Annotated in this window: 51 protein-coding genes (2 of these 51 only partly in view); 29 read left to right on the top strand and 22 right to left on the bottom strand. The window is 32.7% G+C overall.

Going from position 1 to position 57,671, the window contains the following annotated elements; all coding sequences use genetic code 11:
- On the bottom strand, positions 1 to 1,825 hold the 5' portion of the coding sequence (locus ABXT06_RS13680) for an alpha/beta hydrolase family protein (RefSeq protein ID WP_354591242.1). It extends 587 nt beyond the left edge of the window; only the first 1,825 of its 2,412 coding nucleotides appear in the window; its start codon is at positions 1,823 to 1,825; its stop codon lies off the left edge, out of view.
- A 261-nt stretch (positions 1,826 to 2,086) separates the two neighbouring features.
- On the opposite strand from ABXT06_RS13680, the gene ABXT06_RS13675 reads away from it, so the two are divergent.
- The 3 genes from ABXT06_RS13675 to ABXT06_RS13665 all read left to right on the top strand — a co-directional run bounded on the left by ABXT06_RS13675 (position 2,087) and on the right by ABXT06_RS13665 (position 4,544).
- On the top strand, positions 2,087 to 3,094 hold the full coding sequence (locus ABXT06_RS13675) for a 3-oxoacyl-ACP synthase III family protein (RefSeq protein ID WP_111379936.1): 1,008 nt from the start codon (positions 2,087 to 2,089) through the stop codon (positions 3,092 to 3,094).
- Between the two features lie 264 nt (positions 3,095 to 3,358).
- Positions 3,359 to 3,682, top strand: coding sequence for a GIY-YIG nuclease family protein (locus tag ABXT06_RS13670; protein WP_354591241.1), 324 nt, complete (start codon positions 3,359 to 3,361; stop codon positions 3,680 to 3,682).
- 190 nt (positions 3,683 to 3,872) lie between these two features.
- On the top strand, positions 3,873 to 4,544 hold the full coding sequence (locus ABXT06_RS13665; protein ID WP_202005843.1) for a copper homeostasis protein CutC: 672 nt from the start codon (positions 3,873 to 3,875) through the stop codon (positions 4,542 to 4,544).
- A 98-nt stretch (positions 4,545 to 4,642) separates the two neighbouring features.
- Here ABXT06_RS13665 and ABXT06_RS13660 read toward each other — a convergent pair whose 3' ends face one another.
- Entirely contained in the window at positions 4,643 to 7,063 is a 2,421-nt protein-coding gene (locus ABXT06_RS13660; protein ID WP_354591240.1) for a TonB-dependent receptor, read from the bottom strand.
- 332 nt (positions 7,064 to 7,395) lie between these two features.
- Between ABXT06_RS13660 and argS the strand changes: the two genes are divergently transcribed.
- From argS to ABXT06_RS13640, 4 genes are all read left to right on the top strand, one after another.
- A complete protein-coding gene (gene argS / locus ABXT06_RS13655; RefSeq protein ID WP_354591239.1) occupies positions 7,396 to 9,174 on the top strand; it encodes an arginine--tRNA ligase in 1,779 nt (592 codons plus the stop codon).
- A gap of 437 nt (positions 9,175 to 9,611) precedes the next feature.
- Positions 9,612 to 12,785, top strand: a complete 3,174-nt coding sequence (locus tag ABXT06_RS13650; protein WP_354591238.1) for a SusC/RagA family TonB-linked outer membrane protein — start codon at positions 9,612 to 9,614, stop codon at positions 12,783 to 12,785.
- A gap of 4 nt (positions 12,786 to 12,789) precedes the next feature.
- Complete coding sequence (locus tag ABXT06_RS13645) at positions 12,790 to 14,262, top strand: RagB/SusD family nutrient uptake outer membrane protein (protein ID WP_354591237.1); 1,473 nt, start codon at positions 12,790 to 12,792, stop codon at positions 14,260 to 14,262.
- 323 nt (positions 14,263 to 14,585) lie between these two features.
- A complete protein-coding gene (locus ABXT06_RS13640) occupies positions 14,586 to 15,293 on the top strand; it encodes a hypothetical protein (protein ID WP_354591236.1) in 708 nt (235 codons plus the stop codon).
- 71 nt (positions 15,294 to 15,364) lie between these two features.
- Here the strand turns inward: ABXT06_RS13640 and ABXT06_RS13635 are convergent, their stop codons facing one another.
- Positions 15,365 to 16,267, bottom strand: a complete 903-nt coding sequence (locus tag ABXT06_RS13635; protein ID WP_354591235.1) for a DUF6607 family protein — start codon at positions 16,265 to 16,267, stop codon at positions 15,365 to 15,367.
- Positions 16,268 to 16,372: 105 nt separating this feature from the next.
- Here ABXT06_RS13635 and ABXT06_RS13630 point away from each other — a divergent pair, with 105 nt between their 5' ends.
- The 11 genes from ABXT06_RS13630 to ABXT06_RS13580 all read left to right on the top strand — a co-directional run bounded on the left by ABXT06_RS13630 (position 16,373) and on the right by ABXT06_RS13580 (position 30,438).
- Complete coding sequence (locus tag ABXT06_RS13630; protein ID WP_354591234.1) at positions 16,373 to 18,439, top strand: TonB-dependent receptor plug domain-containing protein; 2,067 nt, start codon at positions 16,373 to 16,375, stop codon at positions 18,437 to 18,439.
- 27 nt (positions 18,440 to 18,466) lie between these two features.
- The gene (locus ABXT06_RS13625; RefSeq protein WP_354591233.1) at positions 18,467 to 19,096 is read left to right on the top strand and encodes an HmuY family protein; all 630 of its coding nucleotides are present in this window, start codon (positions 18,467 to 18,469) and stop codon (positions 19,094 to 19,096) included.
- A 273-nt stretch (positions 19,097 to 19,369) separates the two neighbouring features.
- Positions 19,370 to 20,848: an SGNH/GDSL hydrolase family protein gene (locus ABXT06_RS13620; RefSeq protein ID WP_354591232.1), complete on the top strand. Its 1,479-nt coding sequence runs from the start codon at positions 19,370 to 19,372 to the stop codon at positions 20,846 to 20,848.
- The gene (locus ABXT06_RS13615; protein WP_354591231.1) at positions 20,845 to 22,266 is read left to right on the top strand and encodes a GDSL-type esterase/lipase family protein; all 1,422 of its coding nucleotides are present in this window, start codon (positions 20,845 to 20,847) and stop codon (positions 22,264 to 22,266) included. The genes ABXT06_RS13620 and ABXT06_RS13615 overlap by 4 nt, the downstream gene beginning before the upstream one ends.
- A 1-nt stretch (position 22,267) precedes the next feature.
- Entirely contained in the window at positions 22,268 to 23,950 is a 1,683-nt protein-coding gene (locus tag ABXT06_RS13610) for an MBOAT family O-acyltransferase (RefSeq protein WP_354591230.1), read from the top strand.
- 321 nt (positions 23,951 to 24,271) lie between these two features.
- Positions 24,272 to 25,624 (top strand): signal recognition particle protein, encoded by a 1,353-nt coding sequence (gene ffh, locus ABXT06_RS13605; protein WP_026727748.1) that lies wholly within the window; start codon positions 24,272 to 24,274, stop codon positions 25,622 to 25,624.
- A 128-nt stretch (positions 25,625 to 25,752) separates the two neighbouring features.
- Complete coding sequence (locus ABXT06_RS13600; RefSeq protein WP_354591229.1) at positions 25,753 to 26,640, top strand: bifunctional 5,10-methylenetetrahydrofolate dehydrogenase/5,10-methenyltetrahydrofolate cyclohydrolase; 888 nt, start codon at positions 25,753 to 25,755, stop codon at positions 26,638 to 26,640.
- Between the two features lie 223 nt (positions 26,641 to 26,863).
- Complete coding sequence (locus ABXT06_RS13595; RefSeq protein WP_354591228.1) at positions 26,864 to 27,790, top strand: magnesium transporter CorA family protein; 927 nt, start codon at positions 26,864 to 26,866, stop codon at positions 27,788 to 27,790.
- Between the two features lie 290 nt (positions 27,791 to 28,080).
- Positions 28,081 to 28,695: a hypothetical protein gene (locus ABXT06_RS13590; RefSeq protein ID WP_354591227.1), complete on the top strand. Its 615-nt coding sequence runs from the start codon at positions 28,081 to 28,083 to the stop codon at positions 28,693 to 28,695.
- A gap of 4 nt (positions 28,696 to 28,699) precedes the next feature.
- A complete protein-coding gene (locus tag ABXT06_RS13585; protein WP_008464519.1) occupies positions 28,700 to 28,990 on the top strand; it encodes a winged helix-turn-helix domain-containing protein in 291 nt (96 codons plus the stop codon).
- 59 nt (positions 28,991 to 29,049) lie between these two features.
- On the top strand, positions 29,050 to 30,438 hold the full coding sequence (locus ABXT06_RS13580; RefSeq protein WP_354591226.1) for a DUF4153 domain-containing protein: 1,389 nt from the start codon (positions 29,050 to 29,052) through the stop codon (positions 30,436 to 30,438).
- A 34-nt stretch (positions 30,439 to 30,472) separates the two neighbouring features.
- Here ABXT06_RS13580 and rluF read toward each other — a convergent pair whose 3' ends face one another.
- The 5 genes from rluF to ABXT06_RS13555 form a co-directional block, all read right to left on the bottom strand.
- Positions 30,473 to 31,306, bottom strand: a complete 834-nt coding sequence (rluF, locus tag ABXT06_RS13575) for a 23S rRNA pseudouridine(2604) synthase RluF (RefSeq protein WP_354591225.1) — start codon at positions 31,304 to 31,306, stop codon at positions 30,473 to 30,475.
- Between the two features lie 104 nt (positions 31,307 to 31,410).
- Positions 31,411 to 31,758 carry an antibiotic biosynthesis monooxygenase family protein gene (locus ABXT06_RS13570; RefSeq protein ID WP_354591224.1) on the bottom strand — a complete coding sequence of 116 codons (348 nt, stop codon included), beginning with the start codon at positions 31,756 to 31,758 and terminating at the stop codon, positions 31,411 to 31,413.
- A 37-nt stretch (positions 31,759 to 31,795) separates the two neighbouring features.
- Positions 31,796 to 32,668 carry an alpha/beta fold hydrolase gene (locus ABXT06_RS13565; protein ID WP_354591223.1) on the bottom strand — a complete coding sequence of 291 codons (873 nt, stop codon included), beginning with the start codon at positions 32,666 to 32,668 and terminating at the stop codon, positions 31,796 to 31,798.
- Positions 32,669 to 32,824: 156 nt separating this feature from the next.
- Entirely contained in the window at positions 32,825 to 33,604 is a 780-nt protein-coding gene (locus ABXT06_RS13560; protein WP_091496387.1) for a zinc ribbon domain-containing protein, read from the bottom strand.
- Between the two features lie 3 nt (positions 33,605 to 33,607).
- On the bottom strand, positions 33,608 to 34,702 hold the full coding sequence (locus ABXT06_RS13555) for a Nif3-like dinuclear metal center hexameric protein (protein ID WP_354591222.1): 1,095 nt from the start codon (positions 34,700 to 34,702) through the stop codon (positions 33,608 to 33,610).
- A 110-nt stretch (positions 34,703 to 34,812) separates the two neighbouring features.
- Between ABXT06_RS13555 and ABXT06_RS13550 the strand changes: the two genes are divergently transcribed.
- The 3 genes from ABXT06_RS13550 to lpxK are packed head-to-tail and all read left to right on the top strand — an operon-like array spanning position 34,813 to position 36,348.
- The gene (locus ABXT06_RS13550) at positions 34,813 to 35,058 is read left to right on the top strand and encodes a DUF2683 family protein (RefSeq protein WP_354591221.1); all 246 of its coding nucleotides are present in this window, start codon (positions 34,813 to 34,815) and stop codon (positions 35,056 to 35,058) included.
- A complete protein-coding gene (locus tag ABXT06_RS13545) occupies positions 35,040 to 35,321 on the top strand; it encodes a Txe/YoeB family addiction module toxin (protein ID WP_354591220.1) in 282 nt (93 codons plus the stop codon). Before ABXT06_RS13550 ends, ABXT06_RS13545 begins: the two co-directional genes overlap by 19 nt.
- Positions 35,322 to 35,325: 4 nt before the next feature.
- Positions 35,326 to 36,348: a tetraacyldisaccharide 4'-kinase gene (gene lpxK, locus ABXT06_RS13540; RefSeq protein ID WP_354591219.1), complete on the top strand. Its 1,023-nt coding sequence runs from the start codon at positions 35,326 to 35,328 to the stop codon at positions 36,346 to 36,348.
- 24 nt (positions 36,349 to 36,372) lie between these two features.
- Here the strand turns inward: lpxK and ABXT06_RS13535 are convergent, their stop codons facing one another.
- The 3 genes from ABXT06_RS13535 to lipA form a co-directional block, all read right to left on the bottom strand.
- Positions 36,373 to 38,544 carry a tetratricopeptide repeat-containing hybrid sensor histidine kinase/response regulator gene (locus tag ABXT06_RS13535; protein ID WP_354591218.1) on the bottom strand — a complete coding sequence of 724 codons (2,172 nt, stop codon included), beginning with the start codon at positions 38,542 to 38,544 and terminating at the stop codon, positions 36,373 to 36,375.
- A gap of 29 nt (positions 38,545 to 38,573) precedes the next feature.
- A complete protein-coding gene (gene gap / locus ABXT06_RS13530) occupies positions 38,574 to 39,569 on the bottom strand; it encodes a type I glyceraldehyde-3-phosphate dehydrogenase (RefSeq protein WP_354591217.1) in 996 nt (331 codons plus the stop codon).
- A 102-nt stretch (positions 39,570 to 39,671) separates the two neighbouring features.
- Positions 39,672 to 40,538: a lipoyl synthase gene (gene lipA / locus ABXT06_RS13525; protein WP_354591216.1), complete on the bottom strand. Its 867-nt coding sequence runs from the start codon at positions 40,536 to 40,538 to the stop codon at positions 39,672 to 39,674.
- Positions 40,539 to 40,836: 298 nt separating this feature from the next.
- Here lipA and ABXT06_RS13520 point away from each other — a divergent pair, with 298 nt between their 5' ends.
- Both ABXT06_RS13520 and ABXT06_RS13515 read left to right on the top strand, forming a co-directional pair.
- Positions 40,837 to 41,709, top strand: coding sequence for a M48 family metallopeptidase (locus tag ABXT06_RS13520; RefSeq protein ID WP_354591215.1), 873 nt, complete (start codon positions 40,837 to 40,839; stop codon positions 41,707 to 41,709).
- A gap of 203 nt (positions 41,710 to 41,912) precedes the next feature.
- Positions 41,913 to 42,782 (top strand): M48 family metalloprotease, encoded by an 870-nt coding sequence (locus ABXT06_RS13515; RefSeq protein ID WP_354591214.1) that lies wholly within the window; start codon positions 41,913 to 41,915, stop codon positions 42,780 to 42,782.
- 56 nt (positions 42,783 to 42,838) lie between these two features.
- Here the strand turns inward: ABXT06_RS13515 and ABXT06_RS13510 are convergent, their stop codons facing one another.
- From ABXT06_RS13510 to murB, 8 genes are all read right to left on the bottom strand, one after another.
- The gene (locus ABXT06_RS13510; protein ID WP_354591213.1) at positions 42,839 to 43,219 is read right to left on the bottom strand and encodes a PH domain-containing protein; all 381 of its coding nucleotides are present in this window, start codon (positions 43,217 to 43,219) and stop codon (positions 42,839 to 42,841) included.
- 62 nt (positions 43,220 to 43,281) lie between these two features.
- Positions 43,282 to 44,019: a DUF4184 family protein gene (locus tag ABXT06_RS13505; protein WP_354591212.1), complete on the bottom strand. Its 738-nt coding sequence runs from the start codon at positions 44,017 to 44,019 to the stop codon at positions 43,282 to 43,284.
- 89 nt (positions 44,020 to 44,108) lie between these two features.
- Positions 44,109 to 44,936 (bottom strand): energy transducer TonB, encoded by an 828-nt coding sequence (locus tag ABXT06_RS13500; protein ID WP_354591211.1) that lies wholly within the window; start codon positions 44,934 to 44,936, stop codon positions 44,109 to 44,111.
- A gap of 158 nt (positions 44,937 to 45,094) precedes the next feature.
- Complete coding sequence (locus ABXT06_RS13495; RefSeq protein WP_354591210.1) at positions 45,095 to 45,646, bottom strand: RNA polymerase sigma factor; 552 nt, start codon at positions 45,644 to 45,646, stop codon at positions 45,095 to 45,097.
- On the bottom strand, positions 45,637 to 46,743 hold the full coding sequence (locus tag ABXT06_RS13490; protein WP_354591209.1) for a glycosyltransferase: 1,107 nt from the start codon (positions 46,741 to 46,743) through the stop codon (positions 45,637 to 45,639). Before ABXT06_RS13490 ends, ABXT06_RS13495 begins: the two co-directional genes overlap by 10 nt.
- Before the next feature lie 84 nt (positions 46,744 to 46,827).
- On the bottom strand, positions 46,828 to 47,442 hold the full coding sequence (locus tag ABXT06_RS13485; protein WP_354591208.1) for an FMN-binding negative transcriptional regulator: 615 nt from the start codon (positions 47,440 to 47,442) through the stop codon (positions 46,828 to 46,830).
- Positions 47,443 to 47,489: 47 nt separating this feature from the next.
- On the bottom strand, positions 47,490 to 47,999 hold the full coding sequence (locus ABXT06_RS13480; RefSeq protein WP_354591207.1) for a hypothetical protein: 510 nt from the start codon (positions 47,997 to 47,999) through the stop codon (positions 47,490 to 47,492).
- Between the two features lie 25 nt (positions 48,000 to 48,024).
- Positions 48,025 to 49,038, bottom strand: a complete 1,014-nt coding sequence (murB, locus tag ABXT06_RS13475; protein ID WP_354591206.1) for a UDP-N-acetylmuramate dehydrogenase — start codon at positions 49,036 to 49,038, stop codon at positions 48,025 to 48,027.
- A 133-nt stretch (positions 49,039 to 49,171) separates the two neighbouring features.
- Here murB and ABXT06_RS13470 point away from each other — a divergent pair, with 133 nt between their 5' ends.
- Entirely contained in the window at positions 49,172 to 49,654 is a 483-nt protein-coding gene (locus ABXT06_RS13470) for a DUF2147 domain-containing protein (protein ID WP_354591205.1), read from the top strand.
- Positions 49,655 to 49,660: 6 nt separating this feature from the next.
- Here the strand turns inward: ABXT06_RS13470 and ABXT06_RS13465 are convergent, their stop codons facing one another.
- The 3 genes from ABXT06_RS13465 to recF form a co-directional block, all read right to left on the bottom strand.
- The gene (locus ABXT06_RS13465; protein WP_354591204.1) at positions 49,661 to 50,710 is read right to left on the bottom strand and encodes a glycosyltransferase; all 1,050 of its coding nucleotides are present in this window, start codon (positions 50,708 to 50,710) and stop codon (positions 49,661 to 49,663) included.
- Between the two features lie 98 nt (positions 50,711 to 50,808).
- Positions 50,809 to 51,486 (bottom strand): DUF2461 domain-containing protein, encoded by a 678-nt coding sequence (locus tag ABXT06_RS13460; protein WP_354591203.1) that lies wholly within the window; start codon positions 51,484 to 51,486, stop codon positions 50,809 to 50,811.
- A gap of 175 nt (positions 51,487 to 51,661) precedes the next feature.
- The gene (gene recF / locus ABXT06_RS13455; protein WP_354591202.1) at positions 51,662 to 52,741 is read right to left on the bottom strand and encodes a DNA replication/repair protein RecF; all 1,080 of its coding nucleotides are present in this window, start codon (positions 52,739 to 52,741) and stop codon (positions 51,662 to 51,664) included.
- A 371-nt stretch (positions 52,742 to 53,112) separates the two neighbouring features.
- Here recF and ABXT06_RS13450 point away from each other — a divergent pair, with 371 nt between their 5' ends.
- The 5 genes from ABXT06_RS13450 to ABXT06_RS13430 all read left to right on the top strand — a co-directional run.
- Complete coding sequence (locus tag ABXT06_RS13450; RefSeq protein WP_354591201.1) at positions 53,113 to 53,892, top strand: tetratricopeptide repeat protein; 780 nt, start codon at positions 53,113 to 53,115, stop codon at positions 53,890 to 53,892.
- Positions 53,893 to 53,973: 81 nt separating this feature from the next.
- Positions 53,974 to 54,546: a 6,7-dimethyl-8-ribityllumazine synthase gene (gene ribH, locus ABXT06_RS13445; RefSeq protein ID WP_111363185.1), complete on the top strand. Its 573-nt coding sequence runs from the start codon at positions 53,974 to 53,976 to the stop codon at positions 54,544 to 54,546.
- 135 nt (positions 54,547 to 54,681) lie between these two features.
- A complete protein-coding gene (locus ABXT06_RS13440; protein ID WP_354591200.1) occupies positions 54,682 to 55,362 on the top strand; it encodes a DUF6624 domain-containing protein in 681 nt (226 codons plus the stop codon).
- Positions 55,363 to 55,512: 150 nt separating this feature from the next.
- Positions 55,513 to 57,453: a DNA mismatch repair endonuclease MutL gene (gene mutL, locus ABXT06_RS13435; protein ID WP_354591199.1), complete on the top strand. Its 1,941-nt coding sequence runs from the start codon at positions 55,513 to 55,515 to the stop codon at positions 57,451 to 57,453.
- Positions 57,450 to 57,671 carry the 5' portion of a rhomboid family intramembrane serine protease gene (locus ABXT06_RS13430; RefSeq protein WP_354591198.1) on the top strand. Its footprint extends 528 nt past the window's final position, so only the first 222 of its 750 coding nucleotides appear in the window; it begins with the start codon at positions 57,450 to 57,452; the stop codon falls past the right edge of the window. Before mutL ends, ABXT06_RS13430 begins: the two co-directional genes overlap by 4 nt.

Genomic DNA, 57,671 nt, shown 5'->3' with positions numbered 1-57,671 from the left:
ATGATCCATAGTAAGGGAAAGTGAATTCGTTAGAATTTTGAGTCGATTGCGAAGCGCTGTTTCTGTCTTTGTATTCTGCAGGATATGCCCAGATCAATAGTGGCAATTTTTCTTTTTTAGTTTTATCATAACCAGCAGGAAGATATAAGGTTCCTGAAAGTTCTAATCCGTCTTTACGTTTGTATTTAATAACTTCTTTGCTAACATTTTTAATGCTTTCAAACGGATTTTTGAAATCAGTAACTTGTGTTAAGCTATTTTGTTTTTTAATATTTCTGAAATAGTAATTAGGATATTCTGTTTTTGACTGAATCATAACTAAGACTTTTCCAGACTTAAAATCTTCAATTTCTAAAATATCTTCTTTTTTGTCTTTATAAGAAGAAGTATAAATACGTTTTGATTTTAAAGTTTCCAGATTGAATTCGTCAACAAAAGGGAATTGTCCGTCTTTGGTGTAACCTTCGCCAATTCTATATAAGTTGTTTTTTTCGACAGCTAAAACATATTTGTTGTAGGCATTTTTTCTTGTTTCGAAAACTCCAGGATCTGAATAAACATCCTGAGAATTTCTATCCGTAATCAATTTTGGTTGTTGGCTTGGGTTTGATGGATTTATTAAAAACGTTTTGGTGTTTCGCGTATCGTACCATTCTTCAGAAAGAACCGCTAGATTATCATCTCCCCAAATAATGTCGCTAAAACGCTGTGGTGTTTTTGCCAATGAAGATGCTTCTTTGTCGAAAGGAGCTTCCCAAAGAAAAACTTCATCTCTAAAATCAACTTTATTTGCTGGGTCACCTTCATCTAAAGCCACAACATAAGATAAAGTTGCAGGTTTGTCGTTTCTCCAAGCCATTTCTCTTTTTCCTTTTCGGACAGCCATAAAACCTTTTGGCATTATTTCATTTAAAGGAACTTCATTTACCGTTTTAATTTCTCTTCCGCTTAAATCGTAAACAATAGTTTTAGAAGGAAATCTATATAAAGGAACTACATAAGAAAAAGGTTTTTGAATGGTAGTCAACATAATATAATTGCCATCTGGCGAGATTTTCTCTCCAAAATACATAGCCGCTTCTTTATATAAAGCCGCATCACCATTTAGTTTTACTTTGTATAATTCAGAAGTTATGCAGTTTTCAAAATTAGCTTCGTCATTTTTGTTTTTCAACATATCAGGATACGTTCTGTTTTGCGATTTCTCGCCTGAGGTATTTGAAATAATTGGGCCAGTAGGCAGATCTTTTTTAGAATCCAAAAGTGGCTGTCTGTTTTTAGGAAGCATTTTTACTAAGATCGTTTCACTATCCAAAAACCAGCTAAACGGATTTCCAAGATTTGCATTTACTCTAGCTTCTGTAAGTTTTGTTGCTTGTGCTGTTGCTACATCCAAAACCCAAAGCTCAACGCCGGAATTTGTAGTATGAGAGAATAATATTTTTTTGTCGTTTGGAGACCAAAGAATATTTGTTATTTTCGGATTATCAGGTAAGCCTTTAATTTGAATTTCTTCCTTACCGCTTATTTTTCTTAGTTTTAGATTGTTTAAATAAGTTACAGTGCTTGAAATATTAGTAACGGGATTAATTCTTAAACCTGCCAAACGAACTTCGTCTTGATTGAGATCATCGAGTGTTTTATAGGTATTGCGATACATTAAAAGCATGTTTTCTTTTTTCGTATCCATAGATACAGAAGGCGCTCTTTGGTAATCTGCCAAATCTAGAATGGATTTGGAAGGTTTTTGATAAGTTAGGTTCTCTTGAGCAAAAGAGAAAAAACTTATATTTAAAAATAAAAACAGCGTAACCTTTAATTTCATAGTTTAAATTTTTGGAGTTTGTAATAGTGTTCAAAATGTTTGTCTAAAATACTTTTATGTTGTTACATTCTACATCTGATTTTTAATTTTTTTCAATGTTTGTGTCTGAAAATTGCCTTTTCGAGAAGTAAAAGTTAATAAGTTGCTGTAGAATTAAACTATATTAAATTGCTAATAACGAAAAAAATAGTATTTTGTGTACGTATATTTTAAAGTATGCGTAAATTTGCAATCCAATTTTTTAATAAATAATAATAGATTATGTATCATTCAAAAATAGCTGGTTTAGGATATTATGTTCCTTCCAATGTCGTAACTAACGATGATTTGTCTAAGATAATGGATACCAATGATGAATGGATTCAGGAAAGAACTGGGATTCAGGAAAGAAGACACATTATTCGTGGAGAAGACACTACGACTTCAATGGGAGTAAAAGCAGCTAAAATTGCAATAGAGCGTTCTGGTGTTGCCAAAGAAGATATTGATTTTGTAGTTTTTGCTACATTAAGTCCAGATTATTATTTTCCAGGACCAGGTGTTTTGGTTCAAAGAGATTTAGGTTTAAGAACAGTTGGAGCATTAGATGTTAGAAACCAATGTTCTGGTTTTGTTTATGCAATTTCTGTTGCAGACCAATATATTAAAACCGGAATGTATAAAAATATTTTGGTAATTGGTTCTGAAGTTCACTCTACGGGATTAGACATGACAACTCGCGGACGCGGTGTTTCAGTAATCTTCGGAGATGGTGCAGGAGCGGCGGTTTTAAGTCGTGAAGAAGATTTGACAAAAGGAATTTTATCTACTCATTTGCATTCTGAAGGACAACACGCTGAAGAATTGGCATTGCAAGCACCTGGAATGGGAGCGCGTTGGGTAACAGATATTATTGCAGATAATGACCCGAATGACGAAAGCTACTATCCATATATGAATGGACAGTTTGTATTTAAGAATGCTGTCGTGCGTTTTGCAGAAGTAATCAATGAAGGTTTAGAAGCAAATGGTCTACAAGTTTCAGACATTGATATGCTGATTCCACATCAAGCAAATTTGAGAATTTCACAATTCATTCAAAACAAATTTAAATTGACAGACGATCAAGTTCATAATAATATTCAGAAATACGGAAATACAACGGCAGCATCTATTCCGATTGCTCTGACAGAAGCTTGGGAACAAGGAAAAATCAAATCTGGAGATACTGTAGTTTTAGCTGCCTTCGGTAGTGGATTTACTTGGGCTAGTGCTATTATTAAATGGTAAAATAATCATCTTACATTTATATTTTTTAAAACCTGCTTCTATATTTGGAGCAGGTTTTTTTATACAGATTTGTCAGGCTGAGCGGAGTCGAAACCCCGTTCCAATAGGAGCGCCCTTTGACTCCGCTCACGTAGACAAAGATTGAGGGTAGTTGTTTGCGATTTGTCAGGCTGAGCGAAGTCGAAGCCCTGTTCCAATTGGTAAACTCTTTAGTGCAATACTTTTGAATTAAATTTCTTACTTTTATTTTTAAAATAAAAAATTATGAAAAGATATTACGTCTACATATTGAAATGCTCTGATGGAAGTTATTACACAGGAATGACAAATGATATAAATAGAAGATTAAATGAGCATAATTACGGCTTAAACAAAGAAAGTTACACATTTGATAAAAGGCCTTTAGAGTTGATATTTTGTACAGAGTTCAATGATGTTGTTCAAGCAATCGCTTTTGAAAAACAAGTAAAAGGATGGAGAAGAAAAAAGAAAGAAGCTATAATAAAAGATAAATGGGAAGATTTGAAAAAACTTTCTGAATGTGTGAATAAAACAACTCATAAAAATTTTAATAAAAAGGATGTTTAGTAGTAAATTAGCTTTTGATTTTGCTTAGAGGGATATATGAATTATATGCGGTTTGTCAGGCTGAGCGAAGTCGAAGCCAACGTCCTAATAGGAGCGCCCTTCGACTTCGCTCAGGGTGACAAAAATTGAACATAATTGTTTTGTAGTTTAGTAACTCGAGTAAAGTCGAAGCCCTTTTAATAAAATACTAATGAAAAAAAATCAACTAGAAATAGCTTGCTTTAATTATGAATCTGCACTAATTGCTCAAGCAAACGGTGCGGACAGAATTGAGTTATGTGAAAACATGAAGTTAGGAGGAACTACTCCAAACTCTATATTGGTGGTAAAAGTCCGTGAAAGTTTGAATATAAAAATGCATGTCATTATAAGACCTCGAGGAGGTGATTTTGTTTATTCAGATGAAGAACTTACCGAAATGAAACAAGATATTAAACACTATAAGAAATTAGGTGTTGACGGTTTTGTTTTCGGAATCTTGAAGGAAAACGGAAAAGTAAATAAAAAGCAAAATAAAGAATTGGTACATCTAGCGCATCCGCTGTCGTGTACTTTCCACCGCGCTTTTGATGTGGTTAAAAATCCTGAAAAATCTCTCGAATCGGTAATTGATTGCGGTTTCAAAACAATTCTGACTTCTGGTCAGGGAGTAAATGTAGAAGAGGGAATTCTGGCCTTAGAAAGACTTCAAGAGCTGGCTGGCGACAGAATAGAAATTATGCCAGGTGGTGGTTTGCGATCTTCAAATATAAAATTACTTCAAGAAAAATTAGATCTCACTTTTTATCATTCTTCTGCAATTACAGATGGTTCTGAAATAGCAAATCCCGAAGAAATAAAAGAATTGCGTAATTTTTTATAGTTTTTCATAAAACAAAAAAAGTCTGGAGTTGGCAAGCTCCAGACTTTTTTTCTACAAGAAATATTCAAAAATTATTTAAAAAATCTTCCAAGGCAAAATTAGAACATTCCGCCCCCACCTTTGTTAGTATTGTCGTCTCTTTGTTTACGCTGTAAATTTTTGATTTTTCCGCCTCCAAAGTTGTAAGTCAAACCAAAATATACTGTTTGGCTTTCCCATGTAAATTGCCCCGCTTGAGGATAAGGATACATAGTGTCAAAAGCATATTTCATAGTGTTGAAAACGTCATTGAAACGAACACTTAAATTCATTTTGTTATCTAGCAATGTATATCGTGTACCAATATCCATTTTGTACATTTCGTGACTATTGTTTTGAAGTCCATCTGTCGCACCTCTATAGAATCCGAAAGCCAAGAAACTTAAACGTTTGTTTACTTTAAAATTAGAGTTCATACGTCCGTTGAAAGCCGCAACTGTAATTTTTCTATCAATTGGGTTACTTGTGTTAGTTGCTGGATCATATAAGAATACAATACCTTGTTGATTGATGCTTGAGAAATCAATAGATGGTTGGATATCCCACCATTTTGTAATTTTATAGTTGAACGAAAGCTCAAATCCGTAAGCTGTATTATGATCATAGTTGGTAAAACTCATGATTTGTTTTTCCATACTTGGATCTGCAGGATCTGGATATAAAATTCTACTAATTTGATCATTAATGCTTCTCACAAAAACACCCGCTGTAAAACTTCCTTTTTCAAGAGTCTTAGTGTAATTTACTTCAACAGAGTTTGTAAACTGAGGTCTTAATTCAGGATTTCCTAATGAAGTAACTAATGGCGTAGCAAATTCACGAATAGGTTTTGTCTGCTCTAAACTAGGGCGATCTACACGACGGCTATAGCTTAATTGTAAAGTATTTTTCTCATTCAAATTATAGGTCAAGTATGCTGATGGATATAGTGTAATATAATCATCATCAAATTTCTCTTTTCCATAATTTAAATTTGCCTGCACTTTATAGCTCTCAAAACGTGCACCTAATTGATAGCTGAACTTTTTGAATTTTTGTCCAAATGTTACATAAGCCGAATAAATATCTGTGTCATAAGTATAGTGAGATATTTGGTCTGCTACAGGCAAGAAAGGATTTCCAGTAATATAATCGTTTTCTGTTCTAGTAATTCTTGCTTCAGCACCAGCTTCTAGTGTTGTTTTTTCGTTTAACGGATTAACATAATCCACATTTACGGTGCTTAATTTTCTAGTTCCCTGCAGAAAATCATCATAAACAATACCTGAAGCAGTATTATCAATTTTTGTAGTTTTAGTGTCGAAAGAAGCATTTTGAGTTTCTTTATTATCACTATAATTTGCTTCAAAATCTAATGTATGACCTTCTTTTTTAAAGATGTGTTTGTATGCTAAATTGTAAGTTCCAACACGGTCAGGTCCCCAATATTTTGATTTTTGTAAAATATTTGAAATATCAGAGCCTGTTACGTCATTGTAATTAATATCAGTGTCTACATAGCCTTTTCCATCAGAATTGTTTTGGTTTGTATAGATAGATAAAGTATTGTGGTCATCGATTAAATAATCCATTCCGATTTTGTACAAGTATGAATCGTTGTCATTTAAAACATTAATTTTTTGAACGATATCTTCATCAAATCTTTGGATAAAACCTTTGTTGTGGTATGTTCCAAAGTTTTGCCCTACGTTTCCGAAGAAATTTACTTTTCCTGTTTTATAGTTCAAATCTAAAGACTGATTGTATTTTGCAGTTTCACCAAAAGTAATACCACCGCTGTAAGTTCCATTAAATCCAGTATTAGCATTTTTATGCAAGACAATATTGATAATTCCAGACATTCCTTCTGGATTATATTTTGCACTTGGATTAGTAATTAGTTCAATTTTTTTAATAGAAGTTGACGGAATTTGTTTCAATAACTGAGCAGGATCAATGTTTGTAGGACGTCCATCAATTAATACACGAACATTATCATTTCCGCGAAGCGAAAGTTTTCCATCTTGATCCACATTCACAGAAGGAATATTATTCATAATATCTGATGCCGAAGCGCCTGCAGTTGTCAAGTCTTTACCAACATTAACTACTTTTCTGTCAATTTTTTGTTCGATTGTAGAACGTTCTGCGACAATGTTAACACCTTTTAATTGCGTTGCCTCTTCTTCAAGAGCTACATTTACAGTTGCAGTTTTTTTGTTTTCACTCAAAAGGACAGATCCAATATATTTTCTAAACCCGATATATTGAATTTCGATCGTGTAACTTTTTAAGGCAATATTTTTAAAAGAAAAGTCTCCGTTATCGTCTGTGTTTACACCAGAAACTACTTTTCCATTTTCTTTAAGCGAAACAGTGGCATAAGAAATAGGCGCATTGTTTGACTTTTCTGTGATTTTTCCGGAAATACTTCCAGTACTCTGGGCATGTGCAGTTGCAATTATTCCAAATAATGCAAACAGAAAGAATTTTAATTTCATGATTTTTTTACTGATTATTTTTTGATTTGATTGATGATGATGTCGTTTTGTTAGTTTTTTCTTTTTTTGTTTTTTCCTGACCTCAAAAAAATTAAAGTCTCTATTAAGACTCTTTTACAGTCGATATGTTACAAGAAATTTCATGAAAAAGCATATTTTTTTTCTCAAACGCTGTTTTGTAATAGATTAGCCTTTTGGTTTTTTGATAATTTTAACAATTAATATTTGTGCTTTTTTGTCAAATTGAAACTCTTTTCTTGAATTTAATATGTTTTTGATTTTCTGTAATTGATGAATAAGCAGTATCTTTGCTCACTTTAAAATAAGTTTACATGTCATTATCACAAATTCTTACACCTTCTATACAAAAAGCAATACAAGCACTATTTGATGTTACTGTTGATAAAATCGAGTTTCAAACTACTAGAAAAGAGTTTGAAGGAGATATTACGATGGTAATTTTCCCTTTGCTAAAAGTGATTAAAAGTAATCCTGCTGAATTGGGAAATAAAATTGGAAATTATCTAGTTGAGAATGTTTCTGAAGTTGCTCGCTTTAATGTAGTTTCTGGTTTCTTGAATATTGTAATTTCAGATACATATTATGTGAATTTCTTTAATGAAATAAAAGAGCAAAAACAATTTGGTTTTGTGGCTCCAAATCCTACTGAAAAGGCGATTATGGTAGAATATTCTTCTCCAAATACAAATAAACCTTTGCACTTAGGACACGTTCGTAACAATTTGTTAGGATATTCTGTTGCAGAGATTTTAAAAGCTTCTGGTAAAAAAGTATATAAAACGCAAATTATCAACGATAGAGGAATTCATATCTGTAAATCGATGTTGGCTTGGAAGAAATTTGGAAACGGAGAAACGCCTGAAACTTCTGGTTTAAAAGGAGACAAATTAGTTGGTAAATACTATGTAGAGTTTGACAAAGCTTACAAAAATGAAATAAACGGTTTAATAGAAACTGGCAAAACAGAAGAAGAAGCCAAAAAACAGGCACCAATCATTATTGAAGCACAAGATATGCTTAAGAAATGGGAAGCGGGTGATGAGAAAGTAATTGAGCTTTGGAAAAAAATGAACGAATGGGTTTATGAAGGTTTTGCTACAACTTACGCCAATCTTGGAGTTAATTTTGATAAATATTACTACGAAAGCAACACTTATCTTTTAGGAAAAGATGTTGTACAAGTAGGTTTAGATAAAGGTGTTTTTGAAAAAGATCCAGACGGTTCTGTGTGGATTGATTTGACCGATGAAGGTTTAGACCGTAAAATTGTTTTACGTTCTGATGGAACAGCGGTTTATATGACGCAAGATATCGGAACAGCAATTCAGCGTGTAAAAGATATGCCAGATGTTGGCGGAATGGTTTACACTGTTGGAAATGAGCAAGATTATCACTTTAAAGTATTATTCTTAATCTTACAGAAATTAGGTTTTGACTGGGCTTCAAGTCTATATCATTTATCATACGGAATGGTTGATTTGCCTTCTGGAAAAATGAAAAGCCGTGAAGGAACTGTTGTAGATGCTGATGATTTGATGCAGGATATGACGGACACAGCAAAACAAATTTCAGAAGATTTAGGAAAACTAGATAGTTATTCTGCAGAAGAAAAAGCAAAACTGTACAAAACAATTGGTTTAGGAGCTTTGAAATATTACATTTTAAAAGTAGATCCTAAAAAACGAATTTTATTCAATCCAGAAGAGTCTGTTGATTTTGCTGGAAATACAGGTCCGTTTATTCAATATACATACGCAAGAATCCAATCGATAATTCGTAAAGCTGATTTTGATTTTTCTAACAAAATTGAAATTGAAGAATTGCATGAAAAAGAGAAAGAATTGGTAAAACAAATCGAACTTTTCCCGGAAGTAATTCAGAACGCTGCTCAAAATCATTCTCCAGCATTAATAGCCAATTATACTTACGATTTAGTAAAAGAGTATAACTCTTTTTACCAATCCGTCCATATTTTAGGTGAAGTAGATTTGACTAAAAAAATATTCAGAGTACAGCTTTCTCAAAAAGTTGCCGAAGTAATTAAATCTGCATTTCAATTATTAGGAATTGAAGTTCCAGAGAGAATGTAATTTTTAGATAATAAAACAAAAAGAGCCGATAGTTATTGTAACTATCGGCTCTTATTATTTTTGGAATATTTCTCTTTAGAATATTATATTTTACAAATATTAGACTCCTCATAATTATTGCCTTTATTTATTGTTTTTTTGGCTTCTAATGGTTTTTTGTAGTATTATGCTTTAATATTTTTGTATCAGTTAAAACAGTTCAATGTTGAAAACTTAATTTTTATATACAATATCTCCTAATATTCATTTTTATCTATTTTGAATTAGTAAACTTTTAGTTAATATGATAAAGGATAATAAAACCCGTTCTATTTTGAATGGGTTTTGTTTTTTTTGTAAGAATATATTTTATATTTTGTGTGTTAAAAGAAAATAAATTCTTGTTAAAATTATTTTAATTTTTTAAGTTCGCCCTCTCTAATTAAAAAAACAAAATAATGAAACAAAAATTAAAAGGATTGACAGTTCTTGTGTTTCTTCTTTTTGTGCAAGTGTTTTTTGCGCAAGAGAAAACAATATCGGGAATTGTATTAGATGGAAGTGGGCCTATTCCAGGTGTGAATGTTGTGGTAAAAGGAACCAGTAATGGCGTTCAAACCGATTTTGATGGAAAGTATAAGATACAGGCAAAGACGGGTGATGTTTTGGTTTTTTCTTACATGGGAATGAAAGATGTCAGTTTAACTGTTGGATCTAGTTCTGTTCTAAATGTTAAAATGCAAGAGGACGGAAAGGAATTAGATGAAGTTGTGGTTGTGGCATATGGTACAGCAAAAAAGACTTCTTATGTTGGATCGGCTAATCAAATAAAATCAGAACAACTTGAAAACAGACCTTTAACAAATGCATTATCCGTCTTAGAAGGTTCAACATCAGGAGTTCAAGTTCAAAGTTCTGCTGGACAGCCTGGTGCAGCTCCAGAAATTAGAATCCGAGGATTTAGTTCAATTAATGGATCAAATACACCTTTGTATATTGTAGATGGCGTTCCTTACGCTGGAGATATTAGCAATTTAAATTCAAGTGATATTGAAAGTTTAAGTGTTTTAAAAGACGCTTCTTCTACATCTTTATATGGCTCAAAAGCGGCAAACGGTGTAATTATTATCACTACAAAATCGGGAAAGTTACAAAAGGATAAATTTTCGCTTAATTTAAGTACGGGAATGACTTCTCGATCTATTAAAGATTATGAAAGAGTAAATGCTTTTGATTATTATCCTTTAGAATGGGAAGCGATTAGAAATAGTCGTCCAATGGGCAATCAAGCAGAAATAGATGGAGCAAATATTTATGCATCTGCTAGAGTTCCTGTAGTATTGGTTACAAATCCATTTAATGTTTCAAATGGAAGTATTGTTGGAACTGATGGAAAATTGAATCCAAATGCAAAATTACTATATCCGCAAGATCTTGATTGGGCTAAACAATTAGAAAGAGCCGGAGTTAGAAAAAATGTTGATTTTTCGTATCAAGGGAAATCTGAAAAATCTAATTATTTTGCTTCTTTAGGGTATTTAGATGAAGAAGGTTATATTCAAAAGTCTGGTTTTCAAAGAACAACAGGAAGGTTAAATTTAAATACTAGCTTGAAAGAGTGGTTTAAAACTGGTGCGAATATATCTGGAACTTTAACGAATTCAAAATTAGGCACTGATGGAGTAGAAAATACGAGTTCTTTTAAAAATCCGTTCAGAACTATTAGAACAATGGGGCCAATTTATCCTGTTTTCGATCATACAGCAAATGGAGATTACGTTCTTGATGCAAATGGTGATCGCATTTATTCGACTGTTCGTGGATCAGGAGCTTCTAATGGACGTAACGTTGTTTATGAAACTTTAAATGATACTGATGTAGTAAAAGGATTAGCCCTTTCAGCGCGAACTTTTTTTGAAATTTCATTCACTAAGGATTTAAAATTTACAACAAATGCTTCTATTGACAAAACATATAGAAATAGAACCTATTCCTATAATGCTGAAATTGGAGATGGGGCGCCAACTGGATTGATGGCAAAAGAAAATAAAATCCTAACTGGAATTACATACAATCAGTTGTTGAATTACTCAAAGAAAATTGGCGAGCATTCATTCAATGTATTATTAGGGCATGAAAGTTTTGATTATGAAACGAATTGGACAAGCAGTAGTAAAACAGGTCAAGTAGCTCCAGATATCTTTGAATTTGTTAATTATGCTACAACTACAGGTTTGACTTCTTTTACAAGAAATTATGCGACTGAGTCATACTTTTCAAGAGCTGGCTATGATTATATGAGTAAATATATTTTTTCAGCATCATTAAGAAGAGATGGATCCTCAAAATTTGCTGAGAATAATCGTTGGGGTAACTTCTGGTCTTTAGGAGGAGCGTGGGTGATTTCTAAAGAAGATTTCTTAAAGAATACTACTTGGATTGATGACTTAAAATTTAGGGCTTCAATTGGACAAGTTGGAAATGATTCTCATATAATTGGAGATACTAATGATGCGGGATCAAAAATCGGTGGTTTAAATTATTATGTTAGCCAGCCTACTTATAGTTTAGGTTATGATAATGGAAGTGAAGGAGGTATTGTAACTTATGCTGCGGCTGCACCCAATTTAAAATGGGAAGTTAATACTCAAAAAGACATTGCGGTGGAGTTTGGTTTATTTAAAAACAGACTAAAGGGAAGTGTAGAGTATTATAATAGAAATACTGACGGACTTATCTTTTCGGTTCCAAACCCATTATCTTCTGGGTTAGATTATAGAGTTGAAAATATTGGTTCTATGGTTAATAAAGGATTTGAAATCGCTTTGGACGGTGTAATTCTTAAAACTAAAGACTTTTCTTGGAACGTAAATGTAAACGCATCAACGATCAATAATAAAATAACTAAACTTCCTCAAGGAGAAATTATTACTGATACTGGAAATAAAAAACTTTCAGTAGGACATTCGATTTATGATTATTGGTTGAGAGACTGGTACGGGGTAGATCCTTCAGACGGATATGCTTTATATGTAGCAGATCCAAAATTTGTAAATACTACAGACAGCACAATTAGGGTTGTAAATGGTGTTACTGTAACAACAGATCAAAATAAAGCGCTATATCATTATGCTGGTTCAGCAATTCCAGATTTGTTTGGAAGTTTTGGCAGTACGTTTAAATATAAAGGACTTCAATTAAATGTGGTATGTTCATACCAAATTGGCGGTCAAATGTATGATACCAACTATGCAGTTTTGATGCATACAGGTAATAATTATGGATCGGCTTGGAGTACAGATATTTTGAAAAGATGGCAAAAACCTGGAGACATTACAGATGTTCCAAGATTAGACATTAATAGAAATACACCATCGTCCGCCGCTTCTGACAGATGGTTAATAGGGTCTGATTATTTATCATTGAGACAGATTAATTTATCTTACAAAGTGCCTTCTGAATTTATTTCAAAATTCGAAATTGACAATGCTTCAGTATATGTGAATGGTGAAAATCTAATGCTTTTTACAAAACGTCAAGGAATGGATCCTACTCAAACTTTTGATGGAACAACTCAAAATAGATATATACCATCTCGAGTAATATCATTAGGACTGAATTTAAATTTTTAATATTATGAAATCAAATTATATAAAAATATTATTCTTATTTATAGCGCTAATTTTTTTAGGTTCTTGTTCTGACGATTTTTTAGATAAAAAGCCAACTGAATTTGTTGATTACGAAGGAGCAACAAAAACTACAGAAAATTTAATGACGCTTTTGAATGGTATTCATAGATCATTGTATTATGGTTATGAAGACCAGAGTCAGGCAGGATTAGGAGGTTTAATGGAGCAAACAGATATCGCAGGTGACGATTTGGTTTTTCCAATTACCAATGGATGGTTTTTGACAGTGTATAACTGGAGTGCAATGAATAATGAAAATTCTACAGAACTTCGTTTTGCTTACAGAACTTATTATAGAATCATTAGAAATGCCAACACAATAATAAATGCAACTGATAGCGCAATTGGCTCTGATACTGATAAGAAAATTGTAAAAGGACAAGCTTTGCTATACCGAGCATTTTGCCACTATCAATTAGTACAGTTATTTGGTAAAAGGTATGTGAATGGTGAAACAAATTCTCAGCTTGGGGTACCTATTATAGTGAGTGTAGGAAATGACAAATTTCCTCGTTCAACGGTTGAAGAAGTGTATACGCAAATTAATAAAGATTTAGATGAAGCTAATGTTTTATTACTTGGCTATACAAAACCAAACAATTCACATTTAGATTTGAAGGTTGCACAAGGTTTAAAAGCAAGAGTAGCTTTAACTCAAGGAAATTGGTCGCTTGCGGCTGAATATGCAAATAAGGCTAGAACCGGGAAGACTTTAATGCCAATTTCTGAATATGCTTTAGGTTTTAATGATTTCAATAATAAAGAATGGATGTGGGGAAGCCATATCAATGAAGTTCAAACCCAATATTTTGGAAATTTTGGGGCTTACATGTCTAGAAACTTTAGTTCAACGGTTATTCGTTCTTGTCCGAAGGCAATTAATAGTAAGCTATACGATATGATTCCTTCTACAGATGTTCGTTCTACCATATTTGATAAAACTGGAAAACATACCACATTAGGACTTCCTTCAAATTTTGCAAAATTTCCTTATACCAGTCAGAAATTTTTAGCGGTAAGTACAGGAGATAGTAGATGCGATGTTCCATATATGCGTGTTGCAGAAATGTATTTAATAGAAGCAGAAGCAAAAGCGAGAATGGGAAATGCGGATGCAGCTAACATACTTTTTGAATTCGAAAAGGCAAGAAATCCTTCATATACATTATCAACAAATTCTGGACAAGCACTAGTTGATGAAATTTTACTTCAAAGAAGAATTGAACTGTGGGGTGAAGGGTTTAGATTTTATGATTTAAAACGAACTAATTCGCCACTTGATAGAACTGGAGCAAATCATGATTTTGGGATTGTAAATGGAGTTATGCAAGTAGCACCATCGGATAAGAGATGGCAATGGCTGATTCCTAGGGCTGAGATAAACGCAAACCCTTTGATTATACAAAATGAATTGTAAATTTTTATAATTATAATAAAGATTAAAAAAGCGAGCTCAAAAAGAGCTCGCTTTTTTTAATGTATTTAACAGAATGTTTCTTAATCGTTAAGTTTAATTCATTAAAAATTTTAAAAATCTACAGATGAATTTTCATATAAAAAAGTATTAACAAGATTTGTAAGTGTAAATTTTATAAGTATGTTTACGGTAAGAAATACTTGGTTATTTTTTAGCTGAAAACACCAATAAAATCAGGGAAAACCAATTGATATTAGCGTGAAAAATAAATACGAGGAAGCCGAAAATCGTGAGAGTAGGCAAAATTTTAAACCCAAAAACCAATGATTAAAAAAACTTTACTTTTAATGGTGCTTTTTGTAGCATGTACAGCAGCAAAAGCTCAAGATTTAATTAACCCATCTTACGGGTTTTCACACAGTAAAACAGCTTACATTACACTAGCAGACGGAACAGAACTTAGCGGAACTATTCGCGATATTGACAGAGAAAAAGGACTAATTGAATTTATTAAGTTACAAGACGCAGCTGGAAAAAAGCACAAACTAAAACCAGAGGATATTAAGTATATGTATTTACCACCTAGTGGACTTGATAATTTGACTAAAAAAATTGATTTTGGTACGGATTTTCAAAAATGGAACGATGATAAACTTAACCAAGAGTACTTAAAGGAAGGTTACGCATACTTTGAAACTGCTGATGTGCAAGTTAAAAAGAAAAAATCAAAATTATTAATGCAACTTTTAAACCCTGCATTCAGTAAAGAGTTTAAAATATATTGTGATCCACATGCAAAAGAAACTACATCTTTAGGAGTTGGAGGTGTTAAATTTATAGGTGGAGATGCTAAATCTTACTATGTTGCTAAAAAAGATGCACCTGCATTTTTATTAAAGAAAAAAGAATACAAAAAAGAGTTTGCAACATTGTGGAGCGGATGTGACAAATTAATCACTGCATCTTCAGCAGATCCAAAATGGACAGACTTATCAAAACACGCTGTTACCTATTCAGAGTGCGCTCAGTAATTATATAAAACAAACAAAAAAACCGGAAGTTTTTAAACTTCCGGTTTTTTTGTTTTAACAACTAATTCTAATTACTTAACAAATTTGTCAATGATTTTATCTGTTTCTGCTTTTGAAGCATCTGGTTTCAAATCAAATAGAAGAGAGTAAAGAGCTTTTCTATCTACTTTAGCCTCTAGGTTTAAGTCTTGGTGTCTGTCAAAAAGAGTTTGCCATTTGTCGCGAACGTTTTTCCAAAGTGCGTTATTTTCTTTCCACCATTTTTGTCCCGCAATACATTTTGAATCAGGAACTTTAGTGTAAACATCAAATCCTTTTTCTTGCGCTAATAACACATCTTTTCCAGCATCATCACGAACTAATTTGTCATTGTCTTGCTCATGATTCCATCCTGTAGAAGTAATTTCGTGAATGTTTCTTCTTTTTAAAACATTATAATCGTTACGTTTTGTCTGTTCTCTTCTAGGAAGCGGTGCATCGGCAACGTTTGCCCAATAATCTTGTCCATCAACATGTACCCAAGTTGAAGATCCTTCATATCTTGGACTATCATCTACTTGATATACTTTTTGAGTCCACTGGCCTTTAACAGCTTTTTTATCTAATTTCTTGTATTTCCAAGAATTTCCTTTATCAAAAGTATATAAGTCTGTGTTTTCATAAAGCCAATCTTGTCTCCAGTGTTTGATAATCATATCAGGACTTACAATAAGTAAATGCTGCATTACAATTTTGTTTGGAGTATCTTCTAATAACTCAACCCATTCTAAAGCAGATTCGTGTTTAGTCTCAGAAGGTTTATAAGTAAGAGAATCTTTTGGGTAAGAGAAAGTTTCTGTGAAATTGAACTTTACCTCATAACAACCACACATCGATTTAATAGATTTTATGTCTTGTTGTTTCTTGTCCTGACTAAATCCAAGACCACATGTTAAAGCCATAACGGCTGACAAAAAAAGGCTTTTTGAAATCATAACTTATTGTTTTGTTTTTAAAATTTTCGCAAATATATAAATTTAATTTAGAACAATTAAAAATAGTTATATATTTGCATCGATTATTAAGACTGAATAAAAATAATGAACTTTAAAATTACTCTTTTTGCTGTTGTGCTTTTTTGTCAAATTTCTGTTTCTCAGAATGTTAAAAAAGATAGTGTGGAAACAAATGAATTATCGGAAGTTAAAGTTACTACTGCAACTAGAACAGAAAGAGTGCTTTCATCTTTGCCTTTGCCAATGACAATTATTACATCTGAAGCAATTATGAAGTCTGGTGTTACAAGATTAAATGAAATTTTAAGTGAACAAACCGGTATTATTTTAATTCCTGACGAAAGCGGTTTTGAAGGAATTCAAATGCAGGGATTGGATGCGGCTTACACCATGATTTTAATTGATGGAGTGCCATTGGTAGGTAGAAGTGCTGGTGTTTTGGACTTATCAAGGGTTTCTGTGGGAAATATAAAGAGAATTGAAATTGTTAAAGGAGCTTCTTCTGCATTGTATGGTTCTGAAGCAATGGGAGGGGTAATAAATGTAATTACAAAAAGACCAAAGAAAGATACGTTTACGGGAAGTCTTTCTTATAGATACGCGACTTTTAACACCAATGATGCTAACACGAATTTGTTGTGGAAGAAGAAGAAGTTCTCAGCCAATCTTTTTGCTAATTTTTATTCTACAGACGGTTATGATTTGGATAAAAGTACGCCTCTAAAAAATGTGGAGCCATTTTATAATTTTACAATCCAGCCCAAGATCTATTATGATTTTTCAGAGAATCTAAAGTTAATTGTAAATAACCGTTTTTATGATATGAAAATGGATAATGTGGCAATTATCGATTCTGAAAACTACAAAGGTGATGCAAAAGAAAAAGAATGGAATTCGCAAATTAAATTTGAGCATAAATGGAGTTCGAAAGTGTATTCTGAATATGAGTTTTACACCACAAATTACAAAAACGATTCCTTTTTAAATGATCAGAATAATGTTCCTTATGAAAGTGCTTATTACAATCAATGGCTAATCCGTCCAGAAATTCGAACAACACTTTCGTTAAAAAATGATAAACTAACAGGTGGATTTGGAGTCAATTATGAGACTTTAGACAGAACTTATTTTGAAAAGCAAGTAAATTTTAATTCGCAATATGTTTACCTGCAATACGATTACAATCCAACTGAGAAATGGAATGTTCTTGCTGGATTTAGATATGATAATCACAGTGAATATGCTTCACAGTTTAGCCCAAAGTTAGCGGTCAACTATAAGGTTAATGAGAATTTTTCTTTAAAATCTTCTGTAGGATATGGATACAAGGCTCCAGATTTTCGTCAATTGTATTTTGACTTTACAAATCCATCGGTTGGATATACAGTTTTGGGATATAATGTTGCAGAAGACCGCTTAAATCAATTGGACGAACAAGGGCAGCTTTTGTCTAGAGTAGATGGAGTAAATTTTGGTGAACCGTTGAAGCCAGAAAGTTCAATAAATGTCAATTTTGGAACTTTTTATAAAAAAAACAAATTAAGACTAGACGTGAATGCGTTCTATAATTCAATAGAGAATTTAATTGATACTCGAGTTGTTGCCCAAAAAACGAATGGACAGAATGTCTTCAGTTATTTTAACATTAGCAAAATCTTTACCTATGGTCTAGAGTTTAATTCAACTTACGATTTTACAAAAGAATTATCGGTATCATTTGGATATCAGTTTTTAACAGCAAAAGACAAATCAGTTCTAGATGATTTCGAAAATTATCAATACGTACGTAACTCAGATTTGCAAACCATTCAAATTAAAAAATCTGATTATTTTGGATTATACAACAGATCTAAACATACGGCCAATGTTAAGTTTGCCTACAATATACCTAAAATAAAAACCGACATCAACTTACGTGTTTTTTACAGAAGTAAATACGGAATGTTTGATACAAACGGGAATCAGATACTTGACAAATATGACACATTTGTCGATGGCTACTTCTTAACAAACCTATCAATTTCAAAATATATCGGAGATAAATTCATGCTTCAAGCAGGAGCCAATAATTTATTTGATTTTACAGATCCTAGCCAAATTAGCAATTTGGCAGGCAGACAGTTTTTTGCGCGAATTCAATATAATTTTTAATCAATATTTATTTAAACCTTTTACAAAATGAAAACAAAATTCTTAAAACTTTCGCTTTTAGCATTATTTATTTTTACAGCATCTTGCAGCAGCGATGATGATAAAAATACAGTAGCACCAGTAGTAACGACAAAAGTTTCTAATGTTTATGCTCCGCAAACAGGAGGACAAGGACAGCCAGTTGGAGGTGAATTTACAAAATTTAGTTTTTCCCAAAATAAAATTGTAAGTGACGATAGTTGGGATATCGCTTTCCGTGGTACATCAGTTATTGTTAATGGAGGAGCAAAAATTAGTGCTACTGATACAGGAGAACCAGAAAGAAAAGGACAAGGTGCAGTAAGTGTTGTTTCAGGTATTTTTGCAAACGTAACAGCTTTTCCAGCATCATCGACTTTTGCTCAGGATGCTAGTGGTGCTTCTGCATTCCCTTCTTCAGGAGATAATGCTTGGTACGATTATAACGGAGCAACTCATGTTATTTCTGCAAAAGCAGGAAGAGTATTTGTTATCAAAACTCATGACGGAAAATATGCAAAAGTAGAATTTTTAAGCTATTACAAAGATGCACCTGCAACACCAGACCCAAATACTGCTGTAGCAAGATATTATACTTTTAATTTTGCTTACCAAGCAAACAGCACTACTACATTCTAATAAGAGTAATAATCTGAATAGTTATTTTTTACAAGGCACTTTTAAATAAAAAACATCAAAAATCTAGTTAATCATTAGCTTTGTTTTTTTTATTTTTTTTTTGATAAGGAGGTTAGAATTTTTCTAACCTCTTTTTTTTGTTCTACTTTCTTGTTAAAATCAAATAGAAACAAAATGTTATTCTATCTTTGCACAAATTTTTTCTGAAGTAAGTTAACCATTATTTAATTGGTTTAATTTTTGAATGCAGTTCTTCATATTTATAATTATTAGGTGAATACAAAATCTTATTTTTTTCAGTCTTTTGCGATCGTTGCGTTAGCGCTGGTTGCTTTTATTGGTTTTAAACAAATCCTTCCAGATAAAATATTTTCTGAGACTAAGTTAGATTCTAAAAATATATTGATAGATAGTATGCTTTTAGAGTCTGTTGCCGACGATTCATTATCGTTAGACAAAGACAGTATTGCAAAAAGTGAACAAGCATTAAATGGGCAGAAAATTGTTTTTGATGAAACAGAAGGAATTGAATTTCCTGCTGAAACATTCGAAAACTATAAAGGATATCAATATCTGATTTCTTTCTATGAGAAATTGTATCAGTTAGAAAAGAATCCACAGAACAAAGTAAGAATCGCTTATTACGGAGATTCTATGACCGATGGAGATTTAATCGTGCAAGACGTTCGTGCCAATTATCAGGAACGTTTTGGAGGAAACGGTGTTGGTTTTGTTCCTATTACTTCAGAATCTGCCGCATCAAGAGGTTCTGTAAAATCAACTTATTCTAAAAACTGGAAAACGCAATCTTACTTAAACGTAAAAAGACCAACGAGCCCTTTTGGAGTTAACGGACATGTGTTTTTTGCCAATGATAGATCCAATTCAACGTGGGTTCAGTACGAAGCTGGGCTTAACAAATTTTCTACTTCTTTAGATAACGCAACATTATTTTATGGACGTTCATCTAAAATGGGGAAAGTGAATTTCATTATAGGAAAAGATACACTTAAGAAAAGTCTTTCTCCAAATAGTTTAGTTAACACGCTAAAAGTTTCATCAGGAAGTTTAAAAGCTTTTAAAGCAAATTTTGTACAGGCAGATTCTATTCCGATTTACGGATTTAATTTTGATAATGGAAGCGGAGTTCATGTTGATAATTTTTCTCAGCGAGGAAATTCAGGACTTCCAATTTCGATGTTTAATGCCGATGTAATGAGAGCTTTTAATAATAGCTTAAGATACGATTTGATCATTCTGCACTACGGAACCAATGTTTTAAATTACGGGACAAAAAATTATTCTTGGTATGAAAAAGGAATGACGAAAACTGTTAATAAAATAAAAGAATCATTTCCAGGTGTTTCTATCTTAATTGTTTCAACAGCTGATAAATCAACAAAATATGAGTTGGAAATGAAAACCGATTCGGCAGTAGTTCCTTTGATGAAAGCACAAAAACATTATGCATTGGAAACACAAGCAGGTTTTGTAAACCTATATACTTTGATGGGAGGAGATGGTTCTATGATAAAATGGGTTGATGAAACTCCAGCTAAAGCCAATAAAGATTATACGCATTTTAACCAACGTGGCGCAAAAGCAATTGGTAATTTGCTGTATGGACAATTAAATAAAGGATACGAAGAATATAAGGAACTCAGACAAAAAAGAGATGCTGAAGGGACTAAGCCAAAACCAGTAAAAAGAGCCAAACCCGATTCCGTTTCAGTAACAAAAGACAGTGTATGATAAATAAATTAATGGTTTTCTTTTGTTGTCTTTTTTTTACAACAAATGAAAAAACTCCAAAAACAGACGTACAGCCAATACCAAAAAACATGATTCAAAAAGTGGATACCGCAGCAATTGATGCGCCTTCTGATGGTAAGATTTATAACGCAAAAGCGATAAGCAATTTTTTTCAGAAACTAGAAAAAAATGAAGGTGAGAAAAACCAAAAAATCAATATTGTACATATTGGAGATTCGCATATTCAAAGTGATTTGATGACAAATGAAGTCAGAAAAAAACTGCAGCAGCAATTTGGCAATGCAGGACGCGGTTTGGTTTTTCCGTATCAATTAGCTAGAACAAACGGATCTTATAACGAACGTTTCAAATCGAACAGAACTTGGGAAAGCTATAGAAATATTTACCCAGTAAAGCAATGCCCGATTGGATTAAGCGGTATTGGACTTTGGAGAGATTCAGGCGGATTTGTAATGGAGATGAACATAAAAGATCCAGCGTACAAATTCAATACAATAAAAATTATTACGCCTCAGAATCAGAATATGTTCGATTTGGCTACTTCTTCTAAAATCAATTCTATTCAGACAACAGAACGAAGAGTCATTACGCATAAAATTAAAAAAGGTGAAGTTCTTGGAAGCATTGCAGATAAATATAATGTTTCTGTTGCCGAAATTAAAAGAGATAATCGTTTAAAGTCGAATAATATCCGAGCAGGACGAACTCTGAAAATTTCTACTAACGAAACAAGGGCAAAGACCATTTCAATGTCTGAATTTGTTCCGTTGGCAATAGAGTCAGATTCTTTCTCACATTATTATAATTCTGAAAATGCGTTAAGCCGAATTTTCCTGATTCCAAATAAGGAGGCAAAAGATTACGAGTTAAACGGAATTGTTTTAGAAAAAGATGCTCCAGGAGTTATTTATAGCAGTATTGGAGTAAATGGAGCTAAATATTCAGATTACAATAAATATCCGTTGTTTTTTGAACAATTGAAAGCATTGCACCCAGATCTGCTTGTTTTCTCACTAGGAACAAATGAAAGCTATGACCATTTGGATTCTGATAATTATATTAAAGAATTAAGAGAGTTTATAAGTAATATAAGAGCACAAAAGATAGACGCTCCTATAATTGTAATGACACCTCCGCCATCATTGCTGAGAAGAAAACCAAATACTTACATTGATCATTATGCGAGACAAATTATTGATATTGCACAAAAAGAAGGTTTTGCAGTTTGGGATTTGTACGACGAGTTTGGTGGCATGAGTGGAATCAGACAATTAAAAGTACAAGGATTAATTGGGCCAGATTGGGTTCATTATTCAAAAAAAGGATACGAGAAACAAGGAAACCTGTTTGCTCAAGCGTTTTTAAGATCATACGATAATTTTAAATTAAAGAAGTAAGTTGACAACAATAGATAGCATTAATAATTGGTTTATTCAAAACTTTGGTGCAATTACAATAGAACAAGTTAAAAGTTGGTTTGTTTACAATGAAGACGAAAAACTTTTATTCAATACCGGTTTATTCTTAGGTTTATTTCTGGTTTTCTATTTTGTGTATGGTTTTTTACGCAAAACATTTTATTTGAGATTAACGTATGTTATTCTCTTCTCATTATTCTTTTATTATAAATCAAGCGGAATTTACTTCTTGCTTTTGTTGCTTTCATCGGTTGTAGATTATGGTTTGAGCCAGATTATTTATAGAGAAAGCAGAGACAGCGTTAAGAAATTTTACTTGGTGATAAGTGTCATTTTGAATTTGGCACTTTTGGGCTATTTCAAATACATGAACTTTTTGATTGTAACCTACAACGATATGTTTCATGGCAACTTTGCGCTTCATAATGTTTTCCTTCCTGTTGGAATTTCGTTTTACACGTTCCAATCGATGAGTTATATTATTGAGATTTATAGAGAAGAAATTAAACCGACAAAAAATTACATCGAATATTTATTCTTCGTATCATTCTTCCCTCAATTAGTTGCGGGGCCAATTGTACGCGCAAAAGATTTCTTGCCTCAGATTTACCAAAAATTAAATTTGACAAAACAAGATGTAAACAATGCTTTGTTTTTGATTATTGGAGGTTTAATCAAGAAAACCGTAATCTCAAATTATATCTCAGTAAACTTTGTCGATCGTGTTTTTGATACGCCAATGAGTTATACTTCGTTTGAAAACTTAATGGCTTCGTACGGATATGCAATTCAGATTTATTGTGATTTCTCAGGATATTCAGATATGGCAATTGGTATTGCATTATTGCTTGGATTTAAACTACCGGTCAACTTTAGAACACCATATAAATCAACTTCGATTACCGATTTCTGGAGAAGATGGCATATTTCGCTTTCGACTTGGTTAAAAGACTTTTTATACATTTCGATTGGAGGAAATAGAGAAGGCTCTTTCGCAGGATATTTATTCCCAAGTTTATTTTTCTTCGGATTATTGCTTTGGGGAATGTCTTGTTATAATGAAAGTATAATTCCGCTTGTTATTGCAGGAGTAAGTATTTTAATTTTCGCTTTGTCATTTTTACTTTCAAGCAAAATAAAACAAACTTTAGTAACCAATTTTAACTTGTTTACCACAATGCTTTTAGGAGGTTTGTGGCATGGAGCAGGAGCGCAATTTATTGTTTGGGGAGCACTTCACGGATTAGCATTAGCAGTTCATAAAATATTCATGGAATTTTTTCCTTCGAAGAAAGATAAAACCCCGAATTTCTTATGGAGATTTTTCTCAATCGTAATCACATTCCATTTTGTGGTTTTTTGTTGGATTTTCTTCCGCGCAAGAGATTTTGAAACAGCATTACAAGTAATTAATAATATCGGACAATTAACATTCGAACCAGAACTTTGGAAAACAATTGTTCTTGGATATAAAAATGTATTCGGATTAATGCTGTTCGGTTACGTTTGGCATTTCTTGCCAGAATCGTTCACAAACGGAATGAAATCTATTTTTGATAAAACACCGTTATTAATAAAAGCGATAATTTTAGGATTCGTATATTGGATAGTTTATGCAACAGCGGTTGCTGGTTCGCAACCTTTCATATATTTCCAATTCTAAAATAAAGGTTCAAAGGAACAAAGTTACAAAGGCGCAGAGGTTTTTCTTCTTGCGCCTTTTTCTTTTGCCACAAAAACACTAAGACGCAAAAAAAAATCTCTCGCAGATTTAGCTGATTTTGCAGATTATTTTTATTTTAAGAATAGAGAATCTGTTTTGATCTGCTAAATCTGCGAGAGAAAAATAACTCGAGAAATTAGTGTAATTCGTGGCAAAGAAAAAACTTTGAGACTTTGTTACTTTGCAACTTTGAACCTTAAAAAATAAATTGCCTGAAATATCTAATTAGATTATCTTTGCACTTCAAATAAACAAAAAGATATGTTTGATAATTTAAGTGATAAGTTAGATAAAGCGTTCCATATATTAAAAGGACACGGTAAAATTACAGAAGTAAACGTTGCCGATACCTTAAAAGAAGTTCGTCGTGCCTTACTTGATGCCGACGTTAACTTTAAAATTGCTAAAGATTTTACGGCAAGAGTAAAAGACAAAGCAATTGGACAGGACGTATTGACAACCTTACAGCCAGGACAATTATTAGTAAAACTGGTAAAAGATGAGTTGACAGAATTAATGGGTGGAGATGTTGCTGGTGTAAACTTATCAGGAAATCCAACTGTAATTTTGATGTCAGGACTTCAAGGTTCTGGTAAAACTACTTTCTCAGGAAAATTAGCTAACTTCTTAAAAACAAAGAAAAACAAGAAACCACTTCTTGTAGCGTGTGATATCTATCGTCCAGCGGCGATCAATCAGTTGCATGTTGTTGGAGACCAAATAGGTGTTGAGGTTTACTCAGAACCAGAGAATAAAAATCCTGTAGAAATTGCTCAAAATGCAATTAAACATGCTAAAGCAAACGGATTCAATGTTGTTATCGTCGATACAGCTGGACGTTTAGCAGTAGATCAGGAAATGATGGACGAAATTGCACGTGTACACAAAGCAATTCAGCCACAAGAAACATTGTTCGTTGTAGATTCTATGACAGGACAAGATGCTGTAAATACAGCAAAAGCTTTCAACGATATCTTAAATTTTGATGGAGTTATTTTAACGAAATTAGATGGTGATACTCGTGGTGGAGCTGCACTTTCAATCAAATCGATTGTAAACAAACCAATTAAATTTGTTGGTACTGGAGAGAAAATGGAAGCAATTGATGTTTTCTATCCAGAACGTATGGCTGAGCGTATCTTAGGAATGGGAGACGTTGTGTCTCTTGTTGAAAGAGCTCAAGAACAATTTGACGAAGAAGAAGCAAGAAAACTTCAAAAGAAAATCGCTAAAAACGAATTCGGTTTTGACGATTTCTTAACGCAGATTCAGCAAGTAAAGAAAATGGGTAATATGAAAGACTTGGTTGGAATGATACCAGGAGCTTCAAAAGCCATGAAAGATGTAGAAATCGAAGACGATGCCTTCAAACATATCGAAGCAATCATTTATTCGATGACACCTGGAGAAAGAAGCAAACCAGCGATTATCGACGTAAAAAGAAAAGCCAGAATCGCAAAAGGTTCGGGAACTAAAGTCGAGCAGGTAAATCAGCTGATGAAACAGTTTGACCAAATGAGCAAGATGATGAAGATGATGCAAGGTCCAGGCGGAAAAAATCTGATGAAAATGATGGGAGGTATGAAAGGGATGCCGGGAGGAATGCCGAGATAATAAAATTTAAAGTTTCAAGTTTCAGGTTTCAAGTTATGAGACTGAAATTTGAAACTTTTTTAATTACATAAAAAATGAAGTTTCGTAACTTGAAACTTTAAACCTGAAACAAAAATAAACAACACACAATGCAGCTACTAGACGGTAAAAAAACATCTAACGACATTAAAAACGAAATTGCAGCCGAAGTTCAATCTATAAAAGCAGCTGGAGGAAAAGTGCCTCATTTAGCAGCAGTTTTAGTGGGTAACAACGGAGCAAGTTTAACTTACGTGGGAAGTAAAGTGAAATCATGCCAAGAAATTGGTTTCGATTCAACTTTAGTTGCTTTGCCAGAAACGATTACCGAAGATGAATTATTGGCTAAAATTAAAGAATTGAACGAAGATGATAATCTAGACGGATACATCGTTCAACTGCCGTTGCCAAAACATATCGATGAGCAAAAAATTCTATTAGCAATCGATCCAGATAAAGATGTTGACGGATTTCACCCAACGAACTTTGGTAGAATGGCTTTGGAAATGGAAAGCTTTATCCCAGCAACACCATTCGGAATTATGGAACTGTTAGAGCGTTATAAAGTTGAAACTTCAGGAAAACATACCGTTGTAATTGGTAGAAGCCACATCGTAGGACGTCCGATGAGTATCTTAATGAGCCGTAAAGGAAATCCTGGAGATTCAACAGTTACATTAACGCACAGCCGTACTAAAGACTTAGCAGAATTCACTAAAAATGCAGATATCATTATCACAGCTTTAGGAGTTCCAGAATTCTTAAAAGCAGATATGGTAAAAGAAGGAGTAACAGTTATCGACGTTGGAATTACACGCGTAGATGACGCTTCAAATCCAAAAGGATATGTTATCAAAGGTGACGTTGATTTTGACGAAGTAAGCAAAAAAGCATCGTTCATTACGCCAGTTCCAGGTGGAGTAGGACCAATGACAATTGCAATGTTACTTAAAAACACACTTTTAGCTAGAAAAATGAGAAGCGCAAGAAATCAATAATTTCTTTCTGAATAATATTCAAAACCCGTTCAAACGAACGGGTTTTGTTGTTTTTAATATATAATTAATAATTTAAAGTTTTGGTTCTTAAAAATAAAGGATACTTTTGCAGCACTTAAAAAAAATAACACTTCTCCAAATGGACGATTATTATTATTCGTTAGTATTAAATTAAGCAGCTTTTGAAATTTCAAAATGCTGCGTTAAAAACCTGTATTTTGAAATGAAAGCCTTTTACACAAACAACAACGGATTGGTAGAAATCCAAAAATGGACTTCAAATTGCTGGATTCACATCGAATCTCCAACAGAATCAGATAAAAATTACTTGCTGGAAGAACTTCAGGTTCCCGAAGCTTTTTACAATGATATTGAGGATATAGACGAACGACCTCGTATCGAAATCGAAGACGGCTGGACTTTGATTATTATGCGTATTCCTATTAAAAGTGGCGATGTCAAAATTCCTTTTCATACTGTACCGCTTGGAATTATTTTTAAAGACGATATCTGTGTTACCATCAGTTTTTATAAAACAGAAATAATTAAAGATTTTGTTGCTTATTCACAGCGCAAAAGCATCGAAATAGAAGATAATTTCAATTTGGTTTTAAGATTGCTTTTATCATCAAGCGTTTGGTATTTAAAATACTTGAAACAAATCAATCATAAAATAAAACTGGCAGAAGATAATTTAGAAAAATCAATCAAAAATGAAGAATTGCAAGCTTTGCTTCAAATCGAAAAATGTTTTGTATTCTTCATTACTTCTCTAAAAGCAAATGACGTTTTATTTCAAAGAATCAAAAACTTAAAAGCCCACAAAGCTAGTTACGATCCAGAATTATTGGAAGATGTCGAAATCGAATTAAATCAGGCGCAAGACACTGCCAATATTTACAACAACATCTTAACAGGAATGATGGATGCTTATGCTTCGGTAATTTCAAACAATATGAATAATATCATGAAGCAAATGACGTCAATTTCAATCATTCTTATGATTCCAACCCTAATTGCCAGTTTGTACGGAATGAATGTCCCAAACGGATTAGAAGAAAGCAAATACGGAATCTGGATCTTACTTTTAGTCTCCATAATTCTATCTACTTTTGGAGTCTTTTTATTCAAACGCAGAAGATGGTTCTAAAACTTTAAATAATATATAAAGCCTATTCGTTAAGAATGGGCTTTTTTGTTTTTATAATTTGGGCGTGACCGTGTTTGCAAAAAGGCGCTTCCAAACTTTGTGCATATTTGCGCCTTTTTGCAAACACGGTCGGGCTATCCGCGCTACTTCGGTAGCTAGCTTCTATCCCTCACGCAATCACGTGTAGCAAGAACGTTTTTTTTCGACTAATTACTATCATAAATATTTTTTGCTTTTTTATTTGCCATTCCAAAATAAATAATAACTTTGTAGTGCAAAGTACTTTAATTATGAATCAAAAGCACCAAGAAGATTTAGCACATATTCGCTCCATGATGGAGCGTTCTTCCAGATTTATATCATTAAGCGGACTTTCAGGAGTTTTCGCGGGTCTTTCGGCTTTAATTGGTGGAATCTATATTTACCAGCTTTTTAAAGCAAATGGAATGGATTATCTGAATGATGAGCACAGATTATATTCAGCAAATCTGGTATCAGAGCTTTTCTGGATCGGAATCATAATTTTGGTTTGCGCATTTGCATTCGGAATCTTTTTCACTATTAGAAAAAGCCGAAAATACAATTTGCCAATCTGGACATCTGCAACAAAAAAAATGCTATTCAACTTAACAGTACCTTTGTTTGCAGGAGGTGTGTTTTGTCTGGCAATGATGTATCACGGTTACTTCGGATTGGTTGCGCCATCGACTTTGCTTTTTTATGGTTTAGCGCTTATTAATGCAGAAAAATATACTTTTTCTGATGTAAAATATTTAGGTTTCTGCGAACTTTGTTTGGGATTAATTGCTCTTTTCTATATAGGATATGGATTGCTGTTCTGGATTCTCGGATTCGGAATCCTGCATATCTTATACGGATTGGTAATGTTCAAAAAATACAAATAATTGAATGGGAATTATTGATAAACTAAATAAAGATTTCGAAAGCCGTGTCAGATTGGGTATTATGTCCGTTCTGATGGTTAACGACTGGGTAGATTTTACCGAGATGAAAACGCTTTTGAATATCACAGATGGTAATTTAGCAAGTCATTCTTCTGCATTAGAGAAATCTGAATATATCGAGATTAAGAAAGAATTTGTGGGTAAAAAGCCAAAAACATCTTATCAGGTAACACCGCTTGGCCGCGCGGCGTTTAAAGAGCACCTTTCTTACCTCGAAAAATTAATGAAATCTTAGAAACTAAAATTTTTTATCTAAAAACTTTGAATTGCAAAGTACTTTTAAAAATTAAAATCATGAAAAAACATCAAATTATCTTCGCATGTACAGCAGTTTTTATTCTGCTTTTTTACAACGAATCTGTTGGAATCAATATTTCTATTTTTGGCGTTTTGCTAACGCTTTTAATTAGTTATTTCTTTCAAGAAAAGTTAGTAGACAGATCACATCTTATTTTGGTAATGACTTCTATTTTGTCATGTTTTGCCTTTGCTTGGTATGGAGATGCAGCATCGTTTTTTGCCTTAGCATTATCAATTTTGTTTTTACAGTTTAAAACGCAAGACGGCGAACTCAAAACGATACAAATCTTTCCATTAATAATCTTAAACGGATTTGCTTCGATAGGGCGAATCTTTATCTTCAAACAATGGCTTCCAGAAAGAAAAATTCATAACGATTTTGCTAAAAAATTAGTGGCGTTTGTTGTTATTCCAGTCATTTTTCTTGGATTGTTTTTTATCGTTTACTCTTTCGGAAGCGATCATTTTTCTTCATTATTTACAGATTATGAGTTAGATATCAATCTACCGCAATTAATTGCAATGTGCATTTTAGGATTTTATATTTCTTTCAGTTTTTGGAATTACTGGGTTCCAGATGCTTGTTACGAATTCAATCCAAAGCTGAATAATGAATTCAGTAATATCTCTGAAGTAAAAAGCCAAAGTACATTTTCTTTTCTTGATTTAGACTTCGAAAGAAAAAGTGGAGAAATCACATTATTTCTCTTGAATATTATGCTTTTAGTTTTTATTGGAACTTACAACTACGAACAATTTTTTGAAGTTGTAGAAAAAACAAACTTAAGCGCCGACACACACGAACGTGTAAATGCTGTGATTTTTTCAATTTTAATGGCAGTTGGTGTAATCCTATTTTACTTTAAAGGCGGATTCAATTTTGATGAAAAAGCTAAAACTTTAAAGAATCTAGCAAAAGTTTGGCTTGCGCTAAATGTCATTTTAATTGTAAGCGCCATGATTAAGAATACAGAATATGTTTCTTTTTATGGTTTAACATACAAACGACTTGGAGTTTATGCTTTTTTAATCTTAGCTATAATTGGATTGGTAGTTTCACTTCAGAAAATCAGAAAACAAAAAACGAATGCGTATCTTTTCAATCAGATGGTTTGGTATTTCTACGGAACAATTCTTTTGTGCAGTTACATCAATTGGGGAAGTTTGGTAACTAATTATAATATCTCTGTAAACAAAGGAGTGGAGCCCGTATTTTTAAGCAGTTTGAATTTTAATGATGATATCCGTCGCGAATATTTGAAAAAAAATAATTTAGACGGAAAATATGCTGAAGCAGTACGAGAAGAATTGATTTCGAATTATCAAAACTCAAGTTTCTTGTCAAAAGCTTTATATTATGAGTTTTTGGATAAAAAGAAATAAAATGAGAAATCCCATTCAAACGAATGGGATTTCTTTATTTATTATCACCTCTTTTTTTAAATCGAGGATCATGTTTTGATATAAATGTTTTTCTTCTAGTTGGAGTTGCACTTGAAGCCGAATTTTCAGCTTTAGGGAAACTCGCTTCTTCAGTTTTACTAGAAGGCTCAATTAACTGATTCAGCTCTTTTATTTCGGCATCAGTTAAATCTCTGTATCTTCCAACTGGAACATCCAATGAAATATTGATAATTCTAATACGTTTTAAGGCCGTAACTTCATAACCTAAGTATTCAGACATTCTTCTAATCTGACGGTTTAATCCTTGAGTTAAAATGATCTTGAAAGTGTATTTACTAATTTGTTCTACTTTACATTTTTTAGTAATAGTATCCAAAATCGGCACACCATTTCCCATGCGCTGAATAAAACGTTCGGTGATTGGTTTGTTTACCGTAACCGTATATTCTTTTTCGTGGTTGTTTCTAGCACGAAGAATCTTATTTACGATATCGCCGTCATTGGTCATAAAAATTAATCCTTCACTGGCTTTATCCAATCTTCCAATTGGGAAAATACGTTTTGGGTAATTAATATAATCAACAATATTGTTTTTGACTTCAAGATTAGTTGTACACTCAATTCCGACAGGTTTATTGAAAGCCAGATAAACCATTTTTTCGTTTTTCTCTACGATTAATTTACCATTAATACGTATTTCATCATCTGGAGAAACTTTTGTCCCCATTTCAGCCACAGCGCCATTTATTGTTACGCGTCCCTCTTCAATTAATTTATCAGCTTCACGACGAGAGCAATAACCCGTTTCACCAATAAATTTATTAAGACGTTTTAAATTTTCTTCCATACTGCAAAAGTAGACAAAAGTTTAGACATCTTGGAATTTTAGATTTCAGACTTTAGACTTTAGATTTTAGATTTTGAAAAAAAACTTTGTTGCTTTGAGCCTTTTTACGAATCATGAAAAATCGAGCTATCTTCTGGAGTTTCTTTTCTTTCAAACATTCCATAATCACGAATTACAGTTGCAATTCGTAAATGATAATCTTTAAAAACTTCATTACGGCCTTTTGCCTGTGCAGCACGATGCATTTCAAGATTTCTCCATTGCTGAATACTTTCTTCATCTTTCCAAAAAGATAAAGACAAAATTTTTCCTGGATCAGCTAGACTCTGAAATCTTTCTATCGAAATAAAACCATCAATGTGACTTAATTCGGGTTTTAAATTTGCAGCGATATCTAAATATTCTTCTTTCTTTCCCTCGTTGGGAATGACTTCAAAAATTACAGCAATCATTTTAATTTTAGATTTTAGATTAAAAAAGCTTAGAGTCTTAGCGTCTTATCGGCTCAGAAACTTCAGAAAACAGAAACTCAATCACTTTATCATACAATTCATCATCATGCATTCCGTGACCTAAACCACTGGTTTCAATAAATTGACTATTTTTCCAGCCTTGAGCTATTTTTTTTCCTTCTGCAAAAGCAACAATTTTGTCTGCAGTATCATGCGCAATAAAACCAGGAATTGTAATTTTTGATGCAAATTTTTGTCCTGAAAAATCTTCCAGCTTAAAGTTGAAGCGATTTATGAATTTGCTTTCCAAAAGAGGCAACATTTTTTTATTTAGACTAAGCATCGAAATATAATTATCAATCAGAGTTTTTAGCTCAGAGGGAGCGCCAAGAATAACCATTTTATTGATACTTGTATTCGGAAATAAATATTGATGATACACACAGGCAGCACCTCCAATTGAATGTCCGATAATAATTTCGGGCTGATATTTTTCTACTGCTTTATTGATGAATTCGGCATAAAGCGGCACATTAAATTCTTTTCCGCTGCTTTGTCCGTGAGCAGGTGCATCAAGAGCGATAATAGTACTTCCAGATTTTTGAAGGTGAGGTAATGTTTTTTTCCAGCGGGCGGCATTACTTTCCCATCCGTGAACTAAAAGAATTTTAGTTTCATTTCCTTTCCAAATGTAAGTTTGGAAATGATGTTCATTATGATGAAATATTTCTGTTTCTGTATGTCGCAAAACTTTTGGAAGTTTTTCCTTTTTTAATCGGCCAATTCGAGGTTGGCTGAAAAGTGCATACGAAAGTTCTGTAGCTTTTTGTGGACGCACATAACTCAAAAAGTTAATATAAGATCCAACCGATTTTAATGTGATGAAACGAATTCCTTTTTTAATTCCCAAAACTTAAATTTTATTTTAGTAAAGGTAAAAAATGTTTTGCCACAGATTAAAAAGATTTTATTCAGCATAAGAATAATTTAATCTGTGTTAATCTTTTTAATCTGTGGCAAAAAAATAAGTACAAAAAAAAGTCCCGATTTAATCGGGACTTGATATTTAGAATTTTGCGAACAATTGTTCCATTTTTTCTTTTTCTTCTTCAGCTAATTGAGTATCAACTAAGATTCTTCCAGAGTGCTCATCAGTGATGATTTTCTTTCTTGAAGCAATTTCTACCTGAGTTTGAGGTGGAATTGTGAAGAAAGATCCAGCAGAAGCTCCTCTTTCGATAGAAACTACAGCCAATCCATTACGAACACTGCTTCTGATTCTGTTGTAAGCCGCTAATAATCTGTCTTCGATTTGTGCAGCATATTCAGCAGATTTCTCAGTCAAAAAAGTCTCTTCTTTCTGAGTTTCAGCCATAATAGCATCTAATTCAGATTTTTTATGTTTTAAATGAGAGCTTTTAGCATCAAGTTTTTCTTTTAAGTTAGAAATAACTTCTTTTTTGTGCTCGATAGAAGCTTTCATTTCTTTGATTTGCTTTTCAGCCAATTGAATTTCTAATTCTTGAAACTCAACCTCTTTTGTCAAAGAATTAAATTCTCTGTTGTTACGTACTGATTCTTGTTGTTTTGTGTACTTCTTGATAACCTCTTTATGCTCCTCAATAGCAATTTTCTTTGCTTTGATTTGCTCCTCAATCACTTCAAGTTCACCTTTCAGTTTCTCTGAACGAGTGCTCAAACCTGCAACTTCATCTTCTAAATCTTCAACCTCTAAAGGAAGTTCTCCTCTAACGTTTCTGATTTCGTCAATTCTAGAGTCAATAAGCTGTAAATCGTATATTGCTCTTAACTTGTCCTCAACACTTAATTCTTTCGTATTCGTCATATTTTATAAGTACTTAACTGGATTTGTATTTTCTTCCGATAAAATGATTGCAAAATTAAGAATTTTTTTTCGAAGATAATCAACAATATAATTTTTTGTATAGCGTTCGCTCTCAAAATGACCAATATCTGCCAAAAGTAACTTGTTTTCAGCTTCATAAAACTGGTGATACTTCAAATCGGCAGTCAAAAATGCATCAGCTCCGGCACTTATTGCGTTTCTAATTGCAAAACTTCCAGAACCTCCTAAAACAGCAACTTTTTTTATTTTTTTGTCTAAAAAAGCAGAATGACGAATTCCGTCGGCAATCATTTTTTCCTTTACGAAATGAAGAAAATCTGTCTCATCCATTTCAGTTTCAAATTCGCCAACCATTCCTAAACCAATATTTTGGTGTGAATTTTCAAGATTATAAATTTCATAAGCGACTTCTTCATAAATATGATTGGCAAAAAGTGTTTTTAGAATGCGGGATTGTAAATGTTTTTCAAAAGTAACTTCAATCTTTATTTCTTGAGTTTCGGTTAACTCATGGCGTTCGCCAATAACCGGATTGCTTTCAGAATTTCCTTTGTAAGTTCCAGTTCCTTCAGAATTAAAACTGCAGTTGTCGTAATTTCCAATTGTTCCAGCGCCAGCTTCAAATAAAGCATTTCTAACTTTATCGGCATTATCTGGAACAGTGTAAGTAACTAGTTTTTGAATGAAATTATTTTTAGGAACTAAAATTTTAGTGTTTGTTAATCCTAAAGCGTCGCAGAAAATCTTGTTTACGCCTTGCGAATGATTATCCAACGCTGTATGGACGGCAAAAATGGCAATATCATTTTTGATAGCTTTCAAGATTGCTCGCTCTACATAATTTTTGCCCGTAATTTTTTTGATTCCAGAAAATAAGATAGGGTGGAAACAAACGACTAAGTTGCAGTTTTTTGCAATAGATTCATCAATTACATTTTCCAAGGCATCGTGGCAGACTAAAACACCCGAACATTCAGTTTCTGAGTTCCCGACCAAAAGGCCAACATTGTCAAAATCTTCGGCGTAAGCCAAAGGAGCCATTTCTTCAAGAACAGATATAATATTTTTGATTTTCATTTTAAGTTTTTTCCAATTTTTTGTTGATAACAGCTAGTTATACTAATGGTAATAATAGTTGATACTAAAAGTACAAATTTAGTACATTTGTAATATAAAATTTATAAGTTATGACAACTATAAAAATTGACGAACACACGAAGACGGGAAAAGCATTTATGGAAATGTTCGAAGCTTTTTTTAAAGGTCTTGATGGTATTGAGATTATTGAAACAGATAGTTATGGACAGGTTAATGAGGAGCCAAGTGTTTATAGTGCCGAATTTGTTGAAAAAGTTAAAAAAGCAGAAGAGAATATTAAACAAGGAAAAACGACAAGATTAAATCCAGATGATATATGGGGAAGTATTTTGTAGAATTTGACGATATTGCTCGTAAAGATTTGAAAAATCACTATAAATCTGGAAATAAAGCTACCATAAAAAAGATTGAAAAAATACTTCTAGAACTAACTGAAACCCCTTTTTTGGGAGAAGGACAACCAGAAGAGTTGAAGTATAGTCTTAATGGATATTGGTCTAGAAGAATTAATCAAAAAGATAGAATGATTTATCGGGTAGAAGAAGATATCGTAACCGTTATTATAGTTTCCGCAATGGGTCATTATTCAGATAAATAACTTTATGAACTTACTTCGAAAAATACTTTTCCCATTTGCCATTTTATATGGATTTATCACTTCAATCCGCAATTTTCTTTTTGATAAAGGAGTTTTAAAATCAACGTCATTTGATCTTCCAGTTATTGCTGTTGGAAATTTGAGCGTTGGAGGAACTGGCAAAACTCCGCAGATAGAATATTTGATTCGATTATTATCTGATAAATATAAAGTAGCGACTTTAAGCCGTGGTTATAAAAGAAAATCGGAAGGTTTTGTTTTGGCCGATGAAAATGCGAATGCTGAAATTCTGGGAGATGAACCATTTCAATTTTATCAAAAATTTCCAAATGTAATGGTGGCCGTAGATGCCAATCGTACAAATGGAATAACGCAATTACTTTCGCAAAATGAAAAACCTGAAATCATTCTGTTAGATGATGCTTATCAGCACCGAAAAGTTAAAGCTGGATTTTATATTTTGCTGACTTCTTATGGAGATTTATACTCAGATGATTTTATGCTGCCAACAGGAAATTTGAGAGAAAGTAGGAGCGGAGCAGAAAGAGCCAGTATAGTGGTTGTTACAAAATGCCCTAAAATTTTAAGTGAAGAAGAGCAAGCTGAGATTAGATTAAAGTTGAAGTTGAAAAGCAGTCAGCAAGTCTTTTTTACTTTTATAGATTATGATATGGTCATTTATGGTAAAAATGAAAAAATTGCCGTTAGCGAAATCAAATCGGAACCAAAATTACTGCTGGCTGGAATTGCAAAACCCAAACCGTTTTTTGATTATTTAAAGAATGAAAGTGACGAATGTCTCACTTTTCCGGATCATCATCATTTTTCTGATGCAGATTTAGATACCATTCGAAATAAAGCAAACGGAAGAAAAATAATTACAACCGAGAAAGATTACGTGCGATTAAAAGACTCTGAATTGGTTGATCAATTATATTATTTGCCAATAAAAAGCTCATTCATTAACCATCAGCAAGACTTCGATACTACAATTTTAGAGTATGTAAAAGAAAACTTAGAACCTTAGTGTCTTAGCATCTCAGAAACTTAGCTAATTAAAAAATTTAGCAATAGTACTGTAGAAATCATCTGGGACGAATGGTTTTGTAATTACATCATCCATTCCGTAAGAAAGAAGCATGTCTCGGTTTTCGTCAAGCGAAATTGCTGTCAATGCTATAATAGGAGTAGTTTTATCAAATTCCCGAATCAATTTAGTAGCTGTAGTTCCGTTAATACCAGGAAGGTGGACATCCATTAAAATCATATCGAAGCGTTTGATTTTTAAAAGCTCTACTGCATCTTCTCCATTGTCAACAATCTCACAGGTTATGTTTTTGTTTTCTAACATTTTGCGAGTGATCATTTGATTGATTTTGTTGTCCTCAATCAATAAAATAGATTTGTTTTTCAATTGTTTGTCGTTATATGGTTTTACTTCTTCAATTACTTCCAATGGTTCGTTGTTGACTTTGAAATTTAGCTTAAAAGTAAAAGTAGAACCTTTACCAACTTCACTTTTTAATTTTATTTCGCCTCCTAAAAGTTCGATTAATTTTTTTACAATAGTAAGACCAAGACCTGTTCCTCCATATTTTCTGTTTACCTCGATAGAACCTTGAGAGAAGCTTTCAAAAACAGACTGAAGTTTGTCTTCGGGAATTCCGATTCCAGTATCGACGATTTCAAAATAAATTGTTGCATCTTCTCCTTCCTGAGAATACAGCTTTGCAATAACGTTTACATGTCCGTTTTGAGTAAATTTTAAAGCATTGTTGATTAAGTTAAGAATGATCTGAGATAGTTTCGTCGGATCTCCAATTAAGTTATCAGGAATCGCTTTGTCTATTTCTAAATTAAAGTAGTTTTTGTTGGCTGTAGCCAGTTCTTTTAATGAGCTTTGAATATTAAAAAGTAATTCTTTCAAATTAAAGCTGATATTTTCAACTTCAACTTTAGTTGAATCAATTTTATTAATTTCTAAAATTTCATTGATAAAAGTGGTTAAGTAGTTTCCAGAGAATTTTAAAGATTCTAAGTATTTCAACTGTTTTTTCTTTGGTTTATCTTCTAGTAGAATATGGGTAATACCGTTAATAGCATTCAACGGTGTCCGCAGTTCATGGCTTACAGTTGACAAAAACTCAGATCGAGCCTTTGAGGCTTTTTCTGCTTTGTTTTTGGCTAAAATTAATTCTTTGTTTTTTTCGCGAAGCAGTAAATTGTTTTGGTTTCGTATAATGTTGTTTTTGTACAAAGCCAAACTCAAAAGTGATAAAATAGAAATTAAGGCAATCGCTAAAATGCTGACTAGCTTAGAATAGCGATAGGTTTTCAGCTGGAATTTTTCTTCGCTTTCTTTTTTAATGGTATTGTTTAAAGATTGATTTTTTTTGAACTTTTCATATTCATCCAAATCAATTTTGGCATTTTTTAGTTTTAAAAGATAATTTTCTATCTGATAATGTTCATCTAGATAAGAATACGCCAAATCATAATTTTTATTCTGTTTATAATATTGGCTTATCGCTAAAACAATTTTTGATTTTTTTGGAAGATCATTAATTTTAGAATTATAATCTAATGCTTTGTCAAAGTATATAATAGCCGAATCATTTCTTTTGAGCTTTCCTTCAATTAAGCCAAGCTGGTAGTATGCATCAACTTTTGTTTTAATAATTGCGTTATTATCTGGTTTTTTAGTAATTGTTTTAAAAGTTTTTGCTGCTAATTTAAGATCGTTATTAGTCTTAAATGCCAAAGCCTTTTGATAATTTAATACTTCTGCATTGTCTTTGATATCCAGCTGTTTTAATAAATCTTGAGCTTTTGTATAATAAACTTTAGCTGTTTTATAATCTCCTTTAGCCGTGTTAGTCACGCCAATATAATGCAAGGCCAGAACTTTTGTGCAGCTGGGTTTTAAGGTGTCAAATAAAGAAACTGTTTTGTGGAAATTTTTTAAAGCATCTTCAAATTTTCTCTGGTTATAATAGATTTTACCAAGCTTAAAAGTCTGATTAGCCAGATTCTCTTTTTTGCCATTTTCTTCACAAAAATTAATTGATTTTTCTGTGTAAAAAATTGCCTGATTGTACTTTTTATTGTTCAGATTAGAATTGGCTAGCTTGTTATAATAGGTCACGCTATCCGTATTCTTTTTAGCTTGAGAATACAAAAACGAGTTAAAAAAACAAACAACAATAAAAAGACAGTATTTCATGTATGGCAATGCTTTTACAATGAATCTTATTATTTTCTTATCAGTAAAATTAAATCAATCAATCTTGATGAATAGCCAATCTCATTATCATACCAACCCACAACTTTTACCATTTTGTCGATAACCGAAGTTAGCTGAGCATCAAATAAACAAGAATGTGTGTTGCCAATTACATCAACCGAAACAATTGGATCTTCGGTATAATCTAATATTCCTTTTAAATTTGTTTTTGAGGCTTGTTTAAATGCTTTATTTATTTCTTCAATGCTTACCGCACGTTTTACATTGAAGGTTATGTCTGTTAATGAACCGTCTGGAACTGGGACTCTAATGCCACAGCCTCCCATTTTATTATGCAATTTAGGAAAAATTTTTGTTAATGCCTTAGCTGCACCTGTAGTTGTTGGAACAATCGACTGGCTTGCGCCTCTCGCACGACGTAAATCCTTATGTGGCTGGTCATGAAGACTTTGGTCTGTCGTGAAAGAATGTATAGTTGTAATATAGGCTTGTTCAATTCCGCACAATTCTTCAATGATTTTAATCATCGGAGCAGCGTTGTTTGTAGTACAGCTTGCATTTGAAACTATATCTTCGTTTCCATCCAAAATATGTTCGTTTACGCCAAGAACTACTGTCTTTATAGTATCAACTTCTGATGGAGCAGAAAGGATTACTTTTTTTGCTCCAGCTTCAAGATGCGCATTTAATTCTTCGTGCGTTTTATATTTACCTGTCGATTCGATTACAATATCAATCGAATGCGATTTCCAGTCTATGTTTGCAATATTTTTTTCATGAAAAAAGAAAAAATGCCTACCGTCTACAATAATGCTATTTTCGTCATGACTTACTTCAGCTTTCAAAACGCCATGAATACTGTCATATTTTATTAAATGTGACATGGTTTTGTTGTCTGCAATGTCATTTATAGCAACGACTTCTATTTCGGGATGATCTAAAAGAAGGCGGAATAAATTTCTCCCGATTCTTCCAAATCCATTAATGGCAATTCTTGTTTTCAATTATTTGGTTTATTCGTTTAATCGTTAAAATCGTTTAATTGTTTTAAACCGTTAAACGTCTCAGCGATTAAACGATTAACCAATTAAACGATTAACCTAAATTTATAAAATATGTTTTTGTGCCTTGTATGAAGAACGAACAAGAGGTCCGCTTTCTACATGTCTGAAACCTAAATCAAGACCAAATTTTTCATATCTGGCAAATTGTTCAGGCGTGATAAATTCTTTTACAGGAAGATGTTTTTTACTTGGCTGTAAATACTGTCCAATTGTTACAACGTCAACATTTGCGTTTTTTAAATCGGTCATTGTCTGAAAAACCTCTTCTTCTGTTTCTCCAAGCCCAAGCATAATTCCAGACTTAGTTCTGTTAATTCCTTTTTCTTTCAAATAACGAAGAACTTCTAAACTTCTGTCATATTTTGCTTGAATACGGACTTCTCGAGTTAAACGGCGTACAGTTTCCATGTTATGAGAAACCACTTCAGGATTTGCTTCAACAATACGATCAAGATTTCTTTCAATTCCTTGAAAATCTGGAATTAAAGTTTCAAGAGTAGTTTGAGGATTCATTCTTCTAATAGCTCGTACAGTTTCCATCCAGATGATAGAACCACCATCTTTGATGTCGTCTCTGTCAACGCTAGTGATTACAGCATGTTTGATATTCATGATTTTAATAGAACGAGCTACTTTTTCAGGTTCGTCCCAATCTACCGTTTCAGGTCTTCCGGTTTTTACACCGCAAAAACCGCAAGAACGAGTACAAACGTTTCCTAAAATCATAAAAGTCGCAGTCCCTTCACCCCAGCATTCTCCCATGTTAGGGCAGCTTCCAGAAGTACAAATGGTATTTAAACTATATTTATCAACTAAACCTCTAAGTTCAGTATATTTCTGTCCGATAGGTAATTTTACTTTTAACCACTTTGGTTTTGTGGTAGATGTTTTTTCAGTGACTGTTTCCATATATCAATGTTCAAAGTACAAAGATACGGAATGTAGTTTATTTTGAGACGTTTATTTGCTTTTCGTTTACATATCTTCCGCGTAGAAGATATTTGAGATAGTTTATTTCAATTGTTAATAATTTGATTTTAAATATATTTTGAGGGTAGTTTTTTGGTTTATGTTTAATGTTTCGTTGATCGGTATGCTTTTTACGAAATGTAAAACATAAGTCTTAATCTGTTACAAATTTGGCTTCTTGGGATCTTGTAAAATTCATGCTGTGCTAATTTTGTTGTTAATTTAACAGTTTTAAAACATGAAAAAAAGAATTATTGTATTAGGAGCTTTATTTGCAATTCTAAGTTTTACTAAAACAAATGCACAAATACTTTCAGATAAAACTATGGGCGCCTTAAGTAAAGGTGTTGCAGGATTTACTTTTAGTGATGCAGATGCGGCAGCTTTAGCCAAACAATCTATTGCAGAATTGGATGCAAATAACCCAGTTGCAGGTCCAAAAGATGGTTACTCAATTCGTTTAAATCGTTTATTTGGAAAACATAGTACTACTGACGGGATTACTTTAAATTATAAAGTGTATCTAGTAAGAGATATTAATGCTTTTGCATGTGCTGACGGAAGTGTTCGCGTATTTGCAGGTTTAATGGATGTCATGGATGATAATCAATTGCTTGCTGTAATTGGTCATGAAATTGGACATGTTGCTAATCATGATACACGAGATGCAATAAAAGCAGCTTATAAAAAAGAAGCTTTATTGGATGCAGTGTCATCGCAATCAGGAACAATAGAAACTCTTACCAAATCTCAATTAGGGCAATTAGGAAGTGCTATGATTGATAGCAAACACAGTCGAAAACAAGAATCTGAAGCAGATGATTTCTCTTACGATTTTATGAAAAAGAATGGTTATGATGTGAATGCAGTAGAGTCAGCTTTTAAAATTCTTCAAAATTTAAGCGAAGGGGCAGAGGCATCTTTTATGACGAAGATGATGAGCTCGCATCCAGATTCTGGAAAAAGAGCAGATACAGCTAAAAAAAGAGCAACAAAAGATGGATTATATCATGCTTATGAACAGCAGAAAATTGTTAATACAGTTCCAGTAACTGCGACAAAAAAGGTAACTGCAACAACAAAGAAAACGAGTACAGCAAAAAAGAAATAAGCCATAAGCCATATATAATCTAAAACCGATAAGCTCTAAAAAGTTTACCGGTTTTTTCTTTTTGGGATAGTGTCAAAATTGACTTCACATAGATGATAGCTCGTAAAAAAGTTATATCTTTATTTGTTAAAAAACAAGATCCATATGTAGTAAAAATAGCATTTTGTTGTGCTACATTTGTTGTTAAATTAATAAAAGTGAAAATGAAAAAGAAATTTATTTTATTAGGAGTTTTATTGGCTGCTTTTAGTTTTACCAAAACAAATGCACAAATTAATTTTGGGGATAAAGCAATTGGAGCAGTTCAGAAAGGGGTTACCGGTTTTACTTTTAGTAATGCAGATGCGGCAAAATTATCTAAAGAAGCTGTAGATAAATTAGATGCAGAGCATGAAATTGCTGGACCAACTGATGGTTATACTTTAAGATTAAATCGAGTTTTTGGAAAACATGCATCTGGAGATGGATTTACTTTAAACTACAAGGTATATAAACTGAAAGAAGTGAATGCTTTCGCAACCGCAGATGGAAGTGTCCGTGTTTATTCTGGATTAATGGACATCATGGATGATAATGAGTTGATTGCTGTAATCGGACACGAGATCGGACACGTAGCAAACAACGATTCTAGAGATGCTATACGTGCAGCTTATCAGAAAGAAGCATTAATGGATGGGGCGGCTTCTCAATCGGCAACAGTGGCGACAGTTACAGACAGTCAGCTTGGAAAAATTGGAAGCGCGATTATTGATAGTAAATATAGCCGTAAGCAAGAATCGGAAGCTGATTTATTTGCTTATAATTTCATGAAGAAAAATGGTTACGATGTAAATGCTGAAGAATCTGCTTTTAGAATTTTGGCAAAAATGAGTGAAGGAGCTGAAGCTTCATTTATAGACCAAATGATGAGTTCGCATCCAGACTCTAAAAAACGAGCAGATGATGCCAAGAAAAGAGCAGAAAAAGATGGTTTGTATAAGCCTTATACGCAACAGAAAATTGTAAATACAGTTCCTGTGACAACCACTAAAAAGGCAACTGCAAAGAAAGCAACTACTAAGAAAAAGAAATAAAAGTTGTTTTTAAATTATAAAACCCGGCAAATTTGTACTTGTCGGGTTTATTTTTTTTATCCTAAAACATGAAAAGCAAGAATCTTTTGCACTTCATAAACATTAACTGATTTATTGAATTGTTTTATAATGCTTGGGTGCTGTTCACTAGAAATCCAGATTTTTAATTCGGCATCAAGATCAAAAGTTCCCGCAGTTTCTACGCTGAATCTTGTGATGCTTTTGTAGCCAATAGATTTGTATTCTGTTTTACTTCCCGTGATTCCTTGTACATCAACTAAGATTAGTCTCTTATTGGTAAAAATGAAAGTGTCACGAATAAGTTTAAACCCCATTTCGATTTCTTCATTTGCAGTTAAAAGCTGTCCGTATTTTTTAATTAAATCTTCTTGGCTTACTGATCCCGCATTGCCAAGAATAGCTGAAAATATTCCCATTACTCTGTTTTAATTCGTTAAAATGATTTCCGTTTTTGAAGGAGTAAATGTAGTAGATTTTGTTAATTTTTCTGAATCGATTTGAATTTAATTATTAGCGGAATCACTGTTATTGCAAGTAGAAAAGATGATATAAAGGATACAACTAAATTTCCAATATTTATAGTTTGGGGGTTTACTATAAATCTCATAAATAAAATTACTGTTGTAAATAAAATTACTAAACTCCAATATAATTTATTAATCGAAATTGTAGAGTTGTTTGTTATTGGGGAGCTAAAGAAAGTTATCAATAGAATAATACTTCCAATCAAAGTGCTTAAATGCTGAGCTATTTTCCAGAATGGAATTTCTGATCCAAAGATTGCTATCGTGCTTTTCAAAATTTCAATTTGATTGACAAAATAGCCGTGTTTATGGGTAAAGGCATCCCATAAAATATGAGAAAATATTCCGATCAGTAAAGAAAAAAAAACGATAAGCCAATTTCTTTTAAAATAAGCATTCCAGTTGAAATCTGTAAAAATCAAAATTCGACTTCTGATAAATGAAGGAAGATTTTGAAATAATAGATTTCTAGTAAGATTGTGAAAAAGAAAAGTAAATAAAAGAGCAAGAGGTAAATCGAACCAAAAAATGCCGTTTAAAGTGTGGCTGTAATCGCTTTTGACTTTCATTCGCAGAAAATATTCAAAATCTGGTGTTAAGCTTCCAATTGCTAATGCTGTTATAGAGAACCATGATTTTGGTAAATATCTTAAAGGAAGAATTATTGCAGGATGGGAAAAAGTGAAAGGCATTAAGTCGTTTTTTGGTTTTGATTTAGGGATTAAATGTACAAAAAAGCAGAACCTAAGTTCTGCTTTTCTCACTTTTCAAAATATTTATATTATTCGACTTCTGTTTTTATTGTAATAGGAAGATTGTATGCAGTTCTCACTGGTTTTCCGTCTAGAATTCCTGGAGCCCATTTTGTTTTTAATGATTTAAGAACTCTAATGGCTTCTTTGCCCATTCCGAAACCTGGATCATTTTTTACCATAATATCTGTAAGCGATCCGTCTTTTTCAACTACAAAAGATACATACACTCTTAGTGTTTTTTCTGCATCAAGTTCTGGTCTGCGGAAATTGTTTCCAACATACTTGTAAAACTGTGCGATACCTCCTGGAAATTCTGGTTGTTTGTCCAAAATTGCAGAAGAAACAGGTCCTTCAATTTTAGGAGCTACTGAAGCAACAACTCCATTGCCTTCTCCACCTCCTGTTGTAGGTATTGGATTGACTGCAGTTCCATTTCCATTTGCGTTGTCTACAACTGGTGTGTTATCCGTATTTGAAGCAATTTTATCAACTGCTTCTTCTGGTTTTGTCACCACTGGATTGATTAATTGAGTTGCGTCTGTTGATTTTGCAGTGCTTTGCTCTACGACTGGTGCAGGTGGAGCTGGCGGTGGTGGCACAACAATTGGATCCACAGGTATAACCGTAGGTTTGTAGATTGTTGGTTCTGGCTCTACTTCAACAGGTGAAGTCCTAATTTTACTAATAAGTACCGGTGCACTTCCTAAAGCCGTTATTAACAATAAACCCATAAAGAGAGCTGTAACAGAGTTTTTGGAGTTCTCCTGGCGTAACTGATACGCGCCGTATTCTTTGTTTTTGTTCTCGAAAACAAGATCGGTCCACTTGTTTTCATAAATGCTTAATTTAGACATAATTTTTGGGTTTTAAGGTTAAGTAACTTTAAATCATACGCAGAAAAGGTTTAGGTTTGAGCTAACAACGTAAAAGTTGTAGTTTTTAATGTTGTGAAAATATATTGTTTTTAAGAATAAAAATGAGAATAATTTATTCTTTGATTAAAGATAGTAAATTATCTGTTACGTTCGATAATTTCGGCTAATAATTTTTTAGCACGCAAAAGTTTTACTTTAACGCTACTTAATGGTTCGTCAATCTTAGTCGCAATTTCCTGATAAGACATTTCCTGAAAGTAACGAAGCTGAATTACTTCTTGATAATGTGGTTTGAGTTCTTTGATGCATTGAAGCAAACGCGAAAGATTCTGTTCTTTAATTAATGCATCTTCTGCAGATGGAGTAGGGTCAGCAATGTTGTATGCCTGTTGGTCTTCGTTGTCTGTGATTTCTATAAAAAGATTGGTTTTCTTTTTTCGGAGTAAATCAATATAGACGTTTTTTGCGATTGCAATAAGCCAGGTATTAAACTGAAATTCTGAATTATAAGAAGCAATTTTGTCAAAAGCTTTAGAGAAAGTTTCTATTGTAATATCTTCTGCGGTAGTTTCGTTTTCGGTACGTTTAAGCATAAACGAATACACCTCATTCCAATAATGATCTAATAAAAAAGTAAAGGCGATCTGATCGCCTTTTTTTGCTTTTTCTATTTTAGAATTTATTTCCAATATACTGGTTTTGAAAAGATATTAGTTATAAAGATATTAATTTGCGTTAATATAAGCGCTATCTCAACAACTGGAAACCAAATTTTAATATCTTTTTCTTTTAGTTTTCCTGCTGAACATCCAACGACTGTCCATGCAACTGTGTAGCGTGTTGCTAAAATTGCCAGTACAGCGATCCATTGAAATTGAAATGCCAATAGTATTATAACTAATATAAAGAAGAATAATTGTGAAAGGAAGAATAATCCCAGCTGCATTTTGTCAAAAAACTTATAATGCTCAGCAGTAGAAATATGTCTTCTTTTTTGAGTAAACCACTCTTTATATGTTTTTTTAGGTTCTGAATAAGTAAAACTTTCAGGTGTATAAGAAATAGTAGTATTTGTTTTATTTGCTGCTTGATTAATAAACAAATCGTCATCGCCAGAACGAATCTGAATGTGATCAATAAAGCCATTTACATTAAAAAACTCTTCTTTTTTATAAGCAAGATTTCTTCCAACTCCCATATAAGGAAGTCCCATTTTTGCCCATGAAAAGTATTGAATTGCTGTTAAGATTGTTTCGAAACGAATGATTTTGTTTAAGAATGAACGCTCTACTTTTTCATATCCTCCGTAACCTAAAACGATTGTTTTGTTCATGGTAAACTGCGAAGTCATAGAAGTAATCCAATCTTTAGAATTTGGAAAACAATCAGCATCTGTAAAAAGTAAATAATCTTTTTTGGCAGCTTTTATTCCAAGCGTTAAAGCGTATTTTTTATTTCCCCAAAAGGCTTCGTTATTTTCAACTTTTACCAAACGGATATTAGGAAATTCTTTTTCAAATTCTTCAAAAACTTCAAGAGTTTCATCGCTTGATGCATCGTCAATTAAGACAATTTCAAAATCAGGGTAATCTTGCTGTGCCAAAAGAGGAATATATTTTTTGACATTCTCTTCTTCATTTTTAGCACACACAATTACAGAAACAGGAAGATTTTTAGGCTTCACATGTTGTGGTTTGGCAAAAGCAAATTTTCCAAAAACTCCGAGATAATAAAAAAGTTGAACTGCAACAATAGCAATAAAAAAGTAAAATATGTATATAAGCATCTGATTTATTTGATTCTATTAATTTCACGTTCTGCGACTGCAAATGTACTTATCAATTCGCTAAATTCAATAGCTAAAACCGATTTACTTTCGGCATTTTGACATTTCTTTTGCAACAGCAATAGACTGAGGGTTTTCGGTTTTTTCTAATTCCGAAATTATGTTTTTGTAATTATGATCGTCACGATTTTGGGAGAGTTTTTTTGTAGCTTGAATTTCTTCAATTTCGATTTCAAAACCAAAGATTCCTCGTGCTTCGCGCATGGTCTTTTTAGATAAATTTTCAACACGAACAGGATTCTTTGAATTTACTTCGTATTTGTCTACAAGCTTTTTTAATTGCTCTACTGAAGTTTCATAATCGACAATCTTGATTTTTCCATAAACATGTACGGCTATATAATTCCAAGTCGGAACATTTTCGTGATCGTACCAAGATGAAGAAATATAACTATGCGGACCGCTAAAAACGGCCAAAACCTGATCATTTGCCGCAAAACCTTCAGCTTGTGGATTCAGTTTTGAAATATGGCCTTGCAAAACTTCTTTTCCTTCCGCATTCACTTCCAATTCTATCGGAATATGTGTTGCGCATAATCTCCCATTGGTTTGATTAATCAGGATTCCAAAACTGTTTTCTTTCAAAAAAGCTCTTATTTCTTCCTGATTATCGTTTTTGTATAAATCCGGTGTATACATTTTTTTTGTTTTTAGTTAGATATCCTAATAAAAAAACTATTACTTGTTTAACTTTCAATTGTTTCTCCACTTAAATTAAACAATTTAGAATTGGTACTTAGATAAATAATCGAAACGCCAATAACTGTAAAAATCACTCCTTCTATTAGACATTGTGTTGCAAGATCATCTGAAAGTAATACCCTTATTGGTCTAAAAAAGGTAGAGAATATCTCTTTTCTGAAAAATTTTAATCTTAAAAGGATATAAAGAGCGATTGCTAATAAAATAGTATTTATCGAGGAAAGTTTGCTTTTCCAATTAAGAAAAGCAATATACAATACACCTATTAATAAGGCAAAAAATATCCAAATGTATACGCTAGGCCAGAAATTTAGAGCATCTTCGTTTGTGGGAAATAATTTGTTCCAGTTTTTTTGTTTTTGAAAATGAAATTGATTCTTTATCAATATGATTTTATCAGCAACAGTGTACAGTCTCAATTGAAAAACTCCATTAATAAAGAAAATCATTCCTGAGAATTGGATGAAAAGAGTTGCTATATTTAATTTTTTCATTAATTTTTTTTAACAATGAAGTTATTTAAATGACATTAACTTCCGCCTCAATCTGAATGCCGAATTTTTCAAAAACGGTTTTCTGAACTTCTTTCGAAACAGCTAAAATTTCTTGTCCTGTCGCGTTTCCGTAATTCACCAGAACCAAAGCTTGATTTTTATGAACTCCAGCATCTCCAAAACGTTTTCCTTTAAAGCCTGCCTGTTCAATCAGCCATCCCGCTGGAACTTTTACTTCAGTTTCTGAAACTTCGTAGAATTTCATTTCTGGGAATTTTTGGTGGATTTTCTCAAAATCAGATTTTAATAAAATCGGATTTTTAAAGAAACTTCCACTGTTTCCTAATTCTTTTGGATCTGGCAATTTACTTTGTCGAATGGCGATTACAGCATTACTCACATCTTTTAAAGTCGGTTCCGTAATGTTGTTTTTGGCCAATTCTGCCAATATATCTCCGTAAGAAGTATTGATTTTATGATTGCGTTTGGTTAATTTAAAAACAACCGAAGTAATAATATATTGGTCTTTTACTTCATGTTTGAAAATACTTTCGCGGTAGCCAAAATTACATTCAGCATTATCGAAAGTTTTTAGTTCTTGAGTTGCAATATTCATAGCTTCGCAAGAAACAAAAGTGTCTTTAATTTCAGTTCCGTAAGCGCCAATATTTTGAACTGGAGTTGTGCCAACATTTCCAGGAATAAGGGACATATTTTCTAATCCGCCAAAATTATTATCTATGGTCCAAAGAACAAAATCATGCCAAGTTTCACCCGCTTGACTCTCAACCCAAACAAAATCTTCATCTGCTTTTATGATTTTTTTGCCTTTTAAATCAATATGAATGACCAATGCGTCAATATCTTTGGTTAAAAGCATATTGCTTCCGCCGCCAAGAATGAATTTTTTCTCGTTTTTATTTTCTTCTAAAATGGTTTTCAGTTCAGCAATCGAATGAACTGCAACAAATTGTTTTGCACTGGCTTCAATGCCAAAAGTATTATAGTTTTTTAAAGAAAAATTGGATTGGATTTCCATAAATAAAAGGCTTTTTAATCTGAGTCAAAAGTAAGGATTATAATTTATTTGGAACGGGTTTTAAATAAATATCAAGTTTCAGAAAACAAATCAATTTCTTTTTTAAATTTGAAGGAATTGTAATGTTATATCTATGAAGGTTCTTTTTCTCGAAAATAAGATTTTACTCTTTTTAGGTTTGTTTTTTTCAATTTCTTCTTTTGCTCAATCAGATATTGTGGGGAAATGGGAGACGAGAGATATAATTGGGTATTCTGATGTTCTTGAATATTCTTTATTAAAAGAAAAACGACAGAATAACGGCCGAAATGTAACATTCAAGCCAGATGGCACATTTTTTTGTGATGCGTCAGTGAAATGTCTCAATGATTGTTTCATCTTTACTTATGGAACTTATACGCATATTGATAATGAGCATATACAATTGATTGTAAAAGATGCTCATTTTGTTGGTTTAACTTGCAAGATGAAAAAACTAAGTAAAGAAAATATTGTTAGGGATTTAGGTGTTTTTTATATTTATAAAGAAGGAGAAACAATTAGACTGATTCCAAGTAATGGAATTTTGGAGGATGATAAGAGAGTTTCTTTGCTTGATCAAAAAAATGAAAGCTAAAGTTGTCTAATTGTTACGCAAGTTCAATAGTTCATGATATTTTTTTGAAATAATCTTCATATTAACATCATAATTCGCATTTTCCTCTACAAATTTTCTATTTCGAATAATCGTTTCGTTTCGTAATTCAGCATTTTCAAAAGACCAAATTAATTCATTGGCTAGCATTTCGATATTATCGACTTCAATCAATTGTCCATTTTCTCGATGCGTAATCCAGCTTTGATTTCCAGGAATGTCAGAAACAATAGGATAACAATTGCATGCCATTGCTTCAAATAGAGAGGCAGAAACACCTTCGGTGGTCGGCATGCTGATATAAATATTTGATTGCTGTAGTAATTTCGGAAGTTCTGTGTTTGGTATTCTTCCCGTAAAAATTACCTTATTTTCAATTTGAAGTTCTTTGGCTAGGTCTTTTAAAAATTGCAATCTATTTCCATCACCGACAATTGTTAAGGAGAAATCAATTCCTTTTTGGTGTAAAATTCCGAATGCTTTTAAAATGGAATCATGACGGTATTCTGGTTGAAGCGAACGTGTTACAATAGCTTCAATTTTATTCGAATTATTAGTTAATGGAGTAAAAAGCGATAAATCGATTCCTTTTGGAAGGATTAAAACTTTGTCCATATCAACGCCAGTTGCTTTCATATGAATCGCCATCACAGGTCCCCAAGCGTGAATTAAATGTGCTTTTTTGAAAGCATATTTCTGAATGAATTTTTTAAAAGGATATAATTTAGATTCTTCTGGCCATAAATCGGTACGGCCTTGCTGTGCGATCGCAATGGTTTTAGAACCTGATAATGCTGCAAGAAAACCATAACTGGTAGTTCTTTCTGCAATCACCATGTCTGGTTTTTCTTTTTTAATTATTTTTCGAATAGAAATGGGAGCGAAGAAATATTCTAAAATGCGTTTAGATCTTTGGTTGTTTGATGTTTGAAGTTCCCAAGTGATGATTTCAAAATCACCAAATTCTTTCAAGCCTTTCATCCAAGTGATAGCATCGGCACGATAAGATTCTCCAAGAAAAAGTATTTTCCTATTCATTTAGTTGTTTTTTTTTGCCACAGATTAAAAAGATTAAAAGGATTTTAGATGTTGTAAAAACAATCTGTGAGAATCTGTGAAATCTGTGGCAAATAAAACTAAAATTCTTCAGTATCTAAAGCGCGGTTTATAAATTCGTTTAGTGGTTTTAAAGCAATAAGTTTTTTGCTCATTTTAGAAACAAAATCTTTCTGCGTCACTTCTGATATATCGTAAACTTGAGAAGTTGTAAAGCTTTTTAATTTTAAAAATTCCATTGCAGGATGGTCTTTTTCGTAACCGCGAGGCATACTTTTAAGGGAATTGTTTTCGTTGATGTCGAAATTTCCAAACTCTTTTTTGAAGTTTTTATCGTTTAGAATTTCCTGCAAATCATCATAGAAAAAAGCAATTTCTTTACGGACTTTTTTCAAATCTTCAGATTCCGGAGAATAAAATCCGCCAGCTATAAAACTGGCTTCTTTTTCAATATGCACATAATATCCAGCACGATTTAAGCCTTTTGTTCCGCCAGACATCCAGATTCCTAGATGTGCTTTATAAGGTGATTTGTCTTTAGAAAAACGAATGTCACGATTGATTCTAAAAGTACAATTTTTAACTTCCAATAATTCTAAAGAAGGATCAAGAGGTTTCATTGCGTCTAGAAAATCACTTACCAATTGGTGATAATCTTTTTTAAAGATTTCATATCGTTTTTTATTCTCCTGAAACCACTCTCGGTTATTGTTCTTTTTTAAATCGTCTAAAAATTGCAATGATTCTTTCGCTAGCATATTCTATGTTTTTAATTGCAGTTGTTTTTTTCTAATTCGTTTTTTTAGTTTGCCACTGATTACACGAATTTACACTAATTTTTTAATTGCTTATCGCTCAACTTTGACAAAGTTCTAAACTTTGTCAAAGTTTTTAATTAGTGAAAATTCGTGTAATTAGTGGCAGAAAAAACTCTTATAAATTGAATATCTTGTAGGTTTGATGCGTTGATTTTACAATTGCTTCAGTTCTTTCAGGATGCGTGTCAGAAATAAAAAGCTGCCCAAACGTTTCGCTGTTTACCATTTCTACAATTTTGGCAACACGCGTTTCGTCTAGTTTATCAAAAATATCATCAAATAAAAGAATAGGTTTTACGCCGCTTTGCTTTTTTAGAAATTCAAACTGAGCCAATTTCAGAGCAATCAGAAAAGATTTCTGCTGTCCCTGCGATCCAAATTTTTTTATTGGATGTGAATCAATTTCAAATGATAAATCATCTTTATGAATTCCGACACTTGTATATTGAAGCGCTCGGTCTTTATTTATATTTTCTTGTAAAAGCGTTAAAAGATCTTTTTCAAATAAATGGCTTTCGTATACTAGCTGTACACTTTCCTCCGATCCAGTTATTGCTTGATGGTGCTTATTAAATATAGGTATAAACTGCTCCAGGAAATCTTTTCGTTTTTCAAAAATCGACTCTCCGTAACCTCGCAATTGCTCATTATATATCGATAAAGTATCATTGTCAAAAACATGATTCAGGGCAAAATACTTTAAAAGGGCATTTCGCTGTGTAATTACTTTTTGATATTGTATTAATTCGTGCAGATAAGTTGAATCTAATTGTGAAATTACGCTATCCATAAATTTACGACGCGTTTCACTTCCTTCAATAATTAAATCTCGATCTGCTGGCGAAATAATTACTAGCGGAATAAAACCAATATGATCCGAAAATTTATCGTAAGGTTTTCCATTTCGCTTTAAAACTTTTTTCTGTCCTTTTTTTAGACTGCAGACAATCTGTTCTGTTCTTTCGTTCTTTTCCAGTTCGGCATCAATAACAAAAAACTCTTCGCCATGCTTGATATTTTGAACGGCAAGTGGATTAAAGTAGCTCTTTCCGTAAGCTAAATGGTAAATAGCATCGAGCACATTGGTTTTTCCAATGCCATTTTTTCCAACAAAACAGTTGATTTTTATATCGAAATCAAAACTTGCTTCTGAAAAGTTTTTATAATTGAATAATGAGATTTTGTTTAAATGCATTTTTTAGAAAGACCTTATAAAGATAAAGTTTGAAATTTTGCGTCAATTCTTTGTTTTTTCTTCCGCCACAGATTAAAATGATTAAAAAGATTTTTATTTAAAGCTTGCATAATCTGTGATAATCTGTGAAATCTGTGGCTAAAACCATTTTTTTTTAGCTTTGAAAAGATGATTTAAATTGAGGCTGCAAATTACCGAAAATTATCGATATAATTGGCTTTAGAGCTTTCTTGGACTTATTTATTTTAGCGCTTTCGCGAAAGGATAAGCGAATCCTGAAAATATTTCTTTTAAAATAGTGATAAAATTGAAATTTTTTACCTCAGTTTCAAGAAAAATTTTATTTTTGCCGTTCACTAAATAAATTTTAAATGGCAACTTACAATAAAAGAGGATATAAGACACCAAAAGAAAAGGAAGTAAAAGAAGTTACTGAAGAACAACAAGTAGTTATTGACGAAAAAGACAGTACAACTGCTGGGGTTTTTTCAAAATTAGATGAAACGGCTTCAAAAACTGAGGATTGGGTGGCTAAAAATCAAAAAATCATTATTGGTTTAGTTGCTGGTATTGCAGTTGCAACAATTGGATATTTGGCTTACCAAAAATTCATTGCAACTCCTAAGCAAGAAGAAGCTGCAAGTGAAATGTTTGTTGCTCAGCAAAACTTTGAAAAAGCTGTAAACGGTGTTTCTAGCGATTCATTATTCAAATTATCATTAAACGGTTCAGAAGGTAAATTTGGATTTATTAAAATCGCTGACGAATATTCTGGAACAGATGCTGGAAATTTAGCAAACTACTATGCTGGTATTGCTTACCTAAACACAGGTAAATTTGATGAGGCAATTAAATATTTAGGTGAATTTAAATCAGAAGATGTAATCTTAAGTGCTTTAGCAAAAGGTGCTACAGGAGATGCTTATTCTCAAAAAAATCAGCAAAAAGAAGCTTTAGAATTTTATGTAAAAGCTGCTGAGTCTAATAAAAATGACTTTACAACGCCTCGTTTCTTGTTAAAAGCTGGAAAAACTGCTTTAGCTTTAGGACAAAAAGAGGATGCTTTGAAATATTTCAACGATATTAAAGATAATTATGACAGTGCTCCAGAAGCGGCATCTGTTGATGCTTTGATTGGATTAGCGCAATAAAAATTTTAGACTTTAGATTTAAGATTGTAGATTTGTAATTAAGAATCTAAATTCTAAAATCAAAAATCTAAAATATAAAAGATGGCTACTGAAAATAAAAATCTATCAGAATACGATAAAAACACAATCCCAAACGCGAAAGACTTTCGGTTTGGGATTGTTGTTTCTGAATGGAATGATACTATAACAGAAGGACTTTATAATGGTGCTTTTGACGCTCTAGTTGATTGTGATGTTCCGGCTCAGCAAATTATCCGTTGGAATGTTCCAGGAAGTTTTGAGTTGATTTACGGAGCAAAAAAAATGCTTCAGACTCAAAATGTTGATGCAGTTATCGTAATTGGATGCGTAATTCAAGGAGAAACCAAACATTTTGATTTTGTCTGCGAAGGTGTTACACAAGGAATTAAAGATTTGAATGTTCAAACGGATATTCCAGTTATTTTCTGTGTTTTAACAGACAATAATATGCAGCAGTCAATTGACAGAAGTGGAGGTGCTCACGGAAACAAAGGAACTGAAGCTGCAATTGCCGCAATCAAAATGGCTTACATTCGTCAGCAAGCTTCAATGTCTCATGCTTTCAATCAGCCATTATTGACTTCAGGAGCCCTTCAAATTGAAGATTCTCCGAAAAAAATTGAAAACGAATAAAGCACATTTGTTTTAAAATATTAAAACCTATACTGTTAAAAGTATAGGTTTTTTTTATGCTTTTTTTGTGATTCTATTAAGTTCTATCAAATTCGGAATTATATTACATTTGAATTAGTCTTTAATTAAGTTTCTATGAAAAAATATCTACTTTACGCTTTTGTTTTATATTTCAGTCAAAGCCATGCTCAGAAAAAAATCAATGAAAATTTGAAAAAGGAGCTCGATTCAATTATGAAATCTGATCAGATTCTTAGGGAATATATCAATTTTGATACTTCTGAAAGTAGAAAAAAAGAAATAGTAAAAGAACTCGGGCGTGAAAATGATCCGAATTTTAGAAAAGGCATTTGGCTAGAAATGCAAAAAAGAGATTCTCTTAACTTGATTAAGATTGAAGGAATTATTAAGCAGTATGGTTATCCAGGAAAAAGTTTAGTTGGCGAACCAACCAATATTGCGGCATGGTACGTTATTCAGCACAGCTCGAAAATTGGAGAATATTTGCCAGTGATTGAGCAAGAAGCGAAAAAAAAGGAGATATCTTTTACTTATTTTGCTAAAATGCAAGATCGTTATCTAACCCAGCAAGGAAAGGAACAGATTTATGGAACACAGGGCCAGATGAAACAAATAACAAACAAGAAGACAGGAAAAAAAGAGTTTTTTAATTATGTTTCTCCAATTCAAAATCCTGCTACAGTTAATGATCGAAGAAAAAAAGCGGGTTTTACAACAACAGTTGAAGAGAATGCAAAAGAAATGGGGATGGAATACAAGGTTTATACTTTGGATGAAATTGCAAAAATGAATTAATGTAAATTGCAACCTTTCTGTTTTTTAGACTATTGTAGTTTTTGTTTTTTTTATGAATGATCTTATTCTAAAAGCCAATCAAAATTCACTAAATTTGTACTTCTTGGTTTGCAAAAAACCTAACCTAAACTTTAAAACTATTTTTGCTTAATGTCGAGTATTATTCAATTGCTTCCTGATCACGTTGCTAACCAAATTGCTGCTGGAGAGGTGGTTCAAAGACCGGCTTCAGTCGTAAAAGAATTGTTAGAAAATGCGGTCGATGCCAAAGCAACTGATATCAAATTAATTATAAAAGATGCCGGTAAATCGCTTGTGCAAGTTATCGATAATGGAGTCGGAATGACGGTTACAGATGCGCGCTTGTGTTTTGCTCGTCATGCAACATCCAAAATCCGCCAGGCAGAAGATTTGTTTTCACTTGGAACAAAAGGTTTTCGTGGAGAAGCGTTGGCTTCTATTGCGGCGATCGCCCACATGGAAATGAAAACCAAACAAGATCAGGACGAACTTGGAACGCATATTGTAATTGAGGGAAGTAAATTTGTTTCGCAAGAAGTGGCCGTTTTGCCAAAAGGAACTTCATTTGCAGTTAAAAACCTATTTTTTAATATTCCAGCTCGTCGTAATTTCTTAAAGTCAGATACAGTTGAATTTCGTCACGTAATGGATGAATTTCAGCGTGTGGCATTAGCGCATCCAAATATTCATTTTAGTTTTTATCATAATGGTAGCGAAATGTACAATCTTCCTGCAGCAGGATACCGTCAGAGAATTGTGGGTATCATGTCTGGAAAAACAAATGAAAAATTAGTTCCTGTAAACGAAGATACTGAGATTATCAATGTTCAAGGTTTTGTCTGCAAGCCTGAGTTTGCAAAGAAAAATAGGGGAGAGCAATTCTTTTTTGTAAACGATCGATTTATAAAAAGCAGTTTCCTTCACCATGCCGTTATGTCTGCATACGACGGATTGTTGAAAGATGGTTCTCAGCCAAGTTATTTTTTGTATTTGCAGGTTCCGCCAAATACTATTGATATCAATATTCATCCGACTAAAACAGAAATTAAGTTTGATGACGAGCAGGCATTGTATGCTATTTTAAGAGCGTCTATCAAACATAGTTTAGGGCAATTTAATGTTGCTCCAGTTTTAGATTTTGATCGCGATGCTAATTTAGATACACCATATCATTATAAAGATGTAGAAGTTGGAATTCCGACCATTCAGGTTGATGGAACTTTTAATCCTTTTACAGATGACAAAACCAATCAGCATTATAGCAAAGCAACTTCGGGGTCATCTGGATATAGTTCGGGTTCTTCTTTTTCGTCTTCATCAGGATCATCATCTTCTGGATCGTCATATTCAGGATATTCTAAAAGAGTAGAGCCAACTGCAAGCTGGGAAAGTTTATATGTTGGTTTAGATGTCGAAAATCCTGAAAGTATAGAAAGTTCGCCATTTACATTCGAAAATGAAGAGGTAACCTCTTCTTTATTTGATGATGAAGATATCGAACAAGCAACGCAGAAAACGTATCAAATACATAAAAAATATATTGTATCGCCAATAAAATCAGGAATGATTATTGTCGATCAGCAACGTGCACATCAGCGAATTTTGTATGAGCAATTTTTGCTGAACATGACCGTAAATCAAGCTTCTAGCCAACAGTTGCTTTTTCCTTTAGATTTGTTTTATTCGGCTTCAGAAATGAAACTGATCGAAGAATTGAAACCTTCTTTAGAAACAACTGGATTTGTTTTTGACGAAAGTAAAACAGATCACGTTGTAATTTCTGGGATCCCTGTAAATATTACAGAAAGTGAAGTTTCGCAGGTAATAGAACAATTATTAAGCGATTTGCAAGACGGAATTCCAGCAAACAGTTACAGTCAGAATGATACAATTGCTAAGTCAATGGCAAAAAGTTTAGCGGTTAAAACTGGATCTTATTTAACCGAAAAAGAACAAGATAATTTGGTAAACGGATTGTTTGCCTGCAAAGATCCAAATATTTCACCTTTTCAAAAACCTACCTTCATTACTATGCGTGTTGAAGATATAGATAAAAAGTTTGCTTTATGATGAATATGACTCCGGTAGTTAAACAACTGCTTATTATTAATATTATTTTTTTTATTGGCTCTCAGTTAGTGCCAGTTTCTTATGAATATTTTGCGATGTTCTTTCCAGAAAATCCAAGTTTCAAAGTTTGGCAGCCAATCACTCACATGTTTATGCATGGCGGGATTATGCATATAGCATTTAATATGTTTGCATTGGTTTCTTTCGGATCAGCTTTA

Source organism: Flavobacterium sp. UW10123 (assembly GCF_040538975.1).
Taxonomy (GTDB): Bacteria; Bacteroidota; Bacteroidia; order Flavobacteriales; family Flavobacteriaceae; genus Flavobacterium.
The sequence above is the reverse complement of the archived record's forward strand: the minus strand, read 5'-3'. Positions and strand labels throughout refer to the sequence as shown.

Coding starts and splice junctions, on each gene's coding strand:
- ribH (WP_111363185.1), top strand. CDS start 53,974: ATGGCTACTGAAAATAAAAATCTATCAGAATACGATAAAAACACAATC.
- ABXT06_RS13665 (WP_202005843.1), top strand. CDS start 3,873: ATGAAAAAAAATCAACTAGAAATAGCTTGCTTTAATTATGAATCTGCA.
- ABXT06_RS13510 (WP_354591213.1), bottom strand. CDS start 43,219: ATGGGAATATTTTCAGCTATTCTTGGCAATGCGGGATCAGTAAGCCAA.
- ABXT06_RS13635 (WP_354591235.1), bottom strand. CDS start 16,267: ATGATTTCAAAAAGCCTTTTTTTGTCAGCCGTTATGGCTTTAACATGT.
- ABXT06_RS13500 (WP_354591211.1), bottom strand. CDS start 44,936: ATGTCTAAATTAAGCATTTATGAAAACAAGTGGACCGATCTTGTTTTC.
- ABXT06_RS13645 (WP_354591237.1), top strand. CDS start 12,790: ATGAAATCAAATTATATAAAAATATTATTCTTATTTATAGCGCTAATT.
- ABXT06_RS13625 (WP_354591233.1), top strand. CDS start 18,467: ATGAAAACAAAATTCTTAAAACTTTCGCTTTTAGCATTATTTATTTTT.
- argS (WP_354591239.1), top strand. CDS start 7,396: ATGTCATTATCACAAATTCTTACACCTTCTATACAAAAAGCAATACAA.
- ABXT06_RS13595 (WP_354591228.1), top strand. CDS start 26,864: ATGAAAGCCTTTTACACAAACAACAACGGATTGGTAGAAATCCAAAAA.
- ABXT06_RS13615 (WP_354591231.1), top strand. CDS start 20,845: ATGATAAATAAATTAATGGTTTTCTTTTGTTGTCTTTTTTTTACAACA.
- ABXT06_RS13670 (WP_354591241.1), top strand. CDS start 3,359: ATGAAAAGATATTACGTCTACATATTGAAATGCTCTGATGGAAGTTAT.
- ABXT06_RS13570 (WP_354591224.1), bottom strand. CDS start 31,758: ATGATTGCTGTAATTTTTGAAGTCATTCCCAACGAGGGAAAGAAAGAA.
- rluF (WP_354591225.1), bottom strand. CDS start 31,306: ATGGAAGAAAATTTAAAACGTCTTAATAAATTTATTGGTGAAACGGGT.
- ABXT06_RS13550 (WP_354591221.1), top strand. CDS start 34,813: ATGACAACTATAAAAATTGACGAACACACGAAGACGGGAAAAGCATTT.
- ABXT06_RS13650 (WP_354591238.1), top strand. CDS start 9,612: ATGAAACAAAAATTAAAAGGATTGACAGTTCTTGTGTTTCTTCTTTTT.
- ABXT06_RS13590 (WP_354591227.1), top strand. CDS start 28,081: ATGAATCAAAAGCACCAAGAAGATTTAGCACATATTCGCTCCATGATG.
- ABXT06_RS13560 (WP_091496387.1), bottom strand. CDS start 33,604: ATGACGAATACGAAAGAATTAAGTGTTGAGGACAAGTTAAGAGCAATA.
- ABXT06_RS13520 (WP_354591215.1), top strand. CDS start 40,837: ATGAAAAAAAGAATTATTGTATTAGGAGCTTTATTTGCAATTCTAAGT.
- ABXT06_RS13630 (WP_354591234.1), top strand. CDS start 16,373: ATGAACTTTAAAATTACTCTTTTTGCTGTTGTGCTTTTTTGTCAAATT.
- ABXT06_RS13440 (WP_354591200.1), top strand. CDS start 54,682: ATGAAAAAATATCTACTTTACGCTTTTGTTTTATATTTCAGTCAAAGC.
- lipA (WP_354591216.1), bottom strand. CDS start 40,538: ATGGAAACAGTCACTGAAAAAACATCTACCACAAAACCAAAGTGGTTA.
- ABXT06_RS13490 (WP_354591209.1), bottom strand. CDS start 46,743: ATGCTTATATACATATTTTACTTTTTTATTGCTATTGTTGCAGTTCAA.
- ABXT06_RS13675 (WP_111379936.1), top strand. CDS start 2,087: ATGTATCATTCAAAAATAGCTGGTTTAGGATATTATGTTCCTTCCAAT.
- ABXT06_RS13460 (WP_354591203.1), bottom strand. CDS start 51,486: ATGCTAGCGAAAGAATCATTGCAATTTTTAGACGATTTAAAAAAGAAC.
- ABXT06_RS13660 (WP_354591240.1), bottom strand. CDS start 7,063: ATGAAATTAAAATTCTTTCTGTTTGCATTATTTGGAATAATTGCAACT.
- ABXT06_RS13555 (WP_354591222.1), bottom strand. CDS start 34,702: ATGAAAATCAAAAATATTATATCTGTTCTTGAAGAAATGGCTCCTTTG.
- ABXT06_RS13600 (WP_354591229.1), top strand. CDS start 25,753: ATGCAGCTACTAGACGGTAAAAAAACATCTAACGACATTAAAAACGAA.
- ABXT06_RS13450 (WP_354591201.1), top strand. CDS start 53,113: ATGGCAACTTACAATAAAAGAGGATATAAGACACCAAAAGAAAAGGAA.
- ABXT06_RS13470 (WP_354591205.1), top strand. CDS start 49,172: ATGAAGGTTCTTTTTCTCGAAAATAAGATTTTACTCTTTTTAGGTTTG.
- recF (WP_354591202.1), bottom strand. CDS start 52,741: ATGCATTTAAACAAAATCTCATTATTCAATTATAAAAACTTTTCAGAA.
- mutL (WP_354591199.1), top strand. CDS start 55,513: ATGTCGAGTATTATTCAATTGCTTCCTGATCACGTTGCTAACCAAATT.
- ABXT06_RS13515 (WP_354591214.1), top strand. CDS start 41,913: ATGAAAAAGAAATTTATTTTATTAGGAGTTTTATTGGCTGCTTTTAGT.
- ABXT06_RS13640 (WP_354591236.1), top strand. CDS start 14,586: ATGATTAAAAAAACTTTACTTTTAATGGTGCTTTTTGTAGCATGTACA.
- ABXT06_RS13480 (WP_354591207.1), bottom strand. CDS start 47,999: ATGAAAAAATTAAATATAGCAACTCTTTTCATCCAATTCTCAGGAATG.
- ABXT06_RS13465 (WP_354591204.1), bottom strand. CDS start 50,710: ATGAATAGGAAAATACTTTTTCTTGGAGAATCTTATCGTGCCGATGCT.
- ffh (WP_026727748.1), top strand. CDS start 24,272: ATGTTTGATAATTTAAGTGATAAGTTAGATAAAGCGTTCCATATATTA.
- ABXT06_RS13535 (WP_354591218.1), bottom strand. CDS start 38,544: ATGAAATACTGTCTTTTTATTGTTGTTTGTTTTTTTAACTCGTTTTTG.
- lpxK (WP_354591219.1), top strand. CDS start 35,326: ATGAACTTACTTCGAAAAATACTTTTCCCATTTGCCATTTTATATGGA.
- ABXT06_RS13485 (WP_354591208.1), bottom strand. CDS start 47,442: ATGTATACACCGGATTTATACAAAAACGATAATCAGGAAGAAATAAGA.
- ABXT06_RS13545 (WP_354591220.1), top strand. CDS start 35,040: ATGGGGAAGTATTTTGTAGAATTTGACGATATTGCTCGTAAAGATTTG.
- ABXT06_RS13580 (WP_354591226.1), top strand. CDS start 29,050: ATGAAAAAACATCAAATTATCTTCGCATGTACAGCAGTTTTTATTCTG.
- murB (WP_354591206.1), bottom strand. CDS start 49,038: ATGGAAATCCAATCCAATTTTTCTTTAAAAAACTATAATACTTTTGGC.
- ABXT06_RS13505 (WP_354591212.1), bottom strand. CDS start 44,019: ATGCCTTTCACTTTTTCCCATCCTGCAATAATTCTTCCTTTAAGATAT.
- ABXT06_RS13585 (WP_008464519.1), top strand. CDS start 28,700: ATGGGAATTATTGATAAACTAAATAAAGATTTCGAAAGCCGTGTCAGA.